At 70.8% G+C, this 57,671-nt stretch carries 18 protein-coding genes and 1 pseudogene (1 of these 19 running past the window's edge); 9 read left to right on the forward strand and 10 right to left on the reverse strand.

The window, feature by feature from the left end; all coding sequences use genetic code 11:
* The 4 genes from FV234_RS10960 to FV234_RS10975 form a co-directional block, all read right to left on the reverse strand.
* A partial coding sequence (locus tag FV234_RS10960; RefSeq protein WP_187273646.1) for a VOC family protein occupies nucleotides 1-551 on the reverse strand: 551 nt, incomplete at its 3' end.
* Nucleotides 552-654: 103 nt separating this feature from the next.
* Complete coding sequence (locus FV234_RS10965) at nucleotides 655-1,221, reverse strand: YceI family protein (RefSeq protein ID WP_147765083.1); 567 nt, start codon at nucleotides 1,219-1,221, stop codon at nucleotides 655-657.
* The gene (locus FV234_RS10970; protein WP_147765082.1) at nucleotides 1,218-1,826 is read right to left on the reverse strand and encodes a cytochrome b; all 609 of its coding nucleotides are present in this window, start codon (nucleotides 1,824-1,826) and stop codon (nucleotides 1,218-1,220) included. Before FV234_RS10970 ends, FV234_RS10965 begins: the two co-directional genes overlap by 4 nt.
* Before the next feature lie 21 nt (nucleotides 1,827-1,847).
* Entirely contained in the window at nucleotides 1,848-2,465 is a 618-nt protein-coding gene (locus tag FV234_RS10975) for a YceI family protein (RefSeq protein ID WP_147765081.1), read from the reverse strand.
* Nucleotides 2,466-2,586: 121 nt separating this feature from the next.
* Here FV234_RS10975 and FV234_RS10980 point away from each other — a divergent pair, with 121 nt between their 5' ends.
* Both FV234_RS10980 and FV234_RS26930 read left to right on the forward strand, forming a co-directional pair.
* Nucleotides 2,587-3,525, forward strand: coding sequence for a LysR family transcriptional regulator (locus tag FV234_RS10980; RefSeq protein ID WP_147829273.1), 939 nt, complete (start codon nucleotides 2,587-2,589; stop codon nucleotides 3,523-3,525).
* A 172-nt stretch (nucleotides 3,526-3,697) separates the two neighbouring features.
* Nucleotides 3,698-4,343: pseudogene (locus tag FV234_RS26930) on the forward strand (methyl-accepting chemotaxis protein); the annotation flags it as partial.
* A 536-nt stretch (nucleotides 4,344-4,879) separates the two neighbouring features.
* On the opposite strand, the gene FV234_RS10990 reads toward FV234_RS26930, so the two are convergent.
* The 5 genes from FV234_RS10990 to FV234_RS11010 form a co-directional block, all read right to left on the reverse strand.
* The gene (locus FV234_RS10990) at nucleotides 4,880-5,761 is read right to left on the reverse strand and encodes an efflux RND transporter periplasmic adaptor subunit (protein WP_147829275.1); all 882 of its coding nucleotides are present in this window, start codon (nucleotides 5,759-5,761) and stop codon (nucleotides 4,880-4,882) included.
* Nucleotides 5,762-5,772: 11 nt separating this feature from the next.
* A complete protein-coding gene (locus tag FV234_RS10995) occupies nucleotides 5,773-7,788 on the reverse strand; it encodes a preprotein translocase subunit SecA (RefSeq protein ID WP_147829277.1) in 2,016 nt (671 codons plus the stop codon).
* Nucleotides 7,781-9,925 carry a PqqD family peptide modification chaperone gene (locus FV234_RS11000; protein WP_147829279.1) on the reverse strand — a complete coding sequence of 715 codons (2,145 nt, stop codon included), beginning with the start codon at nucleotides 9,923-9,925 and terminating at the stop codon, nucleotides 7,781-7,783. The genes FV234_RS10995 and FV234_RS11000 overlap by 8 nt, the downstream gene beginning before the upstream one ends.
* An 11-nt stretch (nucleotides 9,926-9,936) precedes the next feature.
* Nucleotides 9,937-11,793: an HlyD family efflux transporter periplasmic adaptor subunit gene (locus FV234_RS11005; protein WP_147829281.1), complete on the reverse strand. Its 1,857-nt coding sequence runs from the start codon at nucleotides 11,791-11,793 to the stop codon at nucleotides 9,937-9,939.
* Between the two features lie 65 nt (nucleotides 11,794-11,858).
* Nucleotides 11,859-12,278: a DUF3467 domain-containing protein gene (locus FV234_RS11010; RefSeq protein WP_246686173.1), complete on the reverse strand. Its 420-nt coding sequence runs from the start codon at nucleotides 12,276-12,278 to the stop codon at nucleotides 11,859-11,861.
* Nucleotides 12,279-12,423: 145 nt separating this feature from the next.
* Between FV234_RS11010 and FV234_RS11015 the strand changes: the two genes are divergently transcribed.
* The 5 genes from FV234_RS11015 to FV234_RS11035 all read left to right on the forward strand — a co-directional run bounded on the left by FV234_RS11015 (nucleotide 12,424) and on the right by FV234_RS11035 (nucleotide 18,325).
* Nucleotides 12,424-13,500, forward strand: a complete 1,077-nt coding sequence (locus FV234_RS11015; protein ID WP_246686174.1) for a methyltransferase — start codon at nucleotides 12,424-12,426, stop codon at nucleotides 13,498-13,500.
* 92 nt (nucleotides 13,501-13,592) lie between these two features.
* Complete coding sequence (locus FV234_RS11020; protein ID WP_246686175.1) at nucleotides 13,593-14,105, forward strand: uridine kinase; 513 nt, start codon at nucleotides 13,593-13,595, stop codon at nucleotides 14,103-14,105.
* Nucleotides 14,102-16,462: a tryptophan 7-halogenase gene (locus FV234_RS11025; RefSeq protein ID WP_147829289.1), complete on the forward strand. Its 2,361-nt coding sequence runs from the start codon at nucleotides 14,102-14,104 to the stop codon at nucleotides 16,460-16,462. The genes FV234_RS11020 and FV234_RS11025 overlap by 4 nt, the downstream gene beginning before the upstream one ends.
* Nucleotides 16,459-17,322, forward strand: a complete 864-nt coding sequence (locus FV234_RS11030) for a hypothetical protein (protein WP_147829291.1) — start codon at nucleotides 16,459-16,461, stop codon at nucleotides 17,320-17,322. Before FV234_RS11025 ends, FV234_RS11030 begins: the two co-directional genes overlap by 4 nt.
* A gap of 37 nt (nucleotides 17,323-17,359) precedes the next feature.
* A complete protein-coding gene (locus tag FV234_RS11035; RefSeq protein WP_147829293.1) occupies nucleotides 17,360-18,325 on the forward strand; it encodes a radical SAM protein in 966 nt (321 codons plus the stop codon).
* Here the strand turns inward: FV234_RS11035 and FV234_RS11040 are convergent.
* The gene (locus FV234_RS11040; protein ID WP_187273647.1) at nucleotides 18,276-19,277 is read right to left on the reverse strand and encodes a helix-turn-helix domain-containing protein; all 1,002 of its coding nucleotides are present in this window, start codon (nucleotides 19,275-19,277) and stop codon (nucleotides 18,276-18,278) included. The two genes, FV234_RS11035 and FV234_RS11040, sit on opposite strands and share 50 nt — an antisense overlap.
* A gap of 448 nt (nucleotides 19,278-19,725) precedes the next feature.
* Here FV234_RS11040 and FV234_RS11045 point away from each other — a divergent pair, with 448 nt between their 5' ends.
* Together FV234_RS11045 and FV234_RS26175 are read left to right on the forward strand one after the other, a co-directional pair.
* Nucleotides 19,726-20,526, forward strand: a complete 801-nt coding sequence (locus FV234_RS11045) for a SapC family protein (protein WP_147829295.1) — start codon at nucleotides 19,726-19,728, stop codon at nucleotides 20,524-20,526.
* 192 nt (nucleotides 20,527-20,718) lie between these two features.
* Nucleotides 20,719-57,671: the 5' portion of a GLUG domain-containing protein gene (locus FV234_RS26175; RefSeq protein ID WP_187273648.1), read on the forward strand. It continues 6,958 nt past the right edge of the window; only the first 36,953 of its 43,911 coding nucleotides appear in the window; the start codon lies at nucleotides 20,719-20,721; the stop codon falls past the right edge of the window.

Genomic DNA, 57,671 nt, shown 5'->3' on the forward strand with positions numbered 1-57,671 from the left:
ACCAGCCCGCCCGGCGGCATGCCGGCCCAGGGTCCCGACGCGGCCTGGGTGAGCGCGGCGACATCGAGCCGGTCCCTCCGCAGGACGATCGTGCCGTCCGGCTCCTTCGGCCAGGCCGAACTCGGGCGGTCGGCGTAGACCTCGATGCCGTTGCCCTCCGGGTCGTCGAGGTAGACGGCTTCGCTGACGACATGGTCGGACGCCCCCGACAGGCGGACGCCGCGCTCCCTCGCATGCGCGAGCCACGCGCCGAGGTGCCCCCGGCTCGGCAGCAGGAAGGCCGTGTGGTAGAGGCCGGCCTCCCCGGGGCTCCAGGGGCGGGCCGCCGCGTCGCGCCGGAGTTCGAGCAGCACCGTCGCGCCGACGCCGAGGCGCACGACGTCGGCCTCCTGCAAGACGGTCGTCAGGCCGACGACCTCGCGGTAGAAGCCGGCGAGGACGTCGAGGTCGCGGACGACCAGGGCGACGCTTCCGATGCAATAGGGCGCCGTGTCGAGCAGCGAGCCGGTCCCCTCGGCGGGTGGCCGCGTCGGGCCGACGATGTTTGCCATGTCCGTATCCTTTCAGCGCCGGATTCCGCTGCGGTCTCGGCGAGAGGACGCGTCGCGGTGCGCCGGCACTCGGTCGTCGCAGGCGTCCCGCGGGGGCCGTGGTTCAGGGGCCCGGCTTGGTCGCGGCGACGAGGTCCACATCGACGCCGACCTCCAGCGCGACCCATTGGCCCGAGGCCCACGCGCCCTGGCCGACGCCGAACTCGGTGCGAACGAGGCCGACATGGCCGGTGGCGTGCGCCTGCCGGTCGTCGAGCGTCAGGTGGAAGGGCAGCGTCAGCGGCCGGCTCTTGTCCCGGATCGTCAGCGTGCCGACCGCCTCGTAGTCGCCGTGGCCCTTGTCGACGAACCGGGTCGCCTCGAAGCGGGCCTGGGTCGCGCTCTTCACGTCGAACCAGTCCTTCTGCGGCAGGGCCGCGTCGCGCTGGACGTCGCCGGTCCGCGCGCTGGCGAGGTCGACCAGCACCACCGCATGTCCGGCCTCCGGCTGGGCGGGGTCGAAAGCGATCTTGGCGTCGAAGCGCTCGAAGCGGCCGGTGAACGGGGCGCCGACCTGCACGCCCGCGAACGTGATGGTGCTCTTGGCGGGATCGACGGCCCACTCGGCGGCGACAGCCGGAACCGTGCCGCCCAGCAGGGCTGCGACGAGGAGGAGGTGACGCAGGGTCATCGGGGCGATCCCAGGGTTTCGGACGGGGCCGGCGGCGTGCGGGCCGGCAGCATGCGGCGCAGGACGTCGTCGCGCAGGACGAGGTGGTGACGCAGCGCCGCCGCCACATGCAGGACTAGGAGCGCCGTCAGCAGCCACGCCCCGTAGGCGTGCACCTGCTTCAGGGCGCCTTCCGCCGCGGCCTGGTCCGGGACCAGCGCCTCCAGCGGCAGGTGCGGCCACGGCACGAGGCCGTACAGCACGGTCGGGATGTTGAACGGGGAGAGCGAGACCACGGCCCAGCCGGTCAGGGGCAGCCCGACCAGCAGGAGGTAGAGCAGGCCGTGGGCGGCCGAGGCCGCGCGACGCTCCCGCGGCGGCATGGCGGCCGGGTGCGCCGGCGGCCGGTGCGACAGGCGCCAGAGGACGCGCAGCACCGTCAGCGCCAGCACCGTGACGCCGACCGACTTGTGCCATTGATAGAGCTGGAACTGGCGCATCGGCGCCAGCGCCGCATGGGTCATGGTCAGGCCCAGGCCGATCAGGACGAGCACGCAGAGGGCGCTCGTCCAGTGCAGAAGGATGGCCACGAGCGTGTAGCGTCGCGCCGTCTCGACGGGGGCCATGGCCATCCTCCTGTGAACCGGTCAGTCCTGACGCTCGAAGGCGCCGGCGATGGTCAGGTGGAGCTCGTCGCCGATCAGCGGCACGTAGGTCTTCACGCCGAACTCGGAGCGCTTGAGCGTCCCCGTCGCCTCGAAGCCGACCGTGTATTTCTTGCTGAGCGGGTTGGCGCCGGCGCCGACCAAGGTCACGTCGAGGGTCACCGGCTTGGTCACGCCGTGGAGCGTCAGGTCGCCCGTCACCTTCGCGTGGTCCTTGCCGGCCGGCGCGACCTTGGTGGAGACGAAGGTCATGTCGGGGTACTTGCCGGCGTCGAGCCACTGGTCGCCCTTGAGCTCGCCGGTGAGCTTGGCGCTGGTCGTCGTCACCGAGGCGACCGGGACCTTGATCGAGAGCTTCGAGGCGGCCGGGTTCTTCGGGTCGAGCGTGAGGCTGCCGGAGACGTCCGAGAAGCCGCCGGCGTAGTTCGAGAAGCCCATGTGCGACACCCGCCAGCCGACCTGGGTGTGGCCGGGATCGACCGCGTAGGTGCCGGACTGGATCTGGGCGGGGTCGCGGGTCGCCTGGGCCAGGGCCGGCGTGCCCGCGAGCAGGGCGAGGGCGAGGCCGGAGGCGAGACCGGAGCCGAGGAAGGACTTCAAGGGACTTCTCCTTGGTGTGGACGGGGGCTCGCCACCACGACGGCCGGGCCGAGCGCCCCCGCGACTGACCCTGCACCTAGCCCCGTTGGCGGCCGGGGTTGAGCCTGCTATCCGGCACTACATGGTTGCGAGAACGGAAACCTTCGGCGGTCGCCTCGACGACCTGCGCGCCTTCTGCGCGGTCATCGACCTCGGCACGGTGACGGCGGCGGCGGCCAGCCGGAGCGAGACCAAGGGAAGCGTCAGCCGGCGCATCTCGCGGCTGGAGGCGGCGCTCGGCGCCACCCTGATGGCCCGGCACCCTCGCGCCGTGACGCCGACGGCCGAGGGCGTCGCGTTCTACGCCAAGGCGCAGGAGAGCCTTGCGCTCCTCGACGACGCGGCCGAGACCGCGCGCGACGCCCGCACCGTCCCGGCCGGACACCTGCGCGTGACGACCGCAGTCGACTTCGGCATCGAGCTCATGCCGGGAATCCTCACCAGTTTTCGCAGGGCCTACCCGCAGATCACCATCGACCTGATCAACACCGACGCGCGCCTCGACCTCGCAGCCAACCGGATCGACCTCGCCCTGCGCTTCGGCGACGCGGAGGAGAGCGGATACCGGGCCGCGCTGATCGTCAACCTCTGGATCGGGCTCTACGCGTCCCCGGACTACCTCGCACGGCATCCAGCGCCGGCGGACCTCGCGGCGCTCGCGGAGCACGACCTGATCCTGTCCCGGGAGCGGCCGGGCGCGACGGGCTTCCTGCTCAACGACGGGAACGGCCGGATCGAGCAGGTCTCGCTCGACCCCGCCATCCGGGCGAGCGACTTCGCCGCGGTCTTCCGGCTGACGCAGGAGGGGGCGGGCATCGGCCACCTGCCGAGCGCCGTGGCGGCGCGCGCCCTCGAGAGCGGAACGCTCGTGCGGGTGCTCGCGCCCTGGGCGACCGCGGGGGGCGCGTTGCGCGCGGTGAGCCTCGCGGGGCGGGAGTTGCCGGCACGGGTGCGGGTCTTCCGCGAACACGTCCGCGCCGAGATGATGAAGCGGTTCTCGGTCGAGTCCGATCAGAGCTGACGCCGGGACGGTCCTGAGAGCCTGTCTGCGGTCCTCGGCGGCCGGCGCCCTGCCGCCGCCGCATGCCGGCATCGCCCGCCCGATCACGGGCGTGACCGCCATGATGGGCCGCCTGGCCTAGGGCGACGTCGGCCTGACGGTGCCCGGTGCGGGCCGCCGAGACGAAGTCGGCGCGATGGCCGCGGAAGAGCTCGGCGCCTCCGTCCAGGAGATCGGCCGACAGGTGCAGGGCTCGGCGAGCTTGGCGCAGGCGGCCATGGGCGAGGCCGACGAGACGGCGCAGCTCGTCCAGGCCCTGACCCGGGCCGCGGCCAAGATCGACGACGGGGTCGGGCCGATCTCCGGCATCGCCGGGCAGACCAACCTCCCGGCGCTGAACGCCACGATCGAGGCGGCGCGGGCCGGGGAAGCCGGCCGCGGCTTCGCCGTGGTGGCCGCCGAGGTCAAGGAGCTGGCGAGCCAGACGGCGCGGGCGACCCACGAGATCGCCGGGCAGATCGCGCAGATCCAGTCGGCCACGGGTCACGGCGATCGACGGGATCGCGGTGCGCATCCGCGACATGAGCGCCATGGCGACCACGATCGCCGCGGCGGTCGAGGAGCAGGGCGCGGCGACCCAGGAGATCGTGCGCAACGTCACCCAGGCCTCGGTGGGGACGAGCGAGGTCACGAGCACCATCGCCGGCGTGGCGGGCGCCGCCGAGGAGAAGGGGGCCGCGGCGTCCCAGGTGTTCGCGTCGGCCTCCGCGCTGTCGCGCCAGTCCGACCACCTCGGCGCGGAGGTGACCCGCTTCCTCGCGACGGTGCGCGCGGCATGAGTTGCGGGCCGCCGCGCCTGCCGCTTTGTCAGCTTATGCGCGCCGGTACGCGGTGGGATATCGCGTGATGACCGCGGTCGGTCGGCGCGGTGATGCGGGCTCGCGGCGACCGCGGTCTTGTCGCGGACGATGATGCTGCGCAGAGCGCCAAGCTGGTGCCGGTGGAGAGGATCGAACGCTCCACCTGAACATGGATTATGGTATAATACAACGACTTAGCGACTGACGAAGGCTGCATGTGTGTGAGAGTCGCGTGTGATCGTCAAGGCATCTAAGCCGAACGCTTGTGAGGCCAAACGAGTTCGCGGCCTACTGCGGCGCCTGACGCGCGAACCGGGGCAGGTGAGAGCTGCAGGGAACGTACGAGCGCGCGAAGTACCGAGCCGACGAAGTAGCCCGAGTATCATGCGTTTTTCGCCATTGTCGATTTCTGATTCCGTTCGAGGCGGCTGAAATATTTGCAGATAGCAAATACGACCGAAATCCAGCTCCAAAGCGTTCCAGTATCCCGCCGTATCTATTCAGCATCGGCTAAGTCAATCATCGAGCTGCCGCGGCAGGGCGTCGGCGACGGGCTTGCCTGTCGAGGCCGGCACGAACGCCACCTTACAGCGTTGACCAGCCGGGAGTTCATTGCGCGGATTCCTGAGCTCAAGCCGCACGCCGAAGGTGCCGCTGGCAGCGTCGAAGACGTGGTCGACAACCGTAACTCTGGCCTCGTAGGTGCCGCCGATAGGCTTGTCGAGGGTGACGAGGCCGGTTGCCCCGACCTTCACCAAGCTCCAATCCGCCACCGTGACGTAGGCTTCGACGTAGAGCGGATCGAGTTGGACGAGGGTGTAGATCGCGCTATCCTGGCGCACGAACTCACCTCCTGCCATGAGGCGTTCGGTGACGAGGCCGTTGATCGGGCTGCGGATCACCCGTAGCGCGAGCTGGGCCTCGGCACGCTGCAGCTCGAGTGCCGCGAGGTCGTGCTTAAGCAGTTCGGTCTGGAGGTCGCGCTGGCCGATCTCGTAGTCAGCCTCGACCTGATCCAGCTTCTCCTGGGTGACGATGCCTTTCGACAGCTGGCTCTGACGGTCGAAGCGCCGCTTGTAGAGCTCGAGGCGGGTGCGCTGGGCGGCGATGGTCGCGAGGGAGCCGGCCTGCGCCCGCGCCAGGGCGACGTTGGCGTCCTCCACGCTGCTGTCGAGCTGCGCGATCACCTCGCCGGCCTTCACCGCGTCGCCGCGGTTGAAAGCGACGTCCTTCAGAATGCCCAGCGTCGCGCTGCCAACTTTCACCTTCTGCGCGGGCTCGACCACGCAGTCGACCATGCCGGCCCGTGCGGCCGCCCCGGTCAAGGACAGGAGCAGGGCGGCGAGCGCGGCGGTCCGGCAATGCCGGAGGAGCGGGGATCGGGCTGAGCGCGTCATCGGTCTGTGCCTCATTCAGGGTGGCCGGCGAAGGCCAGGATGCGTTCCTGGATCTGGTCGGATCGCAGGAGGTCGGTGCGCATGCGCGCGTGGAGCCGTTCGGCCCGCCACTGGGCGAAGCGCAAGAGAAAGCGGCCGGCGGGCTGCGACCACCGGCCGAGCCGCGTCATCCCGGCGCGCGCTACCGGGCGCGACAGCGGGCCGCCGTCGAGGAGCGGATCGTCGAGGGACAGGATCGCCTGGAAGCAGCCGGGCTCGCCCTGGCGTCCGGCGCGTCCGGCGAGCTGGTCGTCGATGCGCCGGGCGTCGTGGCGCTCGACCATGATCACGTGGAGCCCGCCCGCCTCGGCGACGCCGGGGCCGAGTTTGATGTCGGTGCCGCGCCCGGCCATGTTGGTGGCGATCGTGATGCGGCCGCGTTCGCCCGCGCGTCCGACGATCTCCGCCTCCTGGCGGTCCTGGGCGGCGCTGAGGACGGCGTGGGCGAGGCCAGCCCCCGTCAGGCGGCGGCTCGCCTCGGCGGAGGCGGCGACCGAGCGGGTGCCGACGAGGACTGGCGTGCCGTCGGCGTGGAGCGCCGTGATCCGCGCGACGGCCGCGCCCCACTTGGCGTCCGCATCCGCGAGCACCCGATCCGGCAGGTGCCGCCGCTGCACCGGACGGTGGGTCGGAATCCGCGCGACGGCGAGCCCGTAGACCGCCCAGAACTCGGCGGCGACGCCCTCGGCGGTACCAGTCATGCCGGACAGGCGGCGGTAGCGGCGGAAGAAGCGTTGGTAGGTCATCCGCGCGAGGGTGCTGCGTGCGGAGGACAGCCCGCAACCTTCCTTGTGCTCGATCATCTGGTGGAGGCCGTCGCTCCAGGAACGGTCGGGCATGACGCGGCCGGTATATTCGTCGACGATGACGACCTTGCCGTCGCGCAAAATGTAGTGCTCGTCCCGGTGGAACAGGTGAAGCGCGGAGAGCGCCTGCCGCACCAACTCCTCGCGGGTGACGCGCCCGCGCCAGGCCGGCCCGTCGTGCCGCACCCGGTCCGCCACCCGGTTGCGCCCGCCCTCGGTGAGGACGACGCGGCGCTCGCCGTGCATAAGGAGGTAGTCGTCGTCGGGCCGGAGCGTCGCCGCCAGGTCGAGCGCCCGGGTGAGCGTGTCGGTGGTGAACTGCGATCCTGCCGACGCCGAGATGATCAGCGGCGTGCGCGCCTCGTCGATCAGCACGCTGTCGGCTTCGTCGACGATGGCGAAGTGCAGGCCGCGCAGACGCAGCTGCGCCGCCGGGTCCGGGCCCGCGAGCAGTCGGCGCAGTTTCAGCCGGATGTCGGTGGAGCGCTGGCCGAGGGTGATCCGGTCGCGCAGGTAATCGAAGGCGAGGTCCTTGTTGGTGCAGTAGGTGATGTCGCAGGCATAGGCCGCCGCCCGCTCGGCCAGTTCCTGCTTCTCGCGGATGATGCCGACGGTGAGGCCGAGAGCCGTATAGAGCGGGCGCATCAGGTCCGCGTCGCGGCCGGCGAGATAGTCGTTCACCGTGACGACGTGCACCGGCAGCCCGGCCAGCGCCGCGGTGCCCGCCGCGAGCGTCGCGGTAAGCGTCTTGCCCTCACCGGTCGCCATCTGGGCGATGCGTCCGTCGAGCAGGGCGGCGGCGCCCATCATCTGCACGCCGTAATGGCGCTGGCCGGTGATGCGGCCGGACAGCTCGCGGATCAGCGCGAAGGCGCGAGAGACCAGCCCGGCCGGGAAGTCGTCGCGCCCGCGGAGGTCGAAGGCGAGGTCGCGGATGCGCCGGTCGAGCTCCGCGCGGGTCAGCGCCGCAAGCTCCGCCTCGCAGGCCATGGCGGCCGCCGCGATGCCGACGTAGCGCCGGCCGTGCCAGCCGGTGAGCCGGGCCTTCACGCTTCCGACGACGCGCGCGGCCCAGCGGTCGAGGGGGCCCTGCTTCAGCGGCGGCCGCTCCGCGTAGGCGCGGGCCGGCGGCAGGCGCCGCGGCGTCGCGGCCGGGAAAGGCAGGGCCGCCGCGTCAGACATGGAACTGGCTCAGGAAGAGCTGACGCAGGCCGCGCAGCACGCGCCAGCCGATCGCCTCGCTTCCATGGTCGAAGCGCACGTAGACGCGCTCGCCCAGGACGTCGAGGGGGATGCCGTCGGCGACCTGGACGTCGAAGATGAAGATGCTCTGCAGCGCCTGGGGCTTCTGCGTGTTGCTCGAATCGATCGCGATCAGGCCGCCGCCCTGGGGCGTCAGCGCGAGGCTCGGCACCTCGCTCTGGGCGCCGGGAACGGCGCGGCGGATCGAGGCTTCGCGGACCGTCTCCGGCGATTCGGCGAAGCGCGCCGCGACGGGCCCCGGGCGGCTGCGGATCAGGTCGACGTCCGCCTGGGAGACGGCCACCCGGATGACGGGGTCGTCCGGCCGCAGGACGAAGCCGATCCGGTCGCCGCGCTTCAGGTAGCGTCCCGGCAGATCGGTGGCGCCGGGCACGACGAGGCGGCCGTCCTGCTCGGCGGTGAGGGTCAGGTCGACGAGGCGGCCGCGGAACGAGCGCAGCGTCTGCTCCGTGCTCTTGATCTGCTCCTGCAGGATCTCCGCCTGGACGCGGTCGCCCAGGCGGGCCGCGTCGAAGCGAACCTGCAGCTCCTTCAGCTGCGCCTCCAGAACGGCCACACGGGTACCGAGGCTCGGATCCTCCATCCGCGCGAGGGTGTCGCCCTTGCCCGCCTGTCGCCCGGGCTGGGTCTGGAACCCCACCAGGATCCCGTCGGTGCGTGCCCGCACCTCGGAGCGATCGGGCACCCAGACGACGCCCTGTGCGATGGTGGCGTAGGGAGCGGGGACCGCGAACACTGCCAGCACCAGGGCGAGCGCCGCCCCGCCCGCGATCCGGATCGCACGCGACCGGCGCCCGTTCAGCTTCGGGTCGGTGAGCAGGAAGCGCATGCCCTTGAACAGAGGCATCACGACGATGCCCGCCACCGCCGTCAGCGCCAAGACCACGCCGAAGACGAAGAGCTGCGTCGCCACGATCGATGCAATTGCGAGGGACACGGTGGTCCGGTAGACGAAGGCCGCGACGGCGTAGGCGCTCATCCAGGCGCGCTCGCCGGGGGCCGTCACCGGGTTCTCGACGGACTCGATCTTCAGGACGTAGCGCTGCATCAGGTAGAGGATGTAGCGGTTGGCCCGCGAGCCGAGGTTCGGGATCTCCACCAAGTCGGCGAAGATGTAGTAGCCGTCGAAGCGCAGCAGCGGGTTGCCGTTAAACAGCAGGGTCGAGACCCCGCCGATCACCATGACGTTGAAGGCGGCCGCCCGCACCAGGCCGGGCTCGACCGTCACCCAGACCAGCGCGGCGGCGGCGGCCAGCGCCATCTCCACGAGGATGCCGGCGGCCGCGACCACGATCCGCTGCCACTTGCCGACGAAGGCCGCCGAGGACGACGCGTCGACGTAGGGCGCCGGGATCAGCACGAGGAGCATCACGCCGACCTCGTGCACCTCGCCGCCCCAGGTCTTGGCGGCGCAGGCGTGGCCGATCTCGTGCAGCAACTTCACCACCGGATAGATGCAGACCATCAACGCGACGTTCTGCGCCGAGAGCAGCTGCCCGGTGATGTCGCCGGTGAGCTCGCTCCAATGCAGGGCCGCGACGGTCACGCCCGTCACGACGAGGGCGAGCCAAGCGATCAGGCCCGCTACCGAGAATAGGGGCGTGAACAAGGGGGCCAGCCGATCAAGCAACTGGTCCGGGTCGAAGAGCGGGAACCGCAGCGCCAGGGGGTTGCGTACCCGCGCCATCATGGTCCTGCGCGAGGTCGAATCCGAGCGCTCCAGCAGCTCGGCGAAGTCGGGCGGGAAGGCCCCCTGGAGCAGGTCGGAGCCGTGGAGCTGCGAGATCAGCCGGATAGTCTCGTCCTGAGTCGGCGGGTCGTCCTCGTTGCGGGAGACGGCCCGGTCCCAGATCTCCTGGATCGTGCGGCGGCCGTCCATCATGCACAGGATGAGGTTGGCCGCCCGCGACAGCCTGTGGAAGCGGCCGGACTGGTGGTCCTGGAGGACGTACCAAACCTCGCCGCGGAAGCGCTGCCGATGGATCTGGGCGTGGCTGCGCAGGCGCGGCCGGAGCCGCGCCACGCGATACCAGGATTGGCTGAAGAGCGACTGCACGGCTCAGGCCCTCACGGCGACCAGTGCCAAGCCGTGAGGCGCGCCCAGTCGATCATCGGCCGCAGCCAGGTCCAGGCGAGGAGCCGGCGGTCGACGTCGATCTTGGCGATGCCCTCCATGCCCGGCCGCAGGCGCGTGGACGACTGGGTCACATGGCCCTCGACGCGGAACAGGTTGCGGCCGTTGCGCGCCTCCGCCACCGGCGTGATCGTCTGGATCGTCAGGGCGTAGGGCGTATCGGGCAGCGCGCTCGCGAGCATCTGCCCAGTCTGCCCTTCGCGGATGTCGGCGATCAGCCGCTCGTCCACGTTTATCACCACACGGTAATCGTCGAGGGGGGCGATCTCGAACATCACCTGGCCGCGCGAGATCGCGCCGCCGACCGACTGGCTGAGGTCGCCTGAGACGATCAGCCCGTCGAAGGGCGCGTAGAACTTCAGCCGCGCGAGCTGCTCGTCGACGAGCTTGATCTGGGCATCGGCCTGCTCGATCTGGCTCTTGACCACGTTGATGGTCGCCGGCTGCCGGGTGGCCAGCGCCTTGTCGTACTCGAAGGTGCGCTGCTGGCGCTCGGTGACCCAGCGCAGGCGCTCCAGCACGAGGTCGCGATCCTCGAGGGCGGCGAGCGGCTCGCCCTTCCTGACCGTGTCGCCGGCGCGGTGCTCGGCCGACTTCAGGTAGCCGTCGTAGGGCGCCACGACGGCGCGCCGGACGAGGCCCTCCACCCGGGCGTCGGCGGTGACGCGGTAGTCGCCGGTGACGGTGGCCAGGGCCAGCGTCGCCAGGGCAGCGCCCGCCAGGCCGAGCTTGAGCGCCACCTGATTCGGGCCGACGAGCCGGCGCACCAGCGCGGCGGCGGCCTCGGCGGCCTTGGTGACGAGCCAGCGGTCGTTCTGGCGCTTCTCCTCCAGCACCGGGCCGATCGCGGCGCAGGTGGCGGCGATGAGGTCGACGGTCTCTTCGCTGAACGGGTTGTCGCCGGCGCGTTCCAGGGTGAAGGCCCCCACGAAGGTGTCGCCAGCCAGGAAGGGCACGGTGAGCACGCGCCCGTCGTGGCGCAGCCGCGCCAGGTCGGCATGGGCCGTGGTGACGAGGCTCTCGGTCTCGGGGGACGGGAACAGGACGACGCTGCGCTGGTCGAGAGCCTCGTCCATGCAGGCGCCGAGGCGGCGCACGAGGTTCATCGCCTTGCCGAACTGCGCCGTGTGCGAGATCGCCGCCACCCGGGTGGTGCCGTTGCGCGAGAACCCGACCGCGGCGCGCACGCAGTCGAAGGTGATGGTGAGGTCGGTGGCGGCGGCCATGCAGGCGGCCCGGAAACGCTGCTGCTCCAACACGCCCGCCAGCAGGTCGAGGGCGGCGCGGGACCGCGCCAGCATCCGCCCTTCCGTCCGGCTGATCGTCTCCCGGCGCTTGGCCGGAAGCCAGGCCGCGCCCCACTGCACCTGGCGGATCGCGGCGCGCAGGGCGTCGCGGTCGCGGGTGGGAAGCCGGAAGGCTGCGCAGCCGAAGATCTCGGCGCCGTCGAGGAGCGGCACGGCGATCAGGGCGCTCGCCCCGGAATCCGGCTCCTGGACGGCGGGACGCTTTTCGCGGATCGCTGCGGCCGCCGCCGGTGCCAGGTCCTCGGCCTCCGCATGCGGCCAGGCGGCGATCGGCTTCAGCTCGTCCGGCCCGGTCGCGGTGAAGACGGCGCCGAGGTTGGCCCCGGCGAGCACCTGCGCCTGGAGCGGCAACCAGACGGAGGCCGCCTCCTCGAAGGTCTCGGCCGCCTGAAGACGCTGCCACAGGGCCGGCTCCAGCAGGGCCAGCCGATCACCGGCTGCCGCCTGGGCCTCCACCCTGTCCGTGGCACTCCCGTTGCCCATCGCGTTCCGTCCGCCGGTGCTCGAATCGCGTGCCGGCGGTCCCGGCACGCACGACGCGTCGTGTTTCAGGCCTCGAGGTCGAGGCGGCCGTGGCGGGTCTCGTACTCGGCGAGCACACCGCCCAGCACCGACAGAAGCCGCTTGGCCGCCAGCGGCGTCAGGATGATGCGATTCGAAAGGTCGACCACCACCTGCGACACGTCGGTGACGTTCCAGGTGCGGTTGGTACCGAAGAACAGGTCGACCTGCTCACGGGTGCCCTGCACGTTCACAACGTTCGCAAAATGCGTGGCCATATCCGTCTCGCGCCATGCGATGGCGCGGGCCTGCTCGTCGTCCTTCGTCGAATCCGCCGTCTTGTCCAAGTCCGTCCCCCGCGACCGTTCGCTGTCCAGACGTCCTGCGGAGCGGAATGCCCACAGCGACCGTGTGAACGTTTCATGTTGAGGTGATGAAGAGGCACCGTCGCCCTTTTTCGGCGCCACGTCCTCGATCGCACCCTTGATTGGCCTTCTAGTTTCTTGCAAGTGTCGCCGAGCAACACCACGGTGTTCGTTCGTGCCTCTGTGAGAGTTCATCCAGGTAGGAATGCGGCAGGCAAGAGCCTGTCGTGGAAATTGTGTTGATCCAGTGTCTCAACCGTCGCCGCCGGAGGTTGCCGGTCGTCATCAGCCGCCCCCGGGCTTCGTCGGCGTCGACCGGTTCCTGGTCCACGAGATCGAGGCCCGCGCTCTCGCCTATGCCCTGGAACGCGGGCTCATCGATTGCTTGGCAGGCGAGCCGCGCGTGCCTCCCGCCGCCCTTTCGGACCTGGCTGGGCTGCGCACCGCTCGTCTCGACCTGCTTCTGGCCTTGCTGACGGCGGGCGGCGTCGTCGAGACCCATGAAGGCGGCGCGCTCGCCCTCACCACGGCCTTCCGGGCGATGCTGCCGTATCGCGACCTACTTTCGGCCAAGCTCGACTTCCTCGCCATTGTCGCGGAGGACTTGCGTGGCCTGTTCCCTGCGCTGATCGAGGACCTGCCGCGCTTCATGGAGCGCTCGCGCACCTTCAACTTGTTCCGCTATGATCTCTGCCTGACGGTGACGCCCGAAAACTTGGTCGCGGCGCGGCGATGGGTCGGCTACACCACCTGCCTGACCCGCCACGAGGCCGGGCCGTGCCTCGACCGGATCGATCTCGCCGGGCATCGCCGTCTGCTCGACCTGGGCGGCAACAGCGGCGAGTTCGCAGCGCAGGCCTGCGCCCGGGCGGGACATCTCGAGGCCACCGTCGTCGACCTTCCCGTGGTCTGCGCCCTCGGCCGCGAGAACCTCGCGGACAGGCCCGAAGCATCGCGCGTCGTGTTCCGCCCCGCCGACATGCGCCGCGACCCGCTGCCAGAGGGCCATGACCTTGTGACCTTCAAGTCGGTTCTGCACGACTGGCCCGATCCAGACGCGTTCGGCCTGATCGCCAAGGCGGCGGCCGTGCTGGCGCCTGGGGGCAGCCTCGTCGTATTCGAGCGGGCGCGCCTGGCGTTGCGGGAGCGGCGGACGGACTACGCCAGCGCGGCCAACCTCGTGTTCGAGCCATTCTTCCGCGAGGCAAACCTTTATCGGGACGCGCTCGACCGGGCGGGGCTCGTTGCGGTGTCGACGGAGACTGTGATGCTGGAAACCCCGTTCCACCTGGTCCGGGCGCGCAAGCCGGGGCGGGCGCCTTGACAGCGGCCTTCGTCGTAGCCGTCTGCGGCCCGCCCGGAAGCGGCAAGTCGAGCGTGTCCCGCGCGCTGGCCGCGCGGCTCGGAAATGCGCCCGTGATCGCCTATGATGCCTACGAGCGCATCACCGCGTGGCCGCCCGCGCGCGTCGCCGCCTGGCATGCGGCGGGGGCCTCCTACGACGCGGTCCCGACGCCCGGCCTCGCCGAAGACCTCGCCCGCCTGCGCCATGGTGAGCCGGTGGCGGACCGGGTGGGCGGCGGCGTCCTGCAGGCGCGCGCGTCGGCCGGCGGGCGGCGGACCATCGTGTTCGACACCCTGCTCGGGCGGGCCAACGCGGCCACCGGCGCTCTCGTCGACCACCTCGTCTGGCTCGACCTTCCTCCCGATCTCGCCCTGGTGCGGAAGCTGCGGGCGCTGCTGTCGGCGATGCCGGATGCGGGCGCGCTCGCCGACTACCTCGCCCATTACGAGACCCTGCTGCGCCCGACCTACGCCGTCCAGCGCGACCGGGTGCGACCGGACGCCGATCAGATCCTCGACGCGACGGCGCCGGTCGAGAGCCTGGCGGGCGCCGTCGCCGCAGCCGTCGCAGGGAGCCTGCAATGACCCGACGCATCGTCATCGCGGGAGGCGGGCTCGCCGGATGGATGACGGCGGCGCACCTGCGCCGCGTCCTGCGCCGGGCCGGCTGGAGCGTGACCCTCGTCGCGCCGCGCCGGCGGCCATCGGGGCCGTCGGCCCTGGCTACGGGGCCGGACCTGACGCGGGCTCTGCGCGCCTCCGACATCGACGAGACGATTTTCATGCGCCGCAGCGGCGCGACCTACCGGCTGGCGAGCCGGTTCACCGATTGGTTCCAGCCCGGAGCCGGGCATTGGTTGCCTTTCGGCCCATGCGGACCGCGCCCGAACGGGTTCGATCTGTTCCACTTCTGGCTGAAGCATCACCTGGCCGGCACCACTGCGACAGCCTATGCCGATCACGCCCTGCAGGCGCGGATGGCGGCTCTCCGGCTCGGCCCAACGCGGGCCGATGGCGCCTCATCCGTGATCGAGGCCGGCGATTACGGCTATCACGTCGACCGGGAGGGTATGATCGGCTTCCTGCGCGATCTCGCCCTCTCGGAAGGGGTGCGCGCGGTGGAAGGCCGGATCGAGGGCGTGCGCCGGGACTTCGGGGGCGACGTCGCAGGCCTTGCCGTCGCGGGCGGGCGCTCGATCGAGGGCGACCTGTTCCTCGACTGCACCGGCTCCGCCGCATTGCTGATCGGCGACGCCCTCGGCGAGCCCTGGGAGGAGGCCAGCCCGGCCCATCACAGCGTGAGCTTGGCGCTGCCGATCGATCCGGCCCGCACCCCCGCGACGGAATACCGAGGCGTCGCCGACGGCTGGATCGAGACCATCCCGCTCGCACGCAGCACCGTCGCCACCTTCCACTACGACGCGCGCGACACGAGCGGCGAGGCGGCGCTCGCACGCCTGCACCCCGCGGGGGAAGCCGGTGTCCCGGTCTCGCACCGGGCGATCGTCGCCGGGCGCCGCGCGCGCAGCTGGCGGCGCAACGTGCTGGCCATTGGGGACTCAGCCCGCGCGGGCGAGCCGCTGCTCGGTCTCGACCTGCACCGCATCCTGCGGGCGGTGGAAAGCCTCGTCGACTTCCTCCCCTACGGTGTCGGCGAGACGCATCTGCGCCACGCCTTCAACGCCCGCATGGCGGAGCTCGACGCCGGCCTGCGCGACGCGACCGCCCTGCACTATCGGCTCGGTCGCCGGCCCGAGCCGTTCTGGACCCGGGCCCGCGACGACGCGCCGGGTGGCGCCCTGCCGGAACGGCTCGACCTCTACGAGATGGCCGGGCGGATCGAGGCCCCGCAAGGAATCGGCTTCGACGAGACCGCCTACTATCACACCCTCGCCGGAGCCGGCCTGCTGCCTCGCCGTGCTTACGCCCCAGCCGACCTCGTCGACGCCCGGGAGAGTGCCCGCTTCCTGGCAGCGGTGCAGGCGCGCACCGAAGCCCTCGCCACCGCCTTCGCGCCGCATGCGCGCGCACTCGAACGCATCCATGGTGGCGCGCTGCCCGCATCCCCGGCGATCTCGGCGTCCCTGCGACCACCGGCTCCCGCGCACGATCCGCTGGCGAACCTGCGGCGCTCGGAGCACGGCACCCGCCTGATCGATGCCGTCCTCGCCCTCGGCCAGCCCTTCGGGCACGAGCATTCGGTGAAGGCGAGCGCCGGCGTGCTGCAGGCGGACCGCTACCTCCTGAGCCTGCACCGCACCGCCCTGGGTCTCGATCCCAGCCACACGCTGGACCGGGTGGCGGCCGGCCTCGGCCTTTCCGCGGGCGCGCGCGCCGAGGCGGCAGCCGCCATCGCGGGCGCCGACATCGTGCATCTCGGCTTCGAGGACGGACCGTCCGGTCCGCTCTACAAGCTCTACGTCGAGTGGTCGTCGGAGGCCGACCGGGTCTGGCGCGAGGGAGCCGCGGCGCAGGGCGGCGCGTCGATCCTCGTCCACCGCGCCTACAAATGGCGACCACTCGACGACGCGCCACCGGTGGTGACGCTCTACCGCTGGCCGCGGGTGCGCACGCCCGACGAGATCGCGGCGCGCCTGGCCTGCCTGGGCGAGGCGGCCGGCGGCGCCTTCACGCGGCGCCTCGCCGACGCGATCCTCGACGTGGTGCGCCGGCAGGGTACAGGCCTGCCGCACTACCTCGAGGCCGCGGAAGAGCCCGGACCGCGCCTCTCCTACGACCTCAACCTCTACGCGGCCGGGCTCAAGCTCGGCGCGGTCGCGCCGATCCTGCGCGACGCCTTCGTCGCGGTCGGCGTTCCGGTGGGCGAGGCGGAGCGCATGCTGGCCGCGCGGCAGGAGGAAGATCTCGGCCACGTCGCCTCCGGGCTCGGGCGCGACGGGCGCCCCTTCGTCACCGTCTATTCCGGGGTGCGGGCCGCATGAGCGCGCGCCTCGAATGGGCCGCCCCGGGCGACCGCTACGCCGATTACTGCCTGTGGGACTACGAGCCCCTGGGGCCGGTCTCCGGGCGCCTGCGGCCGTCGACCCTGCTCTGGCAGTCCCTCGCCGTGGCGGGGGCACCGCCGCGGCTCACCGCGATCTGCGAGGTGCTGCGCGCCGGCCTCGGACCCGGGCGCACGGTCTGGGGCGCCAAGCACGGCCCCGGCCAGACGACATGGGAGCTCTATTTTTACGACTACGCCCGGCTGCAACGCGAGGTCTCGATCGAGCGCTTGGCGGCGATCCTCGCGCCGTTCGCCCCCTGCGTGCTCCCGGACGTCTCGGCGCGGCCGTACTTCATGGTCTCGCTCGACCTCGACGCGGCGCTCGGCCTGGGCGCCCGGGGCGTCGACCGGTTCAACGTCTACCTCGGCAACCCCGGCAGCAGCGTCTCCTCCGGCCTGTCCTACGCGCTGACCCGGGACGGCCTCGCCTTCGACAACCTCTACAGCTTCTTCGACGCGCGCGCCGAGCGCGAGGCCATCGCCGCCAAGCTCGCCTGCTCGGCCCATCTCGACCTGCCGGGTCTCGACCTGGACGCCCTGCTCTGGCCGGAGCTGATGGCGTGTGGGGTCGTGGTCGTGGCCAACAAGCGCGCCTGCGACGGCCTGTACTTCTCGCGCATCACCGTCGACCAGCTGCTGCTGTTCATGGAACGCCTCGCCTATCCGGAAGCGATCACGGGGTTCGTCCGGGACAACCGCCGGCGGCTCGACCACCTCCTCTATGATGTCGGCATCGACTACGTGCAGACCGACGGCCGTCCCGAGATCGTCAAGAGCGCCTATTATGGCCTGCTCTGACGGACCGCGGGCGGGCCGGGGCTTGGAAGGGCCGAACATGGGACGCTTCGACCACTCGGCCTACGTCTCCTTGACGATGGAGTTCCGCTGCAACCTCAAATGCGTACATTGCATGATTGAGGGCACGATGGACCGTCTCGCGCCGGAATCGGACCGGCACTTCGAGGCGGTCCTGGCGCTCAACGCTCGTGAGCGGCGCTGGACCGGCCTGATCCTCACCGGCTCCGAGATCACCCTGCGGCGCGACCTGCCCGACCTCGCCCGCCGCGCCCGCGCCAGCGGCTTCGCGCAGGTCCGTATCCAGACGCACGGGATGCATCTCGGCCAGCCGAGCTATTGCCGCACGCTGGTGGCCGCCGGCGTGAACGAGTTCTTCGTCAGCATCGCCGGGTCCGATGCGGTCAGCCACGACGGGCTGACCCTGGTGCCCGGCTCCTTCGACAAGGCCGTGCGCGGCATGGAGACTCTCGATGCGATCCCGGGCGTGACGACCCTGACCAACACCGTGGTGACCGAACGCAGCTACCACCTGCTGCCGGGCATCGTCGAGCGCCTCGCCCATCTCGAGCGCCTCGCCCAGATGGAGTTCTGGGTCTACTTCCCGATGTCGGAACGCGACGAGAAGGGCCTGGTCGCCCGCCATGCCGACGTGCTGCCCTATCTGCGCGAGGCGGTGATCCGCGCGCGCGAACTCGGGCGCGCCGTCGAGGTGAAGAACTTCCCGCAATGCCTGCTCGGCGACCTCGGCGACAGCCTGGTGAACGCGCAGCCGGAGTTGCACATCGACGACGCGTTCTGGCGGGAGTTCGAGCGCAACGGTTTCTATCAATGCGTCCATCGCGACGCCTGCGCCTCCAAGGAATGCCTCGGGCTCAACACCGCCTACATCGCCCGCTTCGGCACCGAGGCCGAGGCGCTGGCGCCCATCCGGGACGTCGCCCCCCTTCCCGGCCTCAGGGCGCGACCTGGCTCCACCACTGACCCACGATCTCAGGGCTCGTGATCTGGGACCGGGCGGCGCGCTCGACCTGCTCCGCCCGATAGTCCCGCGCGGTCATGCCGAAGCGGGTGCGGAAGCTGCGGCTAAAATGCGCGTCGCTGTTGAAGCCGAACTCCGCGGCCAGCCGCGACAGGCGCCGCATCTCCAGGGGGTCGCACAGCGCCGCCTGCACTGCGAGGAGCCGGCGTTCCTGCACGTAGCGCATGATGCCGCCGTGCCCGGAGAACAGGCGGTAGAGCGTGGCGCGCGAGATCCCGAGTTCCGCCGCCAGCCATTGCGGCGAAAGCTTCGGCGAGGCGAGACTGCCGCGCACCGCCGCCTCGGCCAGGGTGAGGAGCGTGCGGTCGGCGACCGCGTCGTCGGCGTGGGCGCAGTCCCCGGCCGGGTCGAGCACCCGGTGGAGGAACGCGACGGTCTGGTCAACCGTCTCCTCCGCCATGTCCTGCGTGATCTGGGCGCTGCGTTCCCGAAGCGAGGCGACGTGGGCGGCGAGCAGCCGGTTGCGGCGCCCCTCCAAGCGTGGCGTCAGCCCCTCCAGCGGCAGTCCCCTGAGGAGCTTCCGTGGGACAATCAGCGACACGGTGTCGGAGGCCGCCGCGCGGGTCCGCACCTGCTCTTTGAGGTCGATCACGGCGACGTGGCCGGACCAGACCGTCGTATGCTTCCGGGTGACGAGCCCGTCGAAGCCGCCGCTGTTATAGAGGTGGAACAGGATGTGGTCCGGCGTGCAGCCGACGCGGGCCTCGTCTCGGACGAAGTCCTGCGCGTTGAACACCACCCGCGCGACGATGATCTCATTGATCACCACTCCGGTGGCCGAGCCGACCGGAACCTGCGGTTCATCGCCGTAGGCGCGCGGCTCGAAGAGCGGCGCGATCACTTGGCTCCAAATCTCGCTGGCTTCCCGCCGAGACAGGCCCGTCGTCACATAGTGGAGTTGGGGCAGAAGTGACACGCCGCAGAAGTCCTAGTCTTCGTTTTTATTCGTACTTCAAGTCTTGCGGCAAACACCAGCGACCTAGCGCTCACGTCGTCGCGCGCTGTATCAGGCAAGAGTAGTACGATCGAACGATTTGCCAAACAGATCCGAGCCAGTCCATTCAGAGCGCCCCAAGGACTGCTTTGTTCGATATGTTGTCGAAAAGCAACGGCTGTCTTGAAAAAGCAACTTTACGCCGGCTCGGCAATCTGTGCGATCTTGCACAAACCAATGGCCACGCTCGATGTTGCCGAGTCATGGATAGGCGGAGCGCGCCAACGACAGAAAGGCCGATTCGTTGCCTGGTCTTCGTGGATCTGAGACGCACGATCAAACAAAAATCGGAGCGCACCCTCCGCACCGCAACGCGACGCTGTTATGGGATGCTCAAGCGTAACACCGAACGCGTCGGGGGACATAGGCGATGACGAAGCAGCTTCTGATCTATGAGAGGGCCGTTCCCGTCACGCGTCAGCGGCACGGGTCCTGGTCTATCAAGGCAGGGGCGAGCTACGACTTCGCGCGTGAGGTAAACTCCGTTCCGCTGATGGTCGCAGAGTTCGCCAACTCCGCCTCCGAGTACGCCATCGTATTCGGCGGCGCCGCCGGCGAGGTGATCCCGGTGGCCCTGCTCGGCATCCGCGACGGCGAGAACCTCTACGTCAACGAGGGCGGCACCTGGACCGGTAAGTACGTGCCGGCCTTCCTGCGGCGCTACCCGTTCGTCTTCTCCAGCGACAGCGCCACCGATCCGGACGCCGTGTTCACCCTCTGCGTCGACGAGGATTTCTCGGGCTGCAACGACGACGGGCGCGGCGAGCGGCTGTTCGACACCGAGGGCGAGCGCACGCAGTATCTGCAGAACGTGCTGGGCTTCCTCCAGGCCTATCAGGTCCAGTTCCAGCGCACGAAGCAGTTCGTCGCCAACCTGGAGTCCCTCGGCCTTCTGGAGCCGATGCAGGCGCAATTCACCCTGCGCACCGGTCAGCGCTCGACGCTGTCGGGCTTCAGCGTGGTGAATCGCGAGCGTCTCAAGGCGCTGCCGGCGGACAAGCTCGCGGCGCTGATGCAGGCGGACGAGCTGGAGCTGATCTACCAGCACCTGGGTTCGCTCGCGAACCTCACGCCGATCGCCGAGCGCATCGGTGTGCCGGCCCCCGCCGCGGCCGAGCCCGAGACGGCGCCCCCGGCGCCCGGCGACTTCGAGACCAGCGGCAGCGCCTGACGGCCGCCGGAGGGGCCGGCAGGGTCCTTCCCCGACGACGAGCGGCGCGCCTGAACGGCGTGCCGAGATCTCTTCCGGATTGTCGATGCCCCGGAGTCCGAGCCCTTCCCCAAGCGGGATGCGCGGACCCCGGACCATAGACGGCCCAGGCAGGGTGCCACGTCGGCATGCTGCACGCCTGGAGAATGCGCGATGTCGTTCCCGTTCAAGTCGGAAGGCTTCTGGGGCCCGCTGTTCCGCCGCCGCGACCGCGCACGGCAGGTCGAGCGGGTGGAGCCGTCGCGGCCGAAGCGGGCGACCAAGCGCGACCTCATCGCACGCCTCAAGGCGAAGACGGATCGCGCCTTCGCCCGCGACCGGCTGATCTTCGATCCGCTGGAGCCGCGCGTCCTGCTCGACGGGACGAACACCTACCAGATCAACGCCCCGTTGGATTCGGCGACGCATGAGCATCAGGTGCTCGTGCAGATCGTAGAGACGAACGCGGCCGCGACGACGAACGCCGGCAAGGTCCAGCAGATCCAGGTCTTTGACTATACCAATGGCGTGAAAGGCAGTCGGCTCGACAATTTCGGCGCGATCACGTCGAACAACACCGCGTTCACCATTGCAGGCACGGCCGAGAAGGACCGCATCACCGTCGATGTCGATTCCTTCAGGCTGCTGACCGGCCCCAAGCCGACGTTGACGTTCTCCGACGCCACGAGCGGCGACGGCGATACGGTCGCGCTGCTGAATACGCAGACGGGCGCCACCCAGCAGGGGGGCGCGTTCCTCCTCAGCAGCAAGGATAGCGGGAAGGTCGCGTCCGGCGACTTTACGGCAGACTTCGGCAACATCGAGAATCTGGTCGGCGCGGCTGGCGGCGACGACGCCCTGAAGATCGGCGCCAGCGGCCAGCTCACCGGCACGTTCGGGGGCGGCAAAGGCAGCCTGCAGCTCGACCTCTCGTCGGCAGTGACCGGCAATCTCGACGCAACGCTGGCGGCTGCATCGAGCACCTTCACGCTCACATCGGCCGCCACCTTCGGCAGCCTCGCCTTCACCGCTCCGACGACGAATTTCGGCGTCCTGCTCGGCGACGGCGACGACACGCTGCACCTGGCCACCCTGCCGCCTGCCGCGTCCTTCAGCGTGACCGGCGGCGCGGGCGTCGATACCATCGCCTTCGACCAGAACATCAGCTCCGCCGGCAACCTGAACCTGACCTTCAACGGCGGGACCGGCAACGACGTCATCAACCTCAACAGCAACCTGTCGGTCGGCAACCTCGCCCTCGCCTTCAACGGCGGCAGCGGCACGAACACGCTGAACGTCGGGGCCAATGCTCAGATCACGGCGACCGGCACCGTCACGATCGTCGCGGATTCGACCCTGACGCCCGTGCTCGCCACGAGCGGCAACGACCGCTCGACGCCGAATTCGACGGCGAACATGGCCGTCACCATCAACCAGGGCGCGCTGATCAGCGGCACGTCCGTGGCCATCGCCGTCAGCAGCCACACCACCGTCACGGACGACGCCCCGGCGAATACGCAGACGCTGTCGGTGAACACGACCGGCCTCGCGACGCTGGCCCTGAACGGCACGGTGACCGCGACGAACGGCGACGCGGCGCTGACGGCCGACGTCGTCAACAGCATCACGCTGACGTCCTCGGCCTCCTCGCAGCTCAAGCGCATCACGCCGACCGAGACCAATACGGCGACCATCGCGGTCGGCGCGGGCGGCGCGGTCAACGGCGGCACCGTCAAGCTCGCCGCCAGCACCACGGCGACGGTGAACGTCCAGGCACTCGGCCTCGTGCTGCCCGGCGCCGGCACCTTCACGGACGCGGCCAAGAACACCGGCGACGCGGCCAAGTCCGTCGCCAAGGGCGAGGCGAGCCTCGCGGACGTGTTCACGCCGGCCGAACTCGCCGTCGAAGGCGTGGTGAAGAAGGCCGAGACGACGATCACGAACGTCACGAGCGTCTCGGTGGATCCGACCGCCCGCATCCGCCAGACCGGCAGCGCAGCGATCGCCGGTGGCGATCCGGCCGCGCCCGTCTCGGTGCAGCTTTCGGCCAAGGATACGACCAACACGAGCACGACGCTCGTGGCGAAGGACGGCGCGTCCATCCCGGTCCTCGGCTCGATCCTCAACCTGTTCGCGCTGACGGGCGACCAGACGCTGAAGCGGACGACGAGCGTCGACGTCGGCACGCCGAGCACCGGAACGCTGCCCAGCGCCGCGCCCGGCGCGACCGACCCGGCAGTGATCGCCGCGGCCGGCAACGCGGCGCTCCAGGCCGCCAACAGCGGCTCGGCGGTGGTGCACATCCGCGCCGCCACCGACAAGACCAAGACGACGACCGACGCGAGCGGGAACCAGACCTCGACCTTCGACGGCGCCGGCACCGGCGAGGAGGACACCGACACCTCGCTGCCGGCCCCGATCAAGGCCGGCTCCGCGCAGATCACCGCGAACGACACCGTCCGCGTCGCCGTGCGCGGGGTCGCGATCACCGGTGCGTCGATCCGTGCCGCCGCGACCAACGACACGACGCTCGAAGCCCGCGCGATCCAGGCCCGCAACCTCATCGCCGGTTCGACCACCGCGAAGGCCGAGACCGCGCGCCTGACGGCGACCAACGGCGGCGTCTCGATCGTGGCGATGGACGCCACCTCGGCCCAGGCCATCGCCGAGCCGATGGAGCTCGGCTCGATCCAGGAGACGCAGACCGATCAGCAGAAGGCGGACAGCGAGCTGATCGGCATCGCCCGCGGCTCGGCGATCAACACCACCGAGCGCGACATCACCGCCACGATCGCCGATTCCACGGTGAGCGCGTCGACCGACGTCACGCTGACCGCCGAGAACGCCCTCGGCCTCGTCGCCAACGCGCAGGCTTCCGCCGTCTCGTCGAAGGTGGGCGTCGCCGGCTCGTATGCCGTCAACGTCGTGCTCGGCAACACGCTCGCCACGATCTCGGGCACGACCGCCCGCGTCACGGCCGCGACGGGCGACGTCACCGTCACCGCGGGCGACGTCTCGACGATCGATTCGCGCGTGCAGACCACCGCCGAGAACGCCGCAAAGGCTGGCGGCACGGCCATCGGCGGCGCGGCCGCCTTCAACATCGTCGGCTACAAGCTCGACGGCATCGCAACGAGCGCCCTCGCGGACAAGATCGTCGGCGCCGCCGTCGACGCGCTGCTCGGCACGAGCTTCTTCTCGACGATGGCGACCCAGGCGATCCGGGCCCGCATCGAGGCCGCGACCGTCACCGCCACCACCGGCGCCGTGGGCGTCAACGCCGTGAGCGCGGGCACCGTCAACGCGACGGTCAGCAACACCGTGACCGTGAAGACGCCGGAGCAGAGCGCGTCGGCACAGGCCAAGGCCGCCGCCAAGCAGAACGCGCTGTCGAACGCTCGCGGCACCACCCCAACGACCTCGGCGAACGTCGTCAGCGACGCGAGCTCGCGCAGCATCGGCGGCATCCTTGCCACGAACCGGATCGCGCGCTCGGCCACGGCCGAGGTGATCGCGATCGTCCAGGGCACCACCGTCGGCGCCCCGACGATCACCAGCGGCGGCACGCTCGGCGTCCACGCCGCCGATACCGCGACGATCAACTCCAACGTCAAGCTCGTGGCCTCGAGCCAGGCGGCCAGCGACGGCGGCCTGCCGGGCAAGGAGCCGCAGATCGAGTCCGACTACAAGACGAGCGCAGGCTTGGTCTCGCTCAAGCTCGGCGAGCGCGTGGCGGTGACCTTCGCCAATCTCGCCGGCTTCGACCCGATCGTCACGTCGACGAAGGCGGACCTGCTCAAGAGCCGGCTGCCCTCGACGACGTCGGACGCCCAGTCCGGCAAGGCGGCGACGCCGGCCTCGAACACGAAGTCGATCAAGCAGGGCGACGTGGTGCTGATCAGGCCCGGCTTCCCGGAGGGCCAGGGCACGGTCGGCACCTACTACCGCTACAAGTCCGCGACGACGGGGGCGGGCGACACGATCGACCTCAGCAAGGCGAACTTCACCGACACGACGCTCTGGCAGGCGATCGGCATGAAGGGCGCCGTCTACGCCTACATGGGTCCCGACTCGACCGACGACGCCAGCAAGGTCGATCTCAAGGCGGCGAACTACACCGACCTCAACCTCTGGCGCCCGGTCGGGCAGAGCGAGGCGAAGCCGGCGAGCCCGACCGGCTCCGGCGGCACCGCCGCGGGCGGCATCATCGTGCGCAACGAGATCCGCGGCGGCGTCACGGCCACCGTCGGCAACGCGACCGTGCAATCGGGCAGCGTCGCGGTCTCGGCCGACCGCAGCGCCACCATCACCGCGACGACCGATGCCACCGTTGAGGCCATCGCGACGGTGCGCGAGCAGACGGGGACCGACGGCACGAACGGCGCCGGCACCGGCACCCCCAGCACGATTCCCGGCCAGACCTCGGCCTTCGACAAGCCCGCCGCCACCGGCAGCCAGCAGAACTCGCGCTCGACCGCCCTCGCGATCAATGCCGTGATCGCGTCGAATACGATCCTTTCGTCCGCCAACGCCTCGATCGGCGACTCCACCGTCACGACGACCGCGACCGGCGACGGTTCGGTCTCGGTCACTGCCTCCACCGACGGTTCGATCACGGCGACCGTCAACGCGCAGACGACCGCCGTCTCGAACGGTGCCATGGGCACCGGTGCGGCGACGGGCCAGGCGACGGCGCCGACGACGACCGCCAAGGCCGCCGGCGTGCAGCTCGCCTTCAACGCGGTCGGCTACGACAGCAGCAACGTCGGCTTCGACACGCTCGACGCGCTGGCCGGCACGAACCTCACCTCGCCCTCGACCGCGCAGGCGAGCGCCACCATCACCAACAGCACCGTGACCGCGGTCGGCGTCGTCACCGCCGCCGCGACCGCCTCGGGCGTGATCGACGCGACGCTCGGCAACAAGGTCAGCGCCGCGGCCAAGAGCGCCAGCGCCGACGCGCTCGCGGTCGCCGGCATCATCGCCATGAACCGCGTGAGCGGCGCCGCCCAGGCGGCGATCGACGGCGGCAACAAGACCGACAGCACCCGCAAGGCGGTCACCGGTACGGACGTGACCGTGTCGGCCACGGATTCCGTCTCGATCGACTCGACCACCACGGTCGGCGCCTCCGCCAAGGCGGTCAAGGCCGGCTCCGTCACGGGCGCCGACCCGAGCCCGGAGGCGCTGCTCGGCCAGTACGACTACACGACCTCCTCCGGCTCCCGGAAGGTGACCTTCGGCCAGAAGATCCGCCTCGGCGACGCCTGGAAGGGCACGGGCACGGCCGGCGCCGTCTACCAGTATGTCGGTCCCGACTTCGACGCGGCGCTCGATCTCGGCAACGCGACCGCGACGGATGCGCGCCTGAATTTCGGCGACTTCGCCTACTGGAAGAAGCTCGACGCCGCCAACGTGGTGCCGGGCGGCACCACCGGCTCGCAGCCGCGGCCCGGCAGCGTCACGACGCCCGCCATGGAGCCGTCCTCGAAGGGCTTCGGCGCCGTGGTCTCCCGCAACGACGTGTCGGGGCGTGCCGAGGCCAAGATCGTCAACACCGTGCTGACGGCGACCGGCGACGTGGCGGTGACCGCGGCGTCGAACGGCTCGATCCAGGCGCTCGATGCCAGCACGATCTCGGGCGGCACCGCCGCCAACGGCGTGCTCGTCACCAACACCGTCCAGAACGGCGCCTCGGCCTACGTCCAGGACAGCACCGTCAGGGGCGGCGGCCTGACGGTCGCGTCGACGAACGCGTCCGACATCGACGCCAGCGCCAAGGGCTCGGTCGCGGGCGAGACCACGGCCATCGGCTTCACGCTGGCCTTCAACACCGTCGGCTACGCGTCGCAGAACCCGCTCTTCATGGCGGTCGATGCGATCGTCGGCGATCCCCTGATCGCGACCGCCCTCGGTGCCGAGGCGTCCGCGGGCGCCAAGGCCTACGTCACCGGCGCGACCGTGACGGTGGCCCGCGACGTCGCCGTCACCGCCGACAGCCGCGCGCAGATCAAGGCGGTCGCCGGCAACGAGGTGAAGCAGGCCGACACCGCGAGCACCGTCTACAAGGCCGAGACCGGCGCCAAGGGCATCTCCGCCGGCGCGGTGCTCGCCTCGAACAAGGTGAGCGCGAAGGCCGAGGCCTATATCGGAGCGGCGACCGAGTCCGACACGGCGCCCGCGAGCCCGGCGGCGACCGTCACCGCCACCGGCGGCAGCGTGACCGTGTCGGCGCAGAACCGCGCCGGCATCACGTCGAGCAGCACGATGATCGGCTCGTCGGCCGTCTCGGGCACGGTGGCGGCGCTGGCCAAGCAGGCCGCCGCCACCGCGCTGACGATCTACGATTACACCACCAAGTCCGGCCAGAAGGATCTCAAGGCGGGCGACCGGGTTCGGCTGGCCAACGACTACACGCTGCCCACCGGGTCCAGCACCAGCACCACCACGACGCTGGAGGACGACGCGAAGGTCTTCGCCGGCCGCGTCTTCATCTATGTCGGGACGGGCGCCTCGGGCGTAAACCTCGCGACCGCCGACTACAGCGACACCACGAAGTGGTACGCGGTCGCGGAAGGCGCCACCGTCGCCACGACGGCGGCCCCGGCCGGCACGACTGGCACCACGACGACCAAGACGACCGATGCGACGGCGGGCACGGAGACGACCACCGTCACCTCGGCGACGGGCACCACCGCGGTGACCCGCACCGTCGTCGACAAGGCCCGCTATTCGTCCAAGGACGGCTATCAGTACATGATGGCCGGACAGAGCGTTCTGTTCTCGCGCAACGACAACGTGTCGAAGGGCGAGAAGGGCACGGTCTACATCTGGCGCGGGGCCGACAACACCAAGGTCACGCTGAACGGCGCCGACTACACCACCGACGATTGGATGCCGGCGCCGGCCAAGACCGTGATGCCGTCGCTGGACAAGGTGGCCGATCCCAAGCCGCCGGCCGCTCCGACCGCCGCCCCGGCCACCGGGTCGACGGATCCCGTTCCGACCGCCCGGACGCCCGCCTCCTCGTCCAAGGCCTTCGGCGGGTTGATCGTCTTCAACGAGGTAACGAGCGGCGCGAGCGCCCGGATCACCGATGCCCTCGTCACCGGCCATGTCGACCTGACGGTCGCGGCCAAGGATGCCGCCGACATCTCGGCCACCGTCGTCTCGACAGTCACCGCCTCGGGCGGCACCTCGTTCCAGTCGAGCACCGGAACGGCCGGGACCAGCGGCGGCATGGGCGGCGGCACCCTGATCGCGGGCAACGGCATCGCCACGACGAACGTCGTGCGCAGCGGCGCCGTCGCGAGCGTGCTGCGCGGCACGATCGAGGCCACCACCGGCGACCTCAGCGTCACCGCCGTCAACACCGACGGCATCGACGCCACGCTGCGCGCCGCCTCCGCCACCTCGGGCGGCAGCCAGGGCGGCGTCTCCGCCGCGGTGACGCTCGCCTTCAACTCGGTCGGCTACCAGACCCAGAACCTCCTCTTCAACACGCTCGACGCGCTGATCGGCTCGCCGACCCTCGCCGACGCCTTCGGCGGCGAGGTCGGATCGGGCGCCAGGGCGACGATCGTGAAGTCCTCCGCCCAGGCGGGTGGCGACCTCACCGTGTCCGCCAACTTCGCCGCCAAGATCAACGCGACGGTGAGCAACGCGGCCCAGTCCTCGACCGATTCGATGAAGGGCTCGGGCGGCACGGGCTTCGGCCTGGTCCTCGCCTCGAACAAGGTCAGCGGCAGCGCCACGGCGCGCATCGACAACACGGGCGCCACCGGCCTCACGGTGCGCGCCGGCGACGCGATCTCGGTGCTCGCCACCGACGCGGCGGGCATCGCCTCGAACGTGCAGATCGTGACGAGCTCCACCGTCGTGAAGACGGCCGGCGGCACGCCGACGAACCAATCGAAGCTCAACAAGTTCCTGCCGTCCGACTATTCGACCAATCCGAACGAGGTCCAGTCGGCCACGATCCAGTCGAACCTGATCAAGAACCGCAAGGATCTGCTGCCCGACGAGGTCAACGCTCTCGAAGACAAGGTCTGGGCCGAAGTCACGCGCGTCAAGGGCCTCATCGCCGACGTGCAGGCGCAGCCCGCCAAGCTTGCCAAGGAACTCGAACAGTTCCAGCTCCAGTTCAAGGACCGCGCGAACGCGTCCGAATACTTCACCGGGATCCAAACGGCGCTCATCGCCCAGTTGAAGACCGCCGCGGCCCGGGTGCCGAGCACCGACACGACCGGCCTCGCCAAGCGGCTCACCGACGCCGCGACCGATCTCGACACGCAGACGAAGGTCGGCGTGCTCAACAACACGGCCGGCGACACCGCGCGCGATACCGCCTTCAAGGTCGCCTCCGAGGCCGCGCGCCGCGGCTACCTCGACGACGCGTCCCTGCGCGCCAGCGCCGACGCCTACCAGAAGGTCGTGGGCGAGACGATCGGCCGCCAGGTCGCCGTCGACAGGACGGTGTTCGACGCCGCCGCGCAGATCGTGAAGCTCAAGACGGCCCTCGACGACTTCCTGAAGCCGTTCGGCGTGAGCACCGACAGCATCGCCATCCTCGACCTGTCCGCCTACGGCCAGGTCCCGCAGACCGCCAACAAGCAGGACGTCGCCTTCGGCACGCGGGTGCGCATCGCCGACGGCTACGCCAAGCCGACCTACAAGACCACGGACACCACCGCCGTCACGATCAAGGCCGGCGACACCGTCCAGGACACCACGTCCGGCACCGTCTACAAGTACATCGGCACGTCCCCGCTCACGAAGCAGCAGCCGAGCCTGCTCACCCTCGGCGACAAGACCAGCTGGGCGGCGATCGGCAAGGCGGACAGCTACAAGGCCGGCGACATCTTCGTCTACATGGGTGGATCGACCACGAACCTCGATCTGGCGGCGACCGACTTCACCGACAAGTCGCTCTGGAAGCGTGCGCTCGACTCGAACTTCATTCCGGACGCGCTGGTCCTGCCGAGCACCGGAAGCGGCAGCACGGGCAGCACCGGCGCGTCCCCGACCGTCGCCGCGCCCGCGACGGCGAACGATCCGCCGCCGACCGGAGACCCGTCCTCCGGCAACGCGGCCGCGACCGGCACCGTGAAGCCGCAATCGGCGAGCGCCCTCGCCATCGGCGGCCTCGTCGTGCTCAACAGCGTGCACGGCGACGCGATCGCCCAGATCACCGGCGTCACCGCGACGACCACGAACGGCGCGATCACGGTCTCGGCCACCGAGACCGCCACCATCGTCGCGACCGCCGACAGCGCCGCTACCGTGAAGTCGGCCAACTCCTACAAGCAGACCGGCGGGGCCGGCACGGGCTCCGCGGCGCCCGCCAGCGGTACCACAACCGACCCGACGGCCGGCGCGAAAACGCAGACCCGCAGCCTCGCGCTCGGCGGCGTCATCGCCACGAACGCCGTGCTCGGCACGGCGACGGCCGAGATCGTCGGCAGCACCGTCCGTGGCGGCGGCGGCGTGGCGGTGAACGCGCTCAACACGGCCTCGATCGACGCGACGAACAAGTCCGCGACCACCAGCGACCAGGGCGCGGTCTCGATCACCCTCGCCTTCAACACGATCGGCTGGAAGGACCAGAACGTCCTGTTCCGGGCCGCCGACCTGATCACCGGGCAGCCCCTGATCCAGCAGGGTCTGAACAGCGACGCGACCCCGTCCGGCGCCAGCGCCCGGATTCTCGCGAGTAGCGTGACCACGGATGCCGGCACGCTCGCCGTCACCGCGCGCTCGGACGCGACGATCAACGCGGCGCTCACCAACAAGGCCAGCGCCTCGAACGCCGTCCTCAAGGACGCGAGCACCTACGCGGTGGGCGTCGCCCTCACCGGCAACATGGTCAACGCGCGGGCGCGCGCCACGATCTCCGACACCCTCGACGACGCGACGACCGGCACGAGCCGGATCGATGCCGCCGGTGCGCTGTCGGTCTCGGCGACGAGCAACGGCACGATCACCTCGACGAACGCGCTCTCCTCGCTGGCCAGCCTGACCAAGCCGAGCGTGCTGGAGGACTTCGCCGGCAAGATCCTCGGCGACTACGACTACACGACGAAGTCGGGTACCCAGACCGTCAAGTTCGGCGACACCGTCTACGCGAAGGTCAACGGCAAGGACACGATCTACGTCTACGATGGCTCGACGACGACGGTCGATCTCGCGGCGGAAACCTTCAGCGAGGCGAATTCATGGCGGGTGAACAACCTGCAGGAATTCATGAAATTCCTGCCTCCGGGCGTGCTGAACCTCGGCGAGAGCAAGGACACCAGCGGCCAGTCCACGGCTCCGGCGGGCGGCTCGACCTCCGCCTCCGCCAGCAAGGGCACGAAGCCCTACGCGGTCGGCGTGAGCGGCATCCTCGTCAGCAACGACGTGCGCAGCACCGCCGCGGCGAGCCTGCTCGACACCACCGTCGTCCAGGCGGGCGACGTCAGCGTGGCTGCGGCCCAGACCGGCACGATCACGGCTTCCGTCACCAGCAAGGTCGAGGTCAAGCTCAAGGCCGGGGACACGAAGGACAAGAGCGCGATCGGCGTCGGGGCGGTCATCGCCGCCAACGTCGTCGCCGGTTCGAGCACCGCGGCGATCACCAACAGCAAGCTCGGCGATGCGCAGGCGAGCAAGACCGTCGGCAACGTCACCGTCAGCGCCGCCAACACTGGCGCGATCACGGCCACCGTCGACAGCACGGTCGAGTCGAGCCAGACCGCTATCGGCGTCACCGCCGCCTTCAACAAGATCGGCACGTCGAGCCAGAACGTGCTGTTCGACCTCGCCGACGCCATCGTCGGCACCGATCTCGGCACCGCGATCCAGGGCAGCAACGACTTCGCCGCGACCGCCGCGATCTCGGGCCAGCCGATCAACGCCACCGGTCTCGTGACCGTGAGCGCGCGCTCCAACGCGACCATCAAGGCCGACATCACCAACGCGGTGACGACGGTCGGCGGCTCGGTCACGAGCGTCGGGGCCGTGGTCGGTCTCAACTTCATCCGCCTGGCGACCTCCGCGACGATCGCCGACGTCGCGAGCGTCAAGGCGGCGGGCGGCGTGTTCGTGCGTGCGCTCAGCGACTCCGCCATCGAGGCGGTCGTGACCGCGCCCGTCGTCGCGGTCGCCTACCCCCCCTCGCCGGCCGCGTCGACGGATCCGAACGCATCCGGCAGCGGGAGCGGCAGCACCGGCAGCACCGGCAGCAGCCAGACCGCGCGCACGGTGTCGGTGGCCCTCAGCATCGCCCGCAACACGATCATCGACGACGTGCTGACGGCGGGCATCGATCGGGTCGCCGACCTGTCGGCGAGCGCGGGCGACGTGCAGGTGATCGCCGGGAGCAAGGCGTCCATCACGGCGGAGGCGACGGCGACGGCGATCGCCGTGCTCCTCAGCACGGACGATTCCAAGAACGTCGGCTTCGCCGGCGGCGGCGCGCTCGGCTTCAACACGATCGTCGGCGGCGTCGACGCGCACATCGCCGACAGCAAGGTGACGGCGCTGGGCGCCGTCGCGGCGAACGCCGACGGCAGCGGCGGGCAGGGCAACATCACGGTCGCGGCGAGCAATGCCGCGACGATCACCGCGACGGTCGACGCGGCCGCGGCCGCCGTGGTCGTCGGCAAGGGCACCTCGCAGGCGGTCGCCATCGGCCTGACCCTCGCCCTCAACATGATCGGCGCCTACAAGAGCGGCATCCCGGCGGGCACGGACTTCGCCAACGGCGCGACGGCGCGCTCGCTCAAGGTCAACGCCAGCGTCGCGCGCACGCCCCTCACGGCCGGGCGCAGCGTCTCGGTCCAGGCAAGCTCGACCGGCAAGATCACCGCACAGTCGCTCGCGGCGGCCGTGGCGGTCGCCGCCTCGTCCGGCGGCGGCACCAGCAGCGGAAGCAACAATCTCGCCCTCTCCGGCGGCGGCCTCGTCGTGTTCAACACGATCACCACCGCGACCACGGCGGTGATCGACGGCACCAACACCGCCAACGACAAGGTCCAGTCCGGTGCCGGCGGCGTCACCGTCTCGGCCGGCGACTCGGCCGTCATCAAGGCGACGGCGGTGGCGCTCGCCGTCGCGGCGGACCTCAGCCTCGGCTCGAGCTCGTCGGGCACGACGCCCGCCCTCGCCATCGGCCTCTCGGTCTCGGACAACGAGATCAGCAGCGACGTCTCGGCCCGGATCGTCCAAGTCGCCAACGTCTCGGGCAACGGCGCCGTCACAGTCTCGGCCGCGCGCGGGGCCGACATCTCCGCCACCACCGCGGCCGCCGCCCTCGCCGCGCAGTTCACCTCGAACGGCAAGCCGGTCTCCGTCAGCGGCGGCGCCGCCATCTCCCTCAATACGATCGGCGGCTCGATCGTCGCCGAGGTGACCGACTCGGCGATCGGCGCCGGCACGACGGATGCGCAGAAGGTCGGCAGCGTCGACGTGTCCGCGTCCGACCAGGCCAAGATCGCCGCCCTCACCGCGGCCGCGGCGGCCTCCATCGCCGGCGCCTCGAACCAGAGCGCGACGGCCGTCGGCTTCGGGACTTCCGTCGCCAACAACGTTATCGGCTCGGGCGGGGCGGTGCGCGCGACGATCTCCGGCACGCCGATCCGCGCGACGGGTGCCGTCGCCGCGCGTGCCCTGTCGCAGGAAACCGTGACCGCGCAGACGCTTGCCCTGGCGGTCGGGATCTCGGGTAGCGGCGGTGCCGGTGCGACATCCGTCAGCCTCGGCGGCTCGGCCGCCCACAACACGATCGACCTCGCCACGACCGCCGAGATCAAGGGCGCCGTGGCGATCGACGCGGGTAGCGTCGGCGTCACCGCCGACAACCAGTCGAGCGTGTCCTCGAACGTCGGCGCCGCCGCCATCGCCGCGGCCTTCAGCGAGGGGTCGGGCATCTCGGTCTCGCTCGCAGCGAGCATCGCCCTCAACAGCATCGCGGGCAACGTCAGCGCGAGCCTGACGGACGCGCAGGTGACGACCCGCAACGGCGGGGTGAACGTCGCGGCCAACCGCACCGGCACCATCAGCACCACGGCCGCGGCGGCGAGCGTCGCGGCGGGCCTCAGCGGCGACAAGGGCGTCGGCGTGGCCGGAGCGGGCGCGGCGGCGGTCAACAGGATCAGCAGCAGCACCACCGCGCTGGTGCAGGGCGGCTCGCTGAACGCGGCCGGGGCCGTGACGGTCTCGGCCGGCAGCGTCGCCACCATCTCGGCGGACATCGTCGCGGCCGCGGTCGCCGTCGGCGCCGGCTCGGGCAATTCCGGCTCCGGCGCGCTCGGCATCGCCATCGCCTACAACGAGATCGGCAGCTGGACCGCCTACGACGAAGCCAGCAACACGATCAGCCAGACGCCCTCCCTCGGCAGCCGCGCCAACGTCTCGGCGACGCTGACGGGTACGCCCGTCGCCGCCACCGGCGCGCTGTCGGTCGGCGCGACCGGCACGAACACGATCTCCGCCAACATCGCGGCGATCGCCGTGGGCCTGACGGGCTCCGGCGGGTCCGGCGGTGCGGCGAGCGTCGGCGGCACCTTCGCGCTGAACAGCATCGGGCTCGCGACCAAGGCGTCGATCGACGGCGACGGGACCGGCACGGCCAAGCCCGGCCTCAGCGCGGCGCGCGCGACCGTCTCGGCGAACGACAGCTCCGTCATCACCGCCAAGGCGCTGTCGGCGAGCCTCGCGCTGACGGCCGCCTCGACCAACGCCGGCACCGTCACGGTCGGCGGCGTCGCGGTGCTGAACACCATCGCGAACGACGTCTCGGCGACCATCGGCAACCTCGACCGCGGCCTGACGACCGGCGGCGCGATCGGGGTGACCGCGACCTCGGCGGGCTCCATCGAGGCGGATGCCGCCTCGGCCGCCATCGCCTTCTCGGGCTCGGGCTCGAACGCGGCCGCGGTCAGCGCCGCCGTCACCTACGCACGCAACGTCATCACCACGAGCACCCGCGCCCAGGTGAGCGAGAGCGTCCTCGCGACGACGGGTGCGGCCGGCACGATCGACGTTACGGCGGATGCCGGCACCGCGATCACCGCCCGGATTCTCGCGGCCTCCCTCGCCGCGGGCGTCGGCGGCAGCAACGCGGTCGGCGTCGGCCTCGGCGCGGCAGTGGCCGAGAACCGCATCGGTTCCTGGACTCAGTCCGGCGAGAAGGGCAGCACCAGCTACGCCCTCGCCGACAACGGCGGCACCGCCGTCGAGGCCTCGCTGACGCGGGTGAACGTGAACGCGTCGGGCGCGCTCGGCGTCACGGCGACCGCGCACAACACCATCGACGCCGAGATCGCCGCCCTGTCGGCCGGCCTCGCGGGCGGCGGCTCGGCCGGCGTCGGCGTCAGCGGCGGCGCGACGACGGTCGTCAACGCCATCGGCGTCGCCACGCGCGCCTTCATCGAGGGCAACGGCGTCTCCGGCAGCCTGATCGGGTCGAACGCGATCAATGCGGGCGCCATCACTGTGAAGGCTTCCGACACGTCCGCGATCACCGCCAACGCGCTGACCGCTGCGGTCAGCGCCGCCTTCGGCGGCTCGGCGGGCGTCGCCGTGTCGATCGGCTTCGCCCTCGCGCTCAACACCATCGCCAGCTCCGTCCAGGGCTACATCCAGAACGTCGGCAACGACATCTCCACGGGGACCGGTGCCATCGCGGTCGGGGCCACGAACTCGGCCACGATCAGCGCCACCACGATCGCCGCCGCGGTCAGCATCGGCGGCGGTGGCTCGGCCGGCGTCGCGGTCGCGGGCGGGGGCGCCTTCGCCTTCAACACGATCCGCACGACGACGAGCGCCTTCATCGACTCCAGCACCATCGCCAAGAGCGGCAGCGTCGGCATCACCGCGACCGGTGGGTCGACCATCACCGCGCTCGTCGCCGCGGCCGCGGTCGCGGCCTCGGGCGGCGGCTCGGCCGGCGTCAGCGTCGCGGTCGGCGCCTCGGCGGCGGCCAACCAGATCGGCGGCTGGACCACGGTCACGGACAACGACGGGCGTCGCGTCGACACCGCCACCGACGGCAAGGGCTCGGTCGTGGAGGCCCGGCTGCGCAACAGCAGCGTGACCACCGACGACGCGCTCGCGATCACCGCGACCTCCTCGCAGACCATCTCGGCCAAGGTCGCGGCGGCGACGGCCTCGATCGGCGGCGGCGGCTCGGCCGGCGTCGGCGTCTCGGCGGCCGGCGTCGTGGTGACGAACGCCATCGCCGTCGCCACCAGTGCGACCATCGACCGGGACGGCGCGGGCATCAACGCCGGCAGCGTCGCCCTCGATGCCGAGGACCATTCCTCGATCAAGGCCTATGCGGGCTCCGCCTCGCTGGCCGGGTCCGGCGGCGGCGCGGCCGGCGTGTCGGTCGCGGTCGGCTTCACCCTCGCGCTCAACAGCATCGCCGGGGGGGTCGAGGCCTCGATCAAGAACGCCAACGACGGCGTCAAGACCACCAAGGGCGACGTGTCGGTCAAGGCTCTGCGCGACGGCACCATCTTCGCCGCGGCGGCCGCCGCGGCCGTGTCGGTCGCCGGCGGCGGCGCCGCCGGCGTCGGCCTGAGCGGCGGCGGGGCCTTCGCCTCGAACGTCATCCTCGGCTCGGTCAAGGCCTACGTCGACACCAGCAAGGTGACGAGCGCGGCCGGCTTCGCGATCACCGCGTCCGCGTCGGCGACGATCACCGCCATCATCTCGGCCGCGGCCGCCGGCGGCGCAGGCGGCGGCGCCGCGGGCGTGGGCGGGGCCATCGGCGTCGCGGGGGCGGAGAACCGCATCGGCGGCTGGACCACCGGCAAGGACGCCGACGGCCAGCGCGTCGACACGGCCAGCGGCGACGGCATGTCGGTGTCGGCCTACGCGAACAACGCCACCCTCTCGGTCGCGACGGCGCTCAGCATCGGCGCCACCGCGAGCCAGACCATCTCCGCGACGATCGTGGCCGCCTCCGCCGCCGTCAGCGGCGGCGGCGGCGCGGGCGTCTCCGTCGCGGCGGCCGGCTCGGTCGCCGCCAACGCGATCGCGGTCGCGACGAAGGCCTACATCCAGGGCGACGGCACCGGCATCGGCGCCGGAAGCGTCAGCGTCTCGGCCGACGACACCTCCGCGATCAGCGCCGTCACCGGCTCCGCCTCGCTCGGCGGCGCGGGCGGCGGCGCCGCGGGCGTCGGCGTCGCGATCGGTTTCTCGCTCGCGCTCAACAGCATCGCGGACGACGTCGAAGCCTACATCGACGGCGCGAACGACGGCCTGACCACGCGCAACGGCGACCTCTCCGTCTCCGCCACCAGCGGCGGCTCGATCAAGGCCCTCGCGGTCGCCGCGGCGGTCACCATCGCGGGCGGCGGCGCGGCCGGCGTCGGCGTGAGCGGCGGCGGCGCGGGCGCGCGCAACGCGATCGCCACCAAGACCGACACCTACGTCACCAACAGCCGCCTCATGGTGGCGGGCGACACGAAGCTCGACGCCACCGCCAACGCCACGATCCTGTCCAGCGTCGATGCGGCGGCGGTGGCCGCGGGCGGCGGCGGCGCGGCGGGCGTCGGCGTGGGCGTGGGCATCAGCGCAGCGGTCAACCAGATCGGCGGCAACAGCGAGGTGCAGGCCTATCTCTCCGATTCGAGCCTCGCCGGCACCGGCGCGCTCGGCGTCACGGCCCTGTCGAACCAGACGATCCAGGCGTCCGTCGCTTCGGTCTCCGCCTCGGTCCAGGGCGGCGGCGCGGCCGCCGTCAGCGTCGCGGGCTCGGTGAGCGGCGTCGTTAACACCATCTCCGTCCCGACCCGCGCCTACATCCTGCGCGCGGCGACCGGCGGCATCAGCGCTGCGAGCGTCTCGGTGTCGGCGACGAACAGCGCCAACATCACCGCGAACGCGGGTGCGGCCGGCGTCGCCGCGGGCGGCGCGGGCGTAGCGAGCGTCGGGCTGACCGTCGCCGCGACCACCGCGACGAACACGATCGGCAACGAGGTCTCGGCCTACCTTCGCGACGTGCAGCAGGGCCTCACGGCCACGAGCGGCGACATTCAGGTCACCGCCCTGTCCTCGTCCGCGATCTCCGCCACCGCCTCGGCGGCGACGATCAGCCTCGGCGGGGCCGGCATCGCCAGCGTCCAGGTCGCGGGCGGCGGCGCCTCGGTCGTCAACGTCATCACCGGCTCCACCAGCGCGCTGATCGACATCACCTCCGGCAAGGCGACCAACCGTGTCAGCGCCAGCGTGGGCGGCGTCACCGTCTCGGCGACGAGCACCGCCGCGATCAGCGCGCGCGTCCTGGTCGCGACCGCCGCCGCGAGCGCTTCGGGCGTTGCCAGCGTGCCGGTCGCCGTCGGCATGAGCGGGGCCCAGAACATCATCGGCGGCTGGTCGACGACGACGACCGATCGGAACGGCAAGACCGTCAAGCGCGACGCGCCGGTGGAGACCGGATCCGCCGCCATCACCGCCAAGATCGCAGACACGAACCTCACCGCCAACGGCAGCGTCGGTGTGAGGGCGACCTCGTCGGGCACCATCACGGCCAGCGTCGCCGCGACGGCCGCCGTCGTGACCGCCGCCCCGGTCGCCGTGGGCGTGGCCGGTGCGGGCTCCTATTCCGGCAACGCGATCGCGCTCGCCACCTCCGCCTCGATCACCGGCGCCAACACCCGCGTCCAGGCGGGCGACGTCACCGTCCAGGCCAAGGACGGCGCGACGATCAGCGTCGACGTCGGCACCGCGGCGATCGCGGCGGCCTTCGGCGGCGTCAACGTGGCGCCCTCGGTCGGCGTGGCCACCGCGCTCAACGTCATCGACGACCAAGTCACGGCGACGATCGACTCCGCGGACGTCACGGCCAACGCGAACGGCATCACCGTCGAGGCCGACGGCGGCGCGACGATCTCCGCGCGGGTCGCGGCGGCCTCGGCTTCCGTGACCGGCGGCGGCATCGGCGTCAGCGTGTCGGGCGGCGGCGCCGTGGCGCTCAACCTGATCGGCGGCTCAGCCGTCGCTTCGGCGAACGCGGCGCGGCTGACGGCCAACGGCGCGGGCGGCGGCGTCAAGATCCACGCCCAGGACACCAACGCGATCACGGCGACAACGGTGGCCCTCGCCGCCGGCGCCAGCGTCGGCGGCGTGGCGGTCGGCGTGTCGCTCGGCGCGAGCGCGGCCTACAACCAGATCGGCTACGCCGACAGCCAGTCGGGTGCCTCCGCGACCAAGACTAACGCCGTCACCGTCGAAGCCGTGTTGACGAACACCACGATCGCCACGTCCGGCCTGCTCGAGGTCAGTGCGCTCTCGAACCAGACGATCTCGGCGACCACCGCCGCGGGCGCCATCGCCCTCGGTGCGGGCGCGGTGAGCGTCCAGGCCGCGGGGGCCGGGGCCGGGGCCAACAACAAGATCACGATGGCCGTGAAGGGCCATATCGAGGGCGACGGGACCGGGATCTCGGCGGGCAGCGTCACGGTCTCGGCCAAGGATACCTCGACGATCTCCGTCAACACGGGCGCGGCCGCGGTCGCTGCGAGCTTCGGCGCCTTCGGCGGCGCCGCGGTCTCCATCGCCGTGGCGGTCGCGACCAACACGGTCTCCAACGACATCGCCGCGACGGTCAACGGGGCGAACGACGGCGTGACCGCGACCGGCGCGATCCTCGTCCAAGCGGTCGAGGGCGCCTCGCTGACCAGCCGGGCCGCCACAGCCTCCCTCGCGGCGAACTTCAGCCCGTTCGGCCTCAGCATCGCCGGCGGCGGCGGTGCCACGACGGACCGCGTCAACAGCCGCACCAGCGCGTTCATCACCGGCAGCACGGTGAAGCAGGCCGGCAACGTCACGGTCGATGCCCGCGACACGAGCACGGTCGACTCGGCCGTCCTCAGCATCAGCGTCGCCGGCGGCATCCTGGCGCTCGCCGCAGGCGGCTCGGTGGCCGACGCCTCGGTCACGCCGACCGTCACGGCCAAGATCGAGGATTCGACGATCACGGGCGGCGACATCGCCGTCACCGCGACCGCGACGCCCTCCGTCCATGCCAAGGCGACGGGCGTCAACGCCGGCACGGCCGCGGTCGGCGCCTCGACGGCGGTGGCGAACGTCCAGGCGAACGTGTCCGCCTACACCAAGAACAGCAGGCTCACGGGCTCCGGCCTCACCGTGATGGCGACCTTGGCGCAGGCGCCCAGCACACCGTCCACCTTCGCCGAGGCGACGGGCTCCGTCGGCGGCCTGATCGGCGCCAACGCCACCGTCACCCAGGCTACGAACGCCAGCACCGTCGCCGGCACCATCGACACCGGCACGACCCTGAAGATCGCCGGCACGGTGACGCTCGCGGCAACGGCCAACACGCAACAGGTCTCGAACGCCAGCAGCGCAAGCGCCGGCCTCGTGGCGCTCGGCGCCACGGTCTCCAACGCAACCTCCAACACCAACACCTCCGCCACGGTCGTCTCCACGGACGCGATCCGGGCCGGCGCGATGACGGTGACGGCCAACAGCCGCGACGACAACGGAGCCTCCGGCGTCTCCGGCGCCTACGGCCTGGCCTCCGGCGCCGCAGCCTCCGCGAACAGCCGCTCGGACGGCGCGACTACGGTGGGCCTCGGTGCGAGCGCCGACATCGACCTGAGCCAGGACGCCACGAAGTCGGGCGCCTTCCTCATGGCCGCCAATCACACGGCGATCGGCAACGGGCAGATCATCACGGACAGCTACGGCGCCCTCGCCGGCGCCGGCGCGGTGGTGCGCACGGTGTTCAACCACGACACCCGCGCGACCTTCGGCGCCGGATCCGGCGTGCTCGCCCGCAGCATCGCGGCGAACGCCCAGAACACGATCAGCAAGCCTCAGCTCGACAAGGCCAACATCGTCGGCTCGACGGGTGGCCTGGCGAGCGGCGCGGCGGCCGACAGCCGGACGACGGTCGGCGTGACCGCCACCGTCACGGTGGCGACGAGCACGGCAAGCAACCCGACGAGCCTTGAGACCGTCGGCGGCCTTTCCACGCCCGGCGGGGTCAGCCTCGCCGCGTTCAACCGCATCGACGCCGCGGACCGCGTGACGCTCACCACCGGCGGCGCCCTGTCGGGGGCCGGCACGACCTCCACGATCACTGCGGGCGACGACAACCAGAACGGCTTCAAGGCCCAGGTGCTGATCGGCGACAATGCGCAGATCTTCACCCTCGGCACCTTCCAGGCCTCGGCGAACGGGGCGGGCACGCTCAGCGCGGCCGCGAATTCCGAGACCTACGGCGCGGCGACGGTCGCGGCCGGCACGTCGCGGGTCGACCTGAAGCCCGTCAACACCGTCGCGGTCGGCAGCGGCGCCCACATCACCGCCTACGGCAACGCCAACTTCCTGGCCGGCACGAACATCAGCCAGATCGACGACAGCTACGTCACCTCGGCGCGCACCGACACCTTCGCGGGCAGCGCCATCCCGCTCCAGACGATCAGCGCCAACATCAACGTCTTCCAGACCAACTCCATCAGCGTCGCCGGCGGCGCGCTGATCGAGACCGCCGCGGACGTGAACCTGCTCGCGAACCGCCTCAACCTCGTGAGCACGGACGCCAAGGCGAAGGGCACGAACTGGACGACCGCGGTCGCAGGCGCCGTGGACAGCGCCCTCGGCGGCAGCGGCGAGGCGGTCTATTCGGGCACGGCCAACCAGGGCGGCATCGGCGCCGTCAAGGTCGACGGCACGATCCGCACCGGCATCGCGCGCAACATCGCGATCACCATCAACCAGATGGTCCTCACGGCGCCCGGCTCGCAGACGGTGGACGCCAGCGGCCGGATCATCACCGCCACCGACGCGACGACGACGATCTCCGGCAAGGTCCTGGTCAACGGCCAGTTCCTCCAAACCGACGGCAGCTTCGCGCCGTCCACCATCGGCGACAGCCAGAAGACGTTCTCGATCAACTCCACCGGCGGCAACGGCGCGAGCGTGACGCTCAAGCGCCTGCCGATCACCTTCACCTTCGGCTACGCCACCGCCCAGAGCTCGCAATTCCAGCAGCTCGCCGACGCCAAGGCGAAGCTGGCGACCTACACCTCGAACGCGACGCTGCAGAGCTTCTACCAGGGCGAGGTCACCCGGATCACCAACGACATGCTCTCGCAGGGCCTCGCCGTCCTGCAGAAGGACGGCACGTTGCTGCCCGTTCAGCGGCAGGTCCAGACCCTGATGATCAGCCAGTTCACGGCCGGCTCGGGACGGATCAACGTCGTCGGCAGCCAGCTCACCGGCGTGGGCGGGCTCGACGCCCAGTCCGACACCGCGGTCAAGATCGACAACAACTCCAGCGCCTCGCTCAACATCGGCGGCATCCTGATGCCGGAGTCGAACGGCGGCACCTTCTTCAACGGTGCGAACGTCACCAAGACGACGGTGCTGGCCGACTCGCGGACCACCATCGCCACCGAGAACGCCCGCTATCCCAACGCGCCCTCCGCCGCGAGCGTCGCCTTCGGCACCCTCACGCAGGGCGGCATCGTCTCGTCCACCAGCAAGAGCACCATCGACATCACGAACTGGGTCGGCACCACGACGTCGCCGAGCGGCGACATCGTTCCGGCACCCACCCTGAACATCGTCGGCGACATCATCGCTGTGAACGCGGCGCTGTCGCTGAACGCGACCAGCGACGCCGTCATCTCGGCGAACATCCGCGTCAAGACCATGACGACCAACGTGGGCGGCTCGGTCACGATCAAGGACCAGACGATCTTCTCGATCGCCGGCGATCCCTACGCGACGGTCGCCGACGGGATCCTGAAGCGCAGCGATGCCAGCGCCTCTGGGAACACGAACAACATCATCTACGCGCCGCAGGACTACAGGGGCAGTTCCCAGAACGGCTCGCAAAACGTCGTCGACGCCCTGTCGAACGCGCCGATCGGGACCGCCCTCACGAACGGCACTCTCTCGTCGAACACCGCGGGCGGGAGCATCGTCGCGAGCGGCACCGTCACGATCAACGCCCAGTTCCTGAACGTGAACGGGCTGATCCAGAGCGGGCGCGACACCTACACGATCAACATCGGCAACGATGCGGCGACCGAGATCGCCTTCATCCGGGCCGGGCTCACCGGCTCGAACGTCATCAAGTCCCTGACGAAGGACGGGTACTCGGCCACCTTCGACAAGCAGAACAACCGCATCGTCATCAACGAGGTGGCCACCAGCGGCGGCACGATCAACCTCACCGGCACGATCGTCAACACGAGCCCGAACAGGGGCGCGATCCGCTCGCTCGGCGGCTACGCCAGCGTCGTCGTCAACAATTCGCTGGACTACGACGTGGTCCTGACGCGCCTCGACGTGTCCAAGCGCGGCGACGGCACGATCGACATCAGCGATCTCGCCTACGCCAACGCCCGGACCGGCGTGACGGAGAAGCACACCACCATCCAGCAGGCCGCCGACGGCTCGATCACCCGCTACCAGGCGCTTCTGAACGGCAGCAAGCAGGCGGTCGACGCGGCCGGTCGCGCCATCACCGATCCCGGCCAGGTCGGGGTGTCGGCCGGTTCGTTCGACTACTCGCCCGGCGACGGCCTGACCTCCGGCAACGCGCCGGTGGAGTTCCGCTACGCCTTCACCGCCGGGCGCGGCGACAAGAACACCTACACCAAGACCTACGGCACCTCGTCCTGGCTCGGCATCTCGGCCTTCGCCGCGCAGCCGCCCAGCCAATACAACTATGATTCCGCGGTGGTCGCGCCCGGCGCCCTCGTGCCGAACAGCTCCTACTTCTACCTCAGCACGTCGGGGAACACGGGCTACCTGTTCGACGGCACGAAGACCGAGTCGACGGCGACGACCGAGCTCCTGCACGGCAACAGCTGGACGACGAGCACCTGGTACGGAAAGAAGACCTACTACCAGACCGACATCGCGGTCACGCACACCGAGACGGATGCGACGCACAGCATCTACGCCGGCAACACGATCTCCATCGGCTTCATCGGCAGCCGCGCCGGCACCGTCACCGTCAACTCCACCGGCGCGGGCAAGGTGCTGCTGGTCGGCGGCATCGCGGCGACGGGCAACGTTTCCGTCACGTCGGGCGGGACCATCGAATCCATGAATCCGTCCGCCGTGGTCAAGGGCGCGGACGTGACGCTGGCGGCCGCCGGCAGCATCGGCACGGGCACGGGCACCTCGCCGGTGGATCGCGCCATCAACGTGCTGGTCACCGGCGCCTTCACGGCGACCACGAGCAACGGCTCGATCTACGTGGCGACGACGGGCGGGCTCGCCGTCGACCACATCGCGGCGGGCAACGGCTACGACGTGAACCTGCAGGTCGCCGACAGCGTCACCGTCGCCTCCGGCAAGGCCGGCTCGATCGCCGCGGGCAGCCTGACGATCACGGCCGGCGGCAGCGTCGGCACCGCCCAGCTCAACGCGGACGGCTCGGCCCCGGGCGCGCTGAAGCTCAACACCGGCTCGACGCAGCGGGACCAGGTCAAGATCAGGGCCACCGGCTCGGTCGGCATCGAGGAGACCAGCGGCGACCTGCGCCTCTACAGCCTGACCACGAACGGCGACGTCCTGGTCAAGGTCGACGCCGGGAGCCTGCTCAACGTCAACAACGTCACGGTGCAGGACAACCGCGTCGTCGCGCAGCTCATCAACGGCGTGTGGAAGGACCTCGCGCTGACGAAGAAGGATGCCGACGCCAAGTTCGCCGCCACCCTCGACTCCTACGAGAGCGTCAACGAGCGCGAGTACCAGACCTACTGGACGTACCGTCAGCTGCAGGAGGCGAGCGGCCAGTCGGTCTCGGCCTGGCAGTTCCACTTCGACGTCACCTCCGCCGAGTACAAGTCCTACACCGCCTTCTACACGGACCAGGGCACCGCGATCGGCAAGACCGGCAGCGCCCTGACCTCCTACGTCGCCGACGCGATCGCCACCGAAGAGACGGCGCGCACGACGCAGTACCAAACCCTCGACAGCCAGTACCGCGGCTACGGCGATGTCCGGATCCAGGACTTCGCTACCGCGCTGAAGACCTATCTCGGCTATCTCGACCAGCAGAAAGCCGACACCTCGGGCAAGTTCGGCAAGACGACCTACGACGCCGCCTACAAGGTCCCGGCGACGCAGGCCGAGCAGGACGCCGCGCGGGACGCGCTCAAGGCGCAGACCCTCACCGGGAGCCTGCTGTCGAGCTACGTCGCCGCGCAGTTGGCCGCCCTCGATGCGACCCGCGGGACCGACTACGCGGCGCTCGCGACCAAGTTTGGCGGCGTCAACACCGGCTCCAGCACGGACATCGCCGCGCAGAAGGCCGACTTCTCCGCGCGCTACGACCGCTACTGGGCCTACCGCAACACCCTCGCCGCCGACGGCACGACGCAGCTCACCGCCGCGGAGCGGGCCGCCTACACCACCCAGTTCACCCGGCAGGGCACGGCCGCGAAGGTCGCGGACGTCGATGCCTACGTGCAGGGGCAGCTCACGGCCCTGCAGGCCCAGCGCGACGCCGACTTCGCCGCGCTGAAGGCGACGTTCGCCGCCTTCGGCGACACCTACGACGCCGCCCTCTCGACCCGCTACGCGACCTACCTGACGGCCCTGGCGACGCCCGGCGCCCTCGCCACCTCGGCGCTCGCGGCGGCCGAGATCAAGTCCTTCGCCGCGGTCCAGGCCGCGACCGTCTCCACCGCCTACGACCGGTACTGGAACTATCGCGGCAGCCAGACCGACGCCGGCGCGACCAAATTCTCGGCCACCGAGCTCGTCGCCTACCAGGACCAGTTCACGAAGCAGGGCCAGGCCGATCCGTCCGTGACGGACGTGGCGACCTACGTGCAGGGCAGGTTCGCGACGCTGCAGACGCAGCGCGACGCCGACTTCGCCGCGCTCAAGGCGACGTTCGCCCGCTTCGGCAGCACCTACGACGCCACCCTCGGCGCCGGCTACGCATCCTACCTCGCCCAGAGCGCGACGGTCGCGGCCGACGGCAAGGCCCACCTGACCGCGGCGGAGACCGCCGCCTACACGAGCGCCTTCACCGCCTCCGGCAAGGCGACCACCGTGAAGGACGTTCTGGGCACCCCCGTCCTGACGCAGGCCGCCTTCGACGCCGCCCTGGCCGTCTCCATCCAGGCGATCTCGGACGCCCACACCACCGAGTACGCCCAGCTCGCGACCTTCTTCACGAGCAAGAGCCTGCTCGCGGAGGGCATCGACCTCGGCACGTCGAGCCAGCCCAACGCCCACATCTTCGTGGGCCAGGCGACCCGCGACGCGATCAACGCCGGCATCAAGCGCTGGACGCAGGACGAGCTGATCAACGCGGTCGGCCAGGGCCTGCTCAAGGAGGCGACCAGCACCGTCACGCAGAAGCAGGATCCGATCATCACCGGCGGCAGCATCACCCTGCGCGTCTACGGCGCGAGCGGGTCGACCAGCGGCGGCAACATCGGCTCGGTCAACGGCACCACCACGATCGACATCAGCACCAAGCAGTCCCTCAACCAGGACCAGCTGATCGCCCTCGGCGCGGCCGAGCGCAGCGACGTCGTGTTCCTGGCGGGCACCGCGACCCAGACGAAGGCGACCTTCTCGAATGTCAACGGCAGCGGCCAGATCACCCGCACGGACGGCCAGAGCTGGACGGGCCTCGCGGTCGGACAGGTCGTGTTCGTCACCGGCCAGTCGTCCACGGCGAGCCTGACGATCGACGGGCAGGGCCGCCTGACCCGCACCGACGGCAGCGACTGGACGGGCTTCAAGGCTGGCGACCTGATCTACGTGGCCAACGACGCGGGCGTGCGCATCTCCCCCGCGGGGCTGACGGTCACCGGGGTCTCGGGCAGCGTCCTCCAGACGAGCCAGTCGTTCGGCACCTACGCCAACAAGGTGTTCACCGTCTCGGCCACCCTGAACGCGACCCCGACCTCCGCGACGGGCGCCCTGATCACCGCGATCTCGGGCAACGTCATCACACTCAACCAGACCGTGAACGCCGAGACCGGCGCCTCGATCGGCCTGTCGAGCACCCTCACCCAGGCGCGGGTGAACTTCAGCAACGTCGGCGGCCTCGGGCAGATCACCCGCACCGACCAGGCGAGCTGGTCGGGCTCCGCCATCAGGACCGGAAGCCGCCTCTACATCGCCGGCTCGTCCGCCAATGCGACGGGGGAATCGGCGACCGTGCTGACCGTCGTCTCGATCTCCGGCAACACGATCCTGGTCCAGGCGACGAACGGCACCGCCGCCGTCCTGAACCCCTTCACGGCGGAGTTCGCCAAGACCATCACGATCGGCAACTGGGCGTCGAGCGCGCAGGGCCCGAGCGTGACCGCGGACGTCTCCGTCGCGGCGGACAAGCACACGTTCCACACCGAGAGCGGGGACTTCAACGCCGCCGGCTTCAAAGTCGGCATGCTCATCGGCATCGGCGCGACCTTCGGCGTGACCACCGCGAACGCCACCACAGGCCCGACCGCCGCCAACCCGAACGCCGCGACGACCTACTACACGGTCACGGCGGTGACCGCGCACGACATCACGGTCAGGGAGATCCTGACGGCGGAGAGCGTGCGCAGCCTGATCCTGTTCCAGTCGGCCGCCGATCCCAACAACGCGGCCAACGTCGTCAAGCAGGTCCTCGTCCAGGGCCGCAAGGCGCTCACCGTCTCGACCTCGGGCACCCTCGACGTGACGGCCGACCGGCAGATCTACATCAACACGGCCGGCTCGCTGACCCTCAAGTCCGTCGTGTCGCAGACGGGCGACGAGGTCCGCGTCAAGACGCAGATGGGCCTGACCAACGGGGGGAACGCCTCCGCCACCAACGTCACCGGCGGCAACATCGTGCTGGAAGGCGGCGACGGTGGCATCGGCACGGACGCCATGCGGATCGGCACCAACCTCCAGGGCACGACCAGCACCCTGACGTTGCGCGCCAGCGGGAGCATCTTCGCCACCGAGCGCAGCGGCGACCTACGCCTGGAATCCGCCTATTCGCAGAGCGGCGACGTCACCCTCGTCTCGGATACCGGCTCGATCCTCGACGGCGTCCACACCAGCACCAACAAAATCGTTGCCCAGGATGTCTCCCTCAAAGCCGCGAACAGCATCGGCACGGTCGACGACCGCATCGAGTTCGCGATCTCCGGCACCGTGCGGGCCGTCAGCGGCACCGGCGTCTTCCTCGAGGAGACGGCCACGAGCATGAACGTGCTCGGCGTCTACGCCGCCAACGGCGACGTGGTGCTCAAGGCCGCCGCCTCGATCCTCGACGCGGGCGACCTCGTCGATCCGAGCGACATCAAGTCGGGCCTGCGCTCGGCCTCCACGGGCAGCCCCTACGCCAACGTCGTGGCCAACGGCATCACCCTCGTCGCCGGGAACACGATCGGCACGGCGGACGACCACTTCGACATCGACAGCCACGTCAAGGGCACCGGCACCGTCAACGCCCAGACCGTGACCGGCAACCTCTACATCGACGAGACGTCGCAGGACCTCTACCTCGGCACCGTCGGCACGGGCCGCTCCGGCGTCGCCTTCTTGAAGGCGTCCGTCGGCAGCATCTACAACGGCCTCATCACCTACGACGCCAGCAACAAGGACGCCTCGGACTCGAACCTCACCTCGGGCAAGGCCTACCTCATCGCCGCCAACAGCATCGGCACCGCCGACAAGCGGATCGTCTCGCGCATGGCGGCCGACAACGGCTCGGCCTTCGCCGACACCTATGGCGGCCTCGCGGGCTACGCCACGAGCGGCAACCTGTACCTGTGGAACATCGGCGGCCTGCGCCTCGGCGGCGTCACGGCCGATGCCGGGCCGGGCTTCAAGGCGGGCGGGTCGATCAACGTCCGCACGTCGAGCCCCTACACCATCGCCCAGGACGAGATCGCGGCGGGCGACATCACCCACTCCGCGGGCGAGGCCAGCGGCACGGGCGACGACTTCACGATCAACGCCGGCGTCACGGTCTTCTCGACGGGCGGCAGCGTGATCCTGAACGCGGGCGACAACTTCACCGTGGTGGCCACCGCCGTCGTCAAGGCCGCCGGCGCGATCGTCCTGCGCGGCGACTACAGCGACAACGGCCAGTCCGACGCGACCGCGACCGGCTCGATCATGACCCTGCGCGGCACCTTCGTGGGGTCGTCCATCGAGATCGACGGCGGCAGGAACGCCGACACGATCGACCTGTCGGGCACCTTCAAGACCGGCACGCGCACGATCAGCAGCGGCGGCACCGCCGCCCAGATCACGGAAGGCACCCTCACCCGGGGCGGCAGCATCGCGGTCAAGGCCGACGACGGCGCGAACACGATCCGCCTCGCGGGCAGCTACGACACCTCCGTGATGACCGTGTCCGCCGGCTCCGGCGACGACACCGTGACCCTCGGCGGCAGCTACGGCCTCGGCTCGCTGACGATCGATGCCGGCGACGGCACGAACGCGGTCGCGCTTGACGGCAGCTACGTCGCCTCCGGCGCGATCGCGATCCGCACGGGCAAGGATGCCGACACGATCGACCTGCAGGGCAGCTACACCGCCGACTCCCTGGAGATCTCGGCCGGCCGCAACACCGCAGGCCGGAACCACATCACCCTCACCGGCACCTACGGCGTCGCCCGTGGCCTGACGATCACCGGCGGCTCCGGCATCGACGTCCTCAACGACTCCCGCACGACCGGCCAGGGCCCGTCGACGGCGACCATCACCGCCGGCAGCCTCTCGGTCGACCTCGGCGACGGCGCCAACGTCGCCAACTTCACCGGCACCTATCGCGTGGCCGGGGCCTACAGCCTCACCACGGGCAGCGGCGACGACATCATCACCCTGCCGGGCGGCTTTACGGCCGACAGCATCACGATCAACGCTGGCGACGGCACGAACCGCGTCACCCTGTCGGGCACCTACGGCGTCAGCGGCGCGATGAGCATCCGCAGCGGCGTCGGCAACGACATCATCGGCCTGTCGGGCTGCTACACCCTGGGCTCGCTGCTCGTCGATGCGGGGTCCGGCAACAACACGATCACGCTCGCCGGCACCTACACGATCGGCAGCGCGCTGACCGTCAAGGCGGGCTCGGGCGACGACACGATCGACCTGTCGGGCATCTACACGGTCGGCAGCGACACCGTGCCGGGGACGATGACGATCGATGCCGGCGCCGGCCAGAACGCCCTGACGCTGACCGGCACCTACAAGGTGAGCGACGCCCTCACGATCACGGGCGGCTCGGGCGACGACACCCTCACCGACCTGCGCGTCGCGGGCGGCGTCGTGTCGAAGGCCGACGTGCAGGCGAAGTCGCTGTCGATCAACCTCGGCGACGGCCGGAACGCGGCGACCCTCGTCGGCCGCTACGGGATCGCGAACACCTACGCCCTCACCACCGGCGCAGGCGACGATGCCCTGACCGACTTCCGCCTCGCCAACGGCGTGGTCACCGACGCGGCCGACGTGTCGGCCGGCACCATCACGATCGCGCTCGGCGACGGCCGGAACGCGGTGGCGTTCGCCGGCAAGCAGATCGCGACTGGCGACGTCACCCTGACCACCGGGGCGGGTGCCGACACGATCGTCGACGCGGCCCTCGTGAACGGGGCCGCGGTCCAATCCGCAACGATCCAGGGTCAGAACGTCTCGCTGAGCCTCGGCGGCGGCGACAACGTCCTGACGCTGCTCGGCACCACGATCGCCACCTCGACGCTGGCGCTGACCAGCCTCGCCGGCGCCGACCGCTTCTCGCTGCGTAACCAGCGCCTGAAGGCCACAACGACGAACATCCGGCTCGGCGCGGGCGACGACAACCTGTACCTGTCGCCGCGGGCGATCGAAGGCAACATGTTCGTCTACGGCGAGGACGGGGCCGACACGATCTTCGTCGACCAGTTGCCGAACCTCACCAGCCAGCAGAACGGCACCACCAACGACACGATCGACATCGACGGCGGCCAGGACACCGACACGGTGACCGTGCAGACCGCGGGCGCGTCGACCTACCGCGTCAACGTCCACGACTCGGGCGACTGGAACCGCGGCGTCGACACGCTGACGATCCTCGGCACCACCGGCGCCGACACCTTCCTGGCGCGCAAGAACTTCGTGGCGCTGGTCCACCCGGATGCGGACGGCACCTTCACGAGCCCGGGCTCGAAGGCCGTCGAGCGGATCAATTACGACGCGAGCATCAACGGCCGCGTGGTGATCGAGGGCGGGGCGGGCGACGACCGCTTCTATATGGACGACAACGCCGCCCTCATGACGGTGGACGGCGGCGCGGGCAACGACTTCTTCCAGATGGGCCAGGTCTTCGCGACGCCGCGCGACGTCGCCAACGGGCTCCTCGCGGAGGACGCGTTCGACACGGTGCAGCTGTCCTTCGGCGGCTACCTCTCGAAGGGCGTGTCGATCCCCGCCGTGATCTACGGCGGCGCCGGCAACGACACCTTCCAGATCTACTCGAACAAGGCGGACCTGCGCCTCGAGGGCGAGGACGGCGACGACGAGTTCGTGATCCGCGCCTTCGCCCTGGCCGACAACGGCAAAATCAAGGTCAACGCCGGCGCCGGCGACGACAAGATCGAGTACAACGTCAACGCACCGGTCGACATCGACGGCGGCGCCGGCTTCAACAAGGTCGTCGCGCTGGGCACGGAGTTCGCGGACACCTTCGTGATCACCCGCGACGGCGTCTTCGGCGCCGGGCTTTCGGTGAAGTTCGCCAACGTCCAGGCGGTCGAGGTCGACGGCCTGGAGGGCGACGACACCTTCTACGTGCTCTCGACCGCCCCCGGCGTCGTGACCACCCTCATCGGCGGCCTCGGCAGCGACACCTTCAACGTCGCCGGCGACGTCTCCGGCGAGGTCGTGGCGCGGGACGCCAAGGGCAACTCGGCGGTGATCAACCACACCGTCAAGAGCGACGACAAGCGCTTCGACGGCCTGTTCGTCTCCGGCATCACCGCCTCCGTCTCCGCGAGCGACGGCGGCTCGGTGAGCGACGGCGGCGGCCTGACCCTGCGCGAGGACGGCGCGACCAGCGTGCCGAACGCCGACGGCAGCCGCGTCGGCACCTACACGGTGGCGCCGCCCTCCCCGACCGCCACGCGCCTGACCGCCTCCGACACGGCCGTCGTCACGGTCTCGGCGGCGCAGTCCTCGTCCCAGATGCGGGCGCTTGCGGGCAAGGCCGGCACCGTCGAAGTCTCGACGGACGGCATCACCTACTCCGACGCCCTCACCCTGACCTTCGCCACCGTCTCGGACGGCAAGGGCGGCTTCGTCTGGGAGACCGCCAAGACCGTCTACGTCCGCGCCAAGTCGGACACGGCCGCCGAGGGCGACCAGAAGGTCGCGGTCGGCCACTCCGTGCTCAGCACCAACGCCGAGGTGAACGGCACCTCCGTGCGGCCGACCCTCGTCACCGTCATCGACGACGACAAGCCCGGCCTGATCATCACCCAGTCGGACGGCGACACCACCGTGATCGAGGGCAGCAAGCCCCAGCAGAAGGACAGCTACGCGGTCGTCCTCAACAACGCGCCGCTGGCGGGTGAGAAAGTCCGCGTCACCCTCGTCACCGACAGCAACCGCATCGTGCTGACGCGCGCCGACGGCAGCGCATTGCCTCTCGACGACCAGAAGCGCGCCTACCTCGAGTTCACGTCGGCCAACTGGAACGTGGCGCAGACGGTCCTCGTCGCCGCGCCGGAGAACACGACGGTCGAGAACCGGCAGGTCGTGCAGGTGAGCCACGTCGTCACGAGTTCGGGCGGCTTCTACAGCGCCATGACCGACACCCCGATCGTCCGCGTCACCGTGATCGACGGCAACTCGGCGAGCGTGCTCGTGCGCCCGCCGGCCGGCGGCGTGAACGTCACCGACACCCAGACCTCGTCCTACGACATGGTGCTGACCACGAAGCCGACGGCGACCGTCACGGTGACGCTGGCCGGCGACGGCCAGACCATCACCTCGAGCAGCGACAAGCGCTTCAAAGCCGCGACGGGCACCTCGCCCGCCACCGTCACCTTCGGGCCGGACGACTACGACACGCCGGTCCACATCATCGTCGCGCGCGATCCGAACGGCGCCAAGACGACGAGCGACCTCAAGACCTTCTCGCGCCAGCCGCACGACGTCAGCGGCATCGAGGGCCCCCTGGTCCTCGAGGGCGGCGTCGGCCCGAAGAGCCGCGGCATCCAGCAGGCCGTCGTGCTGCCGGGCGAGAACAACCCGAGCGTCGCGCGGGCCATCGCCGACAGCGGCAAGCCCGACCTCGACCAAGTCATCGTCTACAACGACTCGACCACCGTCGGCGTGACCGGCGAGCTGACCTCCGACCACATCGGCGGCCTCGGCATGTCCGACTACGACGTGGTCACCAGCACCACGACCTATCGCGGCGGCATCACCTACAACGCGATGGGCGTGGTCCAGGTGCTGCTCGGCCAGGGCAACGACACCTTCACGGTGAAAAGCACGGCCGCGGCGACGCTGACGGAGATCGACGGCGGCGGCGGCGCCGACACCCTCACCGTCACCGGCTCGACCGGCCCCCTCGCCCTGTTCGGCGACACCTCCGCCGACAACAGCCGCTACGACTCGACGCCCGAGAACCCGACCGGCCGCGCCTACGCGTTCCGGAAGGCGGGTGCCGTCGGCGTCGACGGCAAGCCCGTGAGCCTCGACGACGTGATCGACGCGTCCGGCGCCACCGGCATCGTCATGATCGACGGCGGGGCCGGCAACGACCGGCTGACCGGCGGCCAAGGCCGCAACCTCATCGCGGGCGGCTCGGGCAACGACACCATCGTCGGCGGCCCCGCGGCGGACGTGATCCTCGGCGACTCCGCGTTCAACCTGAACGTCGCCACCCGCGTCCTCACCATCGACGACACCGGCAAGGCCGGCGCCGACACGATCGACGCGGGCGCCGGCGCCAACGTGGTCTTCGGCGACCACGGCCAGGTCTACCAGGACGGCCTCGCCACGCCGCAGATCTTCCTCGAAGGCACGCACGCGGTCACCCGCACCGTGTCCACCAACACGGGCGAAGGCGGCGACGACAGCATCACCGCCACCACGGGCGACAACGTCATCGTCGGCGGCGCCGGCGACGACCGCATCATCGTCGGCGCCGGCAACCACGTGATCTTCGGAGACTCCGGGGACGCGACCTTCGCCAACGGCCTGCTCGTGAGCGTCACCAGCGTCAGCGGCGCCATCGGCGGCGACGACCACATCGAGGCGCAGGACGGCAACTCGACCATCATCGGCGGCGCGGGCTCGGATTCCATCTCGGTGGGCCAGGGCGCGCAGGTCATCCTGGGCGACACCGGCGAGGCGACCTTCGGCGTGCTCGCCGGCGGCCGCGTGCTCTCGACGATCAAGACCAAGGACGGCGAGGCGGCGACCGGCGGCGACGACGTCATCATCGCCAAGGACGGCAACTCGACCATCATCGGCGGCGCGGGGTCCGACCGGATCACCGTGGGCGCCGGCACGCAGGTCGTGCTCGGCGACAGCGGCTCGGCGACCTTCGTCGACGGCCTCATCGCCACCGTGATCTCGATCGCCACCGGCATCGGCGGCGCGGACGTGATCAAGGCCGACGACGGCGACGCCACCATCATCGGCGGCGCCGGCAAGGACTCGATCACCGTCGGCACGGGCAACCACGTCATCCTGGGCGACAGCGGCACAGCCCTGTTCGTCTCCGGCGTGCTCGCCAGCATCGCGTCGATCGACCCCTCGATCGGCGACGACGACACCATCAACGCCAAGAACGGCAACACCACCATCCTGGGCGGCGCTTGCTCCGACACGATCACCCTCGGCACCGGCCGCCAGGTCGTGCTCGGCGACAGCGGCTCGGTGACCTTTGCGAACGGCCTCATCGCCACCGTGACCTCGGTCGCCACCGGCATCGGCGGCGACGACAGCATCACGGCCCAGGACGGCGATGCCACCATCCTCGGCGGCGCGGGCTCCGACACGATCACGGTCGGCACGGGCAACCACGTCATCCTCGGCGACAGCGGCTCGGCCGTGTTCCAGGCCGGCCTCCTGTCGAGCATCACCGCGATCGATCCCTCCGTCGGCGACGGCGACGTCATCACGGCCAAGGACGGCAACTCGACCATCATCGGCGGCGCGGGCGGCGACCAGATCACCGTCGGCACCGGCACCCAGGTCGTGCTCGGCGACAGCGGCTCGGCGACCTACGCCGACGGGCTGATCGCCACCGTGACCTCCATCGCCACCGATGTCGGCGGCCGCGACACGATCACGGCCTCCGACGGCGACGTCACCGTCATCGGCGGCGCGGATGCCGACACGATCAAGGCCGGCAAGGGCAACCACGTCATCCTGGGCGACAGCGGCAAGGCGACGTTCGCCCGCGGCCTCGCGCAGCACGTGGAGTCTATCGACTTCGATATCGGCGGTGCCGACACCATCACCGCCTCGGACGGCAACGACGTCATCATCGGCGGCGCCGGCAAGGATGCGATCACCACCGGCGCTGGCGACCACGTCATCCTCGGCGACAGTGGCCAGGCCGACTTCGTCGTGACCACCACCGGCAAGGCGATCGCCGTCCGCTCGCGGGTCGAGAGCCTGGCGCCGTCGATCGGCGACGCCGACATCATCACGTTCGGCACCGGCAGCAACGTCGTCCTCGGCGGCGCCGGCGGCGACGGCATCACCGGCGCGGACGCGGGCGCCGTGATCCTCGGCGACAACGGCCTCGTCACCTTCGAGGCCGACGGCACCATCCTGCGTGCCGTGACCGAGTCGCCAGAGATCGGCGGGGACGACAAGATTTCCGCGGGCGTCGGCAACAACGTCGTCATCGGCGGCGCCGGCCGCGATGCGATCACCCTCGGGGACGGCAACAACGTCGTGCTCGGCGACGGCGGGCAGGCGGACTTCGTCGGCGGCAACGTCGTCGCGGTCGCCACCATCGCCCCCGAGGTCGGCGACGCCGACACGATCACCCTCGGCGACGGGCGCAACGTCGTGATCGGCGGCGCGGGCGCCGACACGATCAAGGCCGGCGACGGCGCCGACGTGATCCTCGGCGACGACGGCCAGGCCACCCTCACGGCGGGCGGCTTGCCGATCCTGGTCGAGACCACCTACGACAACGTCGGCGGAAACGACCACATCACCGTGGGCGACGGCGGCAGCGTGATCCTGGGCGGCACCGGCGCCGACACGATCCAGGCTGGCAACGGCCGCAGCGTGGTGCTGGGCGACAACGGTCGGGTGCAGTTCGACGCCCTCGGCCGTATCCAGACAGCGGGGACCACCGCGCCGACCTCCGGCGGCGACGACGGCGTCACCCTCGGCGACGGCGGCAGCGTCGTCATCGGCGGCGTCGGCTCGGATACCGTGACCACAGGCTCGGGCGCCGACGTCGTCATCGGCGACAACGGCTTCGTGCGCTTCCAGGACGGCATCCTCGTCGAGGCACGCAGCCTGGAATCCGTCTTCGGCGCGGCGGACACGATCGACGCGGGCGACGGCCTCAACGTCGTGATCGGCGGCGTTGGCGGCGACACCATCGCCACCGGCAAGGATGCCGACGTGATCCTCGGCGACGAGGGCGTGGCCCTCTTCGCCTACGGCTTGCTGGTGCATGTCGAGACCGGCGATTCCAGCATCGCGGGCAACGATACGATCACCGCCGGCGACGGCGACAACGTGGTCCTCGGCGGCTCCGGCTCCGACACGATCACCACCGGCACCGGCGCCGACGTGGTGTTCGGCGACAACGGCTCGGTCGACTTCGTCGATCGGGTCATCGCGGAGGCGACCAGCCGCCGCGACGGCGGCGCCATGGACCGCATCAAGACGGGCGCGGGCGCCGACATCGTCGTCGGCGGCCTCGGCGGCGACGTGATCGACGCGGGCAAGCTCGACGCCGACGCGGACCTCGTCATCGGCGACGACGGCCACCTGACCTTCGACGCCCTCGGCCGCGTGACCCGCGCCGAGAGCCTCGACCCGACCTTGGGCGGCGACGACCAGATCGAGGTCGGCGGCGGCGACAACGTGGTGATCGCCGGCATCGGCAACGACACCGTGACCGCGGGCGCCGGGAACGACGTGGTGGTCGGCGACAATGGCTACGCGACCTTCGTTGGCGGCGTGCGCGTACAGTTCGCCAGCACCGATCCGTTCGCGGGCGGCAACGACACCATCGACGCCGGCGCGGGCGACAACCTCGTCCTCGGCGGCGCGGGCTCCGACACGATCACCACCGGCGCGGGCGCCGACATCGTGCTCGGCGACAACGGTACGGTGAGCTACGTCGCAGGCATCATCGCCGAGGTGGTGAGCGACCGCGACGGCGGCGCGGCGGACCGCATCGTCACCGGTGCCGGCGCAGACATCGTGATCGGCGGCCTGGGCGGCGACGTGATCGACGCGGGCAAGCTCGACGCCGACGCGGACCTCGTCATCGGCGACGACGGCCACCTGACCTTCGACGCCCTCGGCCGCGTGACCCGCGCCGAGAGCCTCGACCCGACCTTGGGCGGCGACGACCAGATCGACGTCGGCGGCGGCGACAACGTCGTGATCGCCGGCATCGGCAACGACACCGTGACCGCGGGCGCGGGCAACGACGTGGTGGTCGGCGACAACGGCTACGCCAGCTTCGTGGCCGGCGTGCGCGTACAGTTCGCCAGCACCGATCCGTTCGCGGGCGGCAACGACACCATCGACGCCGGCGCGGGCGACAACCTCGTCCTCGGCGGCGCGGGTTCCGACACGATCACCACCGGTGCCGGCGCCGACATCGTGCTCGGCGACAACGGCACGGTCGATTTCGTCGCCGGCGTGATCGCCGAGGTGACGAGCGACCGCAACGGCGGGTCGGCGGACCGCATCGTCACCGGTGCCGGCGCAGACATCGTGATCGGCGGCCTCGGCGGCGACGTGATCGACGCGGGCAAGCTCGACGCCGACGCGGACCTCGTCATCGGCGACGACGGCCGGCTGACTTTCGACGCCCTCGGCCGCGTGACCCGCGCCGAGAGCCTCGACCCGACCTTGGGCGGCGACGACCAGATCGACGTCGGCGGCGGCGACAACGTCGTGATCGCCGGCATCGGCAACGACACCGTGAC

The organism is Methylobacterium sp. WL8 (genome assembly GCF_008040045.1).
Taxonomy (GTDB): domain Bacteria; phylum Pseudomonadota; class Alphaproteobacteria; order Rhizobiales; family Beijerinckiaceae; genus Methylobacterium; species Methylobacterium cerastii.

Coding starts and splice junctions, on each gene's coding strand:
- FV234_RS10990 (WP_147829275.1), bottom strand. CDS start 5,761: ATGACGCGCTCAGCCCGATCCCCGCTCCTCCGGCATTGCCGGACCGCC.
- FV234_RS10995 (WP_147829277.1), bottom strand. CDS start 7,788: ATGTCTGACGCGGCGGCCCTGCCTTTCCCGGCCGCGACGCCGCGGCGC.
- FV234_RS10980 (WP_147829273.1), top strand. CDS start 2,587: ATGGTTGCGAGAACGGAAACCTTCGGCGGTCGCCTCGACGACCTGCGC.
- FV234_RS11045 (WP_147829295.1), top strand. CDS start 19,726: ATGACGAAGCAGCTTCTGATCTATGAGAGGGCCGTTCCCGTCACGCGT.
- FV234_RS11035 (WP_147829293.1), top strand. CDS start 17,360: ATGGGACGCTTCGACCACTCGGCCTACGTCTCCTTGACGATGGAGTTC.
- FV234_RS11025 (WP_147829289.1), top strand. CDS start 14,102: ATGACCCGACGCATCGTCATCGCGGGAGGCGGGCTCGCCGGATGGATG.
- FV234_RS11005 (WP_147829281.1), bottom strand. CDS start 11,793: ATGGGCAACGGGAGTGCCACGGACAGGGTGGAGGCCCAGGCGGCAGCC.
- FV234_RS10970 (WP_147765082.1), bottom strand. CDS start 1,826: ATGGCCCCCGTCGAGACGGCGCGACGCTACACGCTCGTGGCCATCCTT.
- FV234_RS10965 (WP_147765083.1), bottom strand. CDS start 1,221: ATGACCCTGCGTCACCTCCTCCTCGTCGCAGCCCTGCTGGGCGGCACG.
- FV234_RS11030 (WP_147829291.1), top strand. CDS start 16,459: ATGAGCGCGCGCCTCGAATGGGCCGCCCCGGGCGACCGCTACGCCGAT.